This is a genomic window from Pseudomonas sp. B22129 (genome assembly GCF_044218875.1).
Lineage (GTDB): Bacteria > Pseudomonadota > Gammaproteobacteria > Pseudomonadales > Pseudomonadaceae > Aquipseudomonas.
Window position 1 is genome coordinate 3,445,500 of the sequence record NZ_CP162592.1, and the last position, 56,648, is coordinate 3,502,147.

Consider the following 56,648-nt stretch of genomic DNA (forward strand, 5'->3'; position numbering starts at 1 on the left):
TGAGCTGACCATCGTTCTGCTCAATGCCATTTCCGAGGCGAACGGTGCTGGCCAGGGTGACAAGCCAAAAAAATAGATCCCGCCGAAGAGTTCTGGCACGAACTGGTCCTCAACGGAATCGGCGGGCGAAGCGTTGCCGAAGCGAAAGCCACCCTCAGCTACAACGAGGCGCTTTCGTGGATGGCATACGTGGAGCAGAACGGGTCGCTGAACATGGGCTTAAAGATCGAGCGGGGTTTTGCCTTGCTCGCCACCATCCTGAACAACCTGCACGGCGGCAAGGCCACCTTTGACGACTTCCTGCCACAGCGTGGTGAAGTGGTTGAGGAGGCAGAGGCCTCCGCGCAGGACCTGTTCAGGCTGTTGCAGTCGGTCAAGAGGTGATTTATGGCTGTTGATTCACTTGGCCAACTGACGGTCGATCTGGTGGCCAACACCGGCGGCTTCGAAAAGGGCATGGACCGGGCCCAGCGTGCGCTGAAGTCGGCCACCAAGGAGGCGGCATATCAGGCTGGCCAGCTCGACAAGCTGGTCGGTCAGATCGACCCAGTCATCGGCGCTTATGGGCGCCTCGATAAGATGGAAGAGCAGCTGCGCAAACACCGCGCCGCTGGCCGGCTGGATAAAACCGACTTCGACAGCTACCTCAAAAAGCTGAACGAGCAGCGAGAGGCGGTTGAAAAAGTCGACAAGGTCATGCTTAAAAATGGGCAGACCGCAAAGCAGTACGCTGCGAACTTGCGCGGCGTGCCTGCGCAGTTCACTGACATCGCGGTATCGCTGCAGGCTGGGCAGAACCCCATGACGGTGTTCTTGCAACAGGGCGGGCAGCTCAAGGACATGTTTGGCGGCGTTGTGCCAGCGGCAAAAGCCTTGGGTGGCTACATCCTTGGCCTGGTTAACCCGTTTACTGTCGCCGCCGCTGCGGCCGCTGTACTGGCTCTGGCTTACAAGCAGGGCAGTGACGAGGCAACTGCTTACAACACGTCCCTGGCGATGACCGGGAACACCGTGGGCACCACCGCTGGACAGCTTTCAACGCTTGCCCAGCAGATTTCCCTCGCTAACGGCACCGTCGGCAAGGCTTCGGCCGTCCTGGCGCAGTTGGCGGGCTCCACGCGAATTCCGGTGCAGGCGTTCGAAGGAATCGCCGCAGCAGCGATCAAGTTTGAATCCGCGACAGGGCAGGCGGCTGATGAAACCGTCAAAAACTTCGAGAAAATCGCAAAAGACCCAGCGGCAGAAATTCTGAAACTCAATGAGTCGATGAACTTCCTGACGGCCACGACTTATGAGCAGATCAAGGCGCTACAGCAGCAGGGGAAAACCCAAGAGGCCGCAGCCCTGGCCAACGACACGTACGAGCAGGGTCTTAATCGCACGTCCGACTCGATCAAAAAGAACCTTGGATATTTAGAGATCAGCTGGAATGGCGTAAAAAATGCGGCGAAAGAAGCGTGGGATGCCGCGCTCAACGTTGGACGCACGGACACGCTGGATCAACAGATCGCGGCCTTGGATAAGCAGCTGAATGCGATTGCCAATGCCAGGAAACTGAACAAATCGGACGGGTTCAGCAACCTTGTTCCCGACGACAGTTTTCGCGTCGATGCACTGGAGGCCGAAAAAACTCAAAAGCTGGTGTTGAAGGCTGAAGAGGAGCGCCGGTCAGCCGCGCGCGGCTTCCAGCAACAGCAGCAGCAACTTGCGCTCGCTGACCAGGTAGCACTGGACAAATTACGCAAGGAAACAGAAACCAACGCAGACAAACGCGCCAAAGAGCTTGGCGAATATCGGATGTTGGTAGAGCGCCGCATCATTCAAGCGCGCGCGTCTGGCGATAAGTCGCTGCTGATCTCGCCCGATCAACAGAAGAAAGACATTGCCAACATCAACGAAAAGTATAAAGACCCCGCGGTCGCCAAGACACCGCAGTATCGCGAGGATGCTGGGATTAAGGCGCTTGACCAGGCCCGTCAGCAGTACGCTGTCCTCCAGCAGCAAAACGCTCTCATAGGTGATCAGTCAGCAGCGAGCCAAACCCTGGGCGCAAACGCCAAGAAGCTGGTCGAGTTCGAGCAGCAGCTGGCGGACATCAAGGGCAAGAAAACTCTCACCGCCGACCAGAAGTCGCTTTTGGCGAACCAGGAGCTGATCACTGCCCAGCTGAAACGCAATGCTGCGCTTGAGGCCGAAAACACGCTTCGCGAGAAAGGGCTTGAGACCCGGAAAAAACTCGCGGCGTTCGATGAGAACCTGAAAAGCCAGCTTGCCGGCGCACAGCAGGGGCTGGACAACAACCTGGCCGGCGTTGGGCTTGGCGACGAGCAGCGCAAGCGTCTGCAGGAGCAGCTGAGCATTCAGCAGTCCTACCAGTCGCAAATGGACAAGCTGACCTCCGACTACAACAAGAGCGACAAGGACCAGTTCAGCACCGAGCTGTACGACAAGGAAACCCAGGCACTCCGGTCCGCGCTCGACAAGCGCACCGCGATGCAGACGAAGTATTACGAGGATGAGGACAAGGCCCGGGGCGATTGGTCGTTGGGCGCAGCAGCCGCTTTCCAGAATTACAACGACCAGGCGAAGGACGTTGCCGGTCAGGCCAAATCTGCGTTCACATCGCTGTACGACGGACTAACCGACGCTGCGGTGGATTTCGCCTTCGGCGCTGACCAGAGCTTTGGCGATGTGGCTAAAAGCTTCGCCAGGATGGTCGCCAAAATGGCGCTGCAATCTGCAGCGAGCAACGTCTTCAGCAGCCTTGCCGGCGCGGGCCTCTCCACTGCGATCGGTAGCGCGTTCGGCGGTGGTGCGGCTCCGGCATCGCTTGGCAGCACTGCGGCCGGCTACACCTCCCAGTACTTTGACGGCGGGGGCTGGACAGGGCCTGGCGGCAAAATGGAGCCCAAAGGCATTGTTCATGGTGATGAGGTGGTGATTCGTAAAGAGGTAGTGAATCAACCAGGCATGAAGGACTACCTCGTCAATCTGAACAAACGCGGATATGCAGACGGCGGCTACGTGGGCTTGTCTGGCGGATCCGCCGCGCCAAAGGCATCTGCTGGCGGCGTTACGATCAACCAATCGTTCCAGGTGCCGGCGGCCCAAGGCGGCGCTACTGATCAGGACACCCAGGCCCTCGGCCAGGCATATGCCGACGTGGCGCAGCGTGGTGCCCAGCAGGAAATCGCTAGACAAACTCAACCCGGTGGACAGATCTGGAGGCTCGTTAATGGCCGTTGAAACGTTCACCTGGTGCCCGCTGATCTCGGCCACCAGTGCGCCTGAATACCGCAACCGAACATCAAAGTTTGGGAGCGGTTACGAACAGGTGGTTGGCGACGGTCCGAACAGCCGGGTAGACAGCTGGCCGCTCACGTTCGTTGTGAAAGAGGCGGTGGCAAGGGATATCAAAGCCTTTCTCGATCGTCACGGCGGGCACAAGTCTTTCTTCTGGACCCCCCCGCTGGGTGAGCTTTCGTTTTTTCGTGCCACTGCGCCGGCAATCACGCCCAACGGCGCGGGGATGTTCACGCTGACAACTACCTTCACCCAATCGTTTCTCCCATGAGGGGCACGTATGCCGCTGATCAGTGATATCCAGTCGCTCGAGCCTGGCAGTGAAGTCCTGCTCTTTGAGTTGGACGGTACCGAGTTCGGCGCGAACATTCTGCGCTTTCACGGACACTCCATCCCGCACACGCCAGCGGAGCTGATTGCCGCCGGCGCCCAGGCTGACCAGCTGCCGGCCAAACCCATCTATTGGCAGGGCGAAGAGTACGGCGCCTGGCCGATGCAGATCGACGGTATTGAAGCCAACGGCGATGGGACGGCGGTTAGGCCTGCGCTGTCGGTGGGCAACGTCAATGGGCGCATCACTGCGCTTTGCTTGGCGTTCCAGGATCTCGCTGATTTCAAGTTGACCATGCGTCACACGCTGGGCAGTTATCTGGATGCCGAAAACTTCCCAGAAGGCAATCCAACGGCCGACCCCACCCAGGAAACCATCGAGATCTGGTACATCGACCAGAAAACGAACGAGGACGGGGAGACGGTGAGCTGGGAGTTAGCCAGCCCCGGCGACGTGGGGGGCGAGTCAATCGGACGGCAAGCCACGACGCTCTGTCACTGGTGCCTCACCGGCGGCTATCGCGGCCCGAACTGTGGCTACACCGGCCCATACCGTGACAAGGACGGCAACCTCACGGATAACCCTGAGCTCGACCAGTGTGACGCCACGCTCGGCCGCGGCTGCATTCCTCGGTTCGGTGAGGGCAACCCATACCCGTTCGGCGGGTTCCCCGCCGTGTCACTCATTGCCCGGAGCTGAAAGATGCGAAAGCACATTTTGAACGCGATCCAGGCGCACGCTGCAGCGGAGTACCCGAAAGAGTGCTGCGGTCTGCTCCTGGCGGTTGGCCGGGCACAGAAGTATTTTCCATGCCGCAACACTGCAACCGAGCCGAGCGAAGAGTTTCGCATCGATCCGGAGGAATACGCCGCCGCTGAAGACGCCGGCGAGGTCATTGGCATCCTCCATTCGCATCCTGATGCCACCAGCAGGCCGTCGCCGCGCGACCTGGCAATGTGTGAGGCCACTTCGCTGCCCTGGCACATTCTCAGCTGGCCCGAGGGCGACATGCGTACCGTCATGCCCTCGGGCGCCGTGCCATTGCTCAAACGGCCTTTCGTGCACGGGGCTTGGGACTGCTGGCAGGTCTGCGCCGACTGGTACAAGCGTGAATGGGGCCTGGAGTTTGAGGCGTTCAAGCGCGCCGATGGCTGGTGGGAGAATGCAGACAGCATTAGCTTGTACGAGGCGAACTACGAGGCCGCCGGCTTCGTGCGCGTGGACAAGCCGCAGCGCGGTGACATGGTCGTGATGCAGGTCGGCCGCACGGCTCACCCGAACCACGCCGGCATCTTTCTCGGCGCCGATCCAACACTGCCCGACGAGGACGCCGCTACTTTCGGCCCTGGCCCGTTCCTACTGCATCACATGTATGGACGGCCGTCGGAGCTGATCGTTTATGGCGGCCCTTGGCTTGAGCGCACGCGCCTGGTGCTGCGCCACCGGGATGCTCGGTGATAAGGTAATTGCCTTTCCACAGGAGTGATCCGTATGAAGTTGATTTTAGGAGTGCTGGCGCTATCGCTGCTGGCGGGTTGTGCGACATCGCCAGTCCCATCGGGGCAGGCAGACCCCGTGCCGAGCTCGCGCCTATTCGGATATCAGAAGCAGGGCAGCGCAGACGCCGTTTTGATCGTTACTCGCGATAAAGGCTTCGTCGGTGGCGGTTGCAACACGACGATCAGCATCGACGGGCAAAAATCCGCAGAAATTGGTACTGGGGAAACGGCACGGTTCTTTGTTCCAGCCGGTGAGCACATAATCAGTGCGTCATCGTGCGGTAGCGGCTTGAAAGAGCGTGAAGCTGCTCTCAAGGCGGGATCCACAAAGAAATTCAGAATTTCCATAGACTCATCAATGAGCATGGATTTATCACCCACCATGCAATGAGCAAGCCGCCTCCGGGCGGTTTTTTTTCGATTGGAGAAAAGCATGGCAGCAAGTGCGGTCCATTATGAGCCTGTCACCGTTATCAAGCTTACGGGCGCTCTTGCCAGAAAATTCGGACCGGTTCACCGGAGGGCGCTGGATAGCGGTAGGTCTTGGGAGGTTTTTAAGGCGCTGAATTGTACGCTGGATGGTTTCGAGGCTGAGATCAAGCGCCTTGACAGTCTTGGTATGCGGTTTGCCATATACAGAAACGGTAAAAACATTGGTGTTAAGGACCTTGAAATAGGCGGCACCCGTGAATTGAAAATCGTTCCGGTCATTCACGGCAGTAAGCGCGCCGGGCTGCTACAGACGATCATCGGGGCCGTTCTCGTAGTTGCTGGTTCATATTTCGGTCAGACCTGGGCTGTTCAACTTGGCGTTGGCTTGGCTGCTGGTGGCGTGATTCAGATGCTCAGCCCTCAGGCATCAGGCCTCAAGCAAAGCTCAGCACCGGAAAATGCTCCGTCCTACGCATTCGGTAGTGCAAAGAACACCACCGCCAGCGGCAACCCCGTCCCTATCTGCATAGGGGAACGAGACTGGGGTGGGATGATTATCTCAGCCTCGATTTATGCCGAGGACAAAACCTAAGCATCACAGCAACGCAACAACCGCCTGATAGGCGGTTTTTTTATGTCCGGAGGAAAGCATGAGCGCAGCGGCACAGATCGATATCCACGGCGAGAAAGGTGGCACTAGTAAGCCTAAGTCGCCCACCGAAGCCAGCGACAGCCTGCGCTCTACCAACGTCGCCAAAATCTTGATCGCCATGGGAGAGGGGGAGTTCGACGAGGCTCCTACCGATTACACGATCAAGCTAGACGGCACACCAATCCGAGATGCAAGCGGCAACTACAACTTCCCGAACGTGAAGTGGGACTGGCGTCCGGGGTCTGTTGATCAGACCCATATCCCTGGCATACCTGCCGTGGAAAACGAAACGTCGCTTAACGTGGAATTGCGAAGCGATGCACCGTGGGTTCGTTCGATCACCAATACGCAGCTGTCTGCCCTGCGTATGCGCTTCGCGTGGCCAGCTCTGCAACGCCAGGATGACGAAGGCAATGTGGTGGGGTACCGCATCGATTACGCGATTGACTTGGCCACTGACGGTGGCGCATTTCAGCAGGTCTACCCAGATGCCGTAGACGGCAAGACAACCACCCGGTACGAGCGCTCACGGCGTGTTGATTTGCCTCAGGCTACTACGGGCTGGTTGATCCGCGTGCGTCGCCTGACGCCTAACCAAAACAGCAACAAGATCGCTGACACGATGCTGATTGCCGGCATCACAGAGGTAATTGACGCCAAGCTGCGTTACCCGAATACAGCGCTGCTTTACATTGAATTTGATGCCGAACAGTTCACCAACATTCCCGTGGTCACCGCGAAGTGCAAGGCCCGTCGGTGGATGGTGCCCAGCAACTACGATCCAGTCCAGCGCACGTACTCCGGTACCTGGGACGGCACTATGAAGTCGGCCTGGACGAACAATCCGGCCTGGATCACCTACGGTATTTGCACAGAGGACCGCTTCGGCCTGGGCAAGCGCATCAAGTCGTTTATGGTCGATAAATGGGAGCTGTACCGGATCGCCCAATATTGCGACCAGGCTGTGCCAGACGGCATCGGCGGTACCGAGCCACGCTTTCTGTGTGACATGAACCTTCAGGGCAAGGCTGATGCCTGGTCGTTGCTGCGTGACATCTCTGCTATTTACCGAGGCATGACCTACTGGGCCCAAGGCCAACTGGTGATGCAGGCCGACATGCCTCGCGCGCAGGACTTCGACTACGTCTTCACCCGATCCAACGTGATCGACGGCAAGTTCTCGTATGGCAGTGCCTCGGCGAAGACTCGTTATACCCGGGCGCTGGTCAGCTACGACAACCCAGCGAACAATTACGATACCGATGTCATTCCGTTTGCGGATCCAGATCTGCAACGCCGTTATGGCGATCGCCCAACTGAGCTGAGTGCCATCGGTTGCACCCGCGCATCCGAGGCGCAGCGCCGGGGTAAATGGGCCGTCCTCAGTAATAACCAGGATCGAACTGTTTCCTTCAAAACTGGTATGGAGGGTGTAATTCCTCTGCCCGGCCACATCATCCCGGTGGCGGATTCGCTTTTGGCCGGCCGCGAGGTAGGCGGACGCATATCTTCTGCTTCAGGACGCACGGTGACGCTCGATCGCGATACCCAGGCAAAAGCAGGCGACCGACTGATCATCAACCTGCCGGGCGGCCGGGCCGAAGGTCGGACTGTACAAAGCGTCAATGGCCGCACTGTGGCTGTAACTGTCGCTTACAGCGAGCCGCCTACCGCGCAGTTGCAATGGGCGCTCGATGCCGATGACTTGGCTATCCCGCTTTACCGCGTGTTGCGCACCAAACGCACGACAGAGGGCGATTTCGAAATCAGCGCGCTGCAGTTTGAACCGAGCAAATTTTCTCATATCGACACTGGCGCGCGCCTGGAAGAAAGGCCGATCAGCGTTATTCCAATCACCGTGGTGCCCGCGCCGACGAGTATCTCGCTGGCTTCGGCGTCATCTGTGATTCAGGGGCTTGCGGTGGCCACGATGACGATTAGCTGGCCGGCCGTGGATGGCGCCGTGGGTTACGACGTTGAGTGGCGTAAGGACAGCGGCAACTGGATTAAAGTGTTGCGCACCGGCATGACCAACGTGGATGTGGTTGGCATCTATGCAGGGGCCTACTTGGCCCGCGTTCGTGCAGTGAGCGCCTTTGACATCACCTCTACGTGGCGCAATTCGATCCTGACCAACCTCAAGGGGAAAGAGGGTGTGCCGCCGGCGGTGTCGGTCCTGACCACCACCAGCGAGCTGTTCGGCATCAGCATCAAGTGGGGCTTTCCACCAGGTGCAGAAGACACCCAGCGCACCGAGCTGTGGTATGGGCCAGCGAATGATCTGGGTGCCGCGACCAAACTGGCCGACCTGGCTTATCCGCAGGCCGATTACCGTATGCAGTCGTTGTTGGGGGGCGCATCGTTCTTCTTCTGGGCGCGCCTGGTAGACCGTACCGGCAACGTCGGCCCGTTCTATCCGGTAGTGAATGGTGTCCCTGGGCGGGCCAGCTCCGAGGCAGGCCCGATCCTTGACCTGATCGCCGGGCAGATTGGCGAGACGGAGTTGGTCAAGGAGATCCTGGACGAGATCGAACTGATCTCTGGCTCCGGCCCCGGCTCGGTCAATGATCGTCTGGAGCAGGCCAAGCAGGAACTGGAAGACCTGATTGACCAGATAACGGATGCGCTCGCCTACGATCCGGCCAAGACCTACAAGTCAGGCGAGATCGTGCGCCAGGGCCAGAACCTGTACCAGGCAATCAACCCGGTACCGGTCGACAGCCCGCCACCTGCTGCCGAGTTCTGGTTCAACCTGGGCACCATCGCCGAAACAACGCAGGCCATGGCGCTCCAGATCCAGCAGAACAAGGCCCTGATCGAAACCGTGGACGGTAAGGTCACCGCCCAAGCGTCAACCCTGCAATCTTTGCAGGCTGGCTGGAGGGAGGACACGGGAGAGGGGTCGCTGACGGACGCGCTTCAAAACTGGGACGCGGCGGCGAAGTTTGCGCAGCAGGTGAAGGCTCAAGCCTCCGAAAATCTGGCGATGGTGGAGCGCACCACAGCACTGGATGCGGCCGTGGGAGCCAACAGGGCAAGCCTCATCACGCTGGAGAAGGTGGTAGCCACCGATCAAGTGGTGACGGCCTCGCGCATCGACCAACTGAAAAGCAGCGTTGATAACAACTCGGCAGCTGTGCAGACGGTCACGGAATCCCTGGCTGATACCAAGAAGGCGGTCGCCTCTCAATCCACAACGCTGCAGGCGGTTATCGGTAGCGGACGCGACGACAAGGATGAAGGCGCGCTTGCGAGCGCTCTCAGTGAGTGGAAGAACACGGCGTCGGTTCAGATTACGGCGAAGGCCCAAGCCGATACTGATGGCAAGCTGTCCACGATGTGGGCTGTGAAGATGCAGGTCAACCAGGGAGGACAGTACGTTGCTGCTGGTATTGGACTTGGCATTGAGCAAAACGCCGAAGGTCTGCTGCAAAGTCAGTTCTTGGTGAGTGCTGATCGGTTTGCTGTAGTGAACACGCTTGCCGGAGGAGGGGTTACTACTCCATTTACTGTGCAGAACGGCCAGGTAGTCATTAGGGATGCGCTCATAAACACGGCCTTCATACAAAATATTGTTCTTGGGATGACTTTGAAGTCCGAAGCTGTTGATGCCAAAGGAAGGCCACTCTTGGAACTCAATGTAAAAGCCGGCACGTTGACGCTGCGAAGCGCTGGCGCGGGCGGCTCATCGTTGCTCAACAACGACGGACTGACTGTGTTTGATGCGAACGAGGTTGACCGGGTTGTGGTCGGGAGGACTTCAGTATGACTTTCGGAATGAAGATCAAGGGGCCTACCGGCGTTGTTGAACTCGATGAAACGTCATTCACAATGAGAGTGGTGTACTCCGAAATAATCACCCCTCAAACTTGGGGGGCAAAGTTTATCGATATATCCATTCCGGGGATTAACCCTCAAAACGCCGCTGCTTTTCCGACGCCAATACAAGCGGTCGATACTCGATATGATGCGCAAGTAGAGCCGGAAATTCTAAATGGACTGGTGCGAGTGTGGAGAACCATTAAGGGCGATCCATACAACACCTCAGCCATTACTATTACAAGGCAGCGGCTGACAGTTGTGAGGTTTAAATGATATGGCAGAATCCTATGGCCTTGTGTTTAAGGCAGGAGACGACAATCGAATAGTCCTTGATTCGGAGTATTCGAGACTTGTTGTTATGTACAAGGGGAGGTATGTGGGAACCGAAGAGAATGGGAATTCCTCGTCAACATACTTTCCTTCTCCTATCACAACTCAGGAGCAGCCCCTTGTTTTCATTAGGCCCGATAGCGCAAACGGCATCATCGGGATGAGCAACCTTGAAATGTTTGGGTCTGCGGGCAACTGGACCGGGTTCAGGGTGCGTATCTTCAATATGTATACGATCAAGCCAGTGGGGCGGTGGTTCGTTGCTGGGTACGTGGCACAACCGTTGTCCACCTTCGGTGTAAGGCTTCGTGATGCAAACCGAAAATTGCTTTTCGACACAGGGACGCCAGCAGCTCAATTTGTTAGGGCAAGTAACACTTGGACGTACGCTGGCAGCGGCACTACCAATCAGGGTTTGACGATAACGTACTTCAATTCTCAGTTTGATCTGAATGAAAACGAGTACATGCTTATAAATAATTTGTGCATGCAAGCGGTCACAATTGCCGCAGGCACCGCAAATCGACAGATTTCAGCTATGTGGAACTACCCAAGTAGGATACTTACGCTCGGGATGATATCTCTACAGAACGCAGTTGTTACAGGTGTAACTGTGATGATTGGAAGAATTGTTCAGTAGTCAATTTGATTGCGTAAAATAGGATATCCGGCGTCATGCGAATATTTTTTATCTGGAGATAAATATGCCTTGGTATAAAACCGGCACGGTTTCAGTTAATACAAACTCCAACGCGGTGACAGGGAGTGGCACTGCATTTCTCGCGAATAGCCGAGTAGGCGACGCTTTTATTGGCCCGGACGGAAGCCTGGCGGAGGTCATAAATATCGCCAGTGATACCGCGCTTTCAATCTTCCCACCTTACCGGGGGGCTTCCAACGCCGCCGGCGCCTACGTACTGATGCCGGTGCAGGGCTACACCAAAGACTTGGCCGACCAGGCCCGAACGATGATTCAGCAGTGGGGGGCTACTCTCGCGGGGCTCGGCGAAGTCTCGAAGTTTAACGTCGTCCCGGTGGCTAATGGCGGCACTGGTGCGAGCAATGCGGCTACAGCCCGCACGAATTTGGGGCTTGGCACAGCTGCCACTCGCGCAGTGGGGGTTGCCACAGGCAATTTGATGGAGCTGAACGTATCGCCTGCAGTGGTGGGCAACTCCGCTTTTGCGCTTGATGGCAGTCGATTTATCTCACACCTCGACGGCACCACCACCGGCACAGCCCCGGGCGCCCCCAATGCGGTAGGGTTCAGATCGCGTTTTGCGGATAACAGTTTGTGGGCGATCGATATTGTCGCCGGCGTCTACCAAACAGCCGCTGGTATGTACTGGCGCCAAGTAAATGCCAGCGGTGTTCCATTGGGCTGGCGGGCGATCTACGACAGCGCAAACACCACTCGCGCCGCAGACGGCACATTGAAGGCGATCTAAATGACTACTCGCGCAGCAGTAAATATTCTTGGTGCAACTGGCGCCATCATCGATATCACGTCTTTGGGCGCTGACACCATCACGACGGAACGCCCAGGCCCCGGCCAGTATTTGGTGCACGGCACCCTTGGCATGGCCCCCGCGCCAGAGGGATGGGGTTATGTGCTCAATCAGGTGGACACCGGCTGTTCGGTGGCGATCAGCTACAACGAAGGCGTGTTGGCGGTGAGCGTGGCCAAAGACGGCGAGCCGACTGATTTGGCGCACAGCATTACCTTGCACGTCGCGGTCGAATCGCTGCCGCCACAAGAGGTGCCGCCACCCGCGCAGCCTCCTGTCGCTGATCCTTTGGAGCTTGCCCAAGCTGAAATTGCCCGCTTGCGCACCGTCGCTGATTACGCGGTTGCTCCGCTGCAGGATGCCGTGGACGTTGATGAAGCCACCCAGGCCGAGCTTTCTGCACTGAAAGCCTGGAAGAAATACCGCGTCGCGCTGAACAGGGTGCCCGAGCAGACCGGTTATCCAGAGGCCATTGAGTGGCCTGACGTTCCCGCCTGAGCCTTCAACAGAACACCAATGCCGCCTTGAGCGGTTTTTTTTTGCCTGGAGAAAAGTATGCCGATCACCGAAACCCGTGGGGTGCGCAACCGCAACCCGGGCAACATCGATTACAGCCCGGCCAACCAGTGGCAGGGCCAGCTCAAGCCAGATCCAGCCATCGAGAAGCGGTTCGCACGCTTTGACACGCCAGAGAACGGAATCCGCGCGCTGGGTAAGGTGCTGCTGACCTACCAACGCAAGCATGGGCTGAAGACAGTCAAGGCCATCATCAGCCGGTGGGCGCCATCGGTGGAGAACGACACGGCCGCTTACGTGCGGGCTGTGGAGGCGAACACCGGCACCAGCCCGGGCGCCGAGGTTGACCTGGCCCAGCCGGTGGTGATGGCCGGCTTCGTCAAGGCGATCATTCATCACGAGAACGCGGGGTATGCCTACCCTGACGCGGTGCTGGCCGAAGGCGTGCGGCGGGCATTGGCATGACCCCGGTACAGAGGCTGGCCGGACTGGCGGTGCTGGTCTTGGTGCTGATGGCCGGTGCCGCCGGCGCGGCGTGGCAGGTGCAGGACTGGCGCATGGGCAAGAAGCTTGCCGAGCAGGGCAGCGAGCACCAGGCGGACCTGACCAGGATCAGCAATGCCGCCGCCGATCAGGCCCGCGCCGAGCAAGACAAGCGCCTGGCCACCGAGCAGCAGCTCGCCGCCCAAGACCAACAACACACCCGAGAGCTTTCCGATGAGCAACGTAAACAGGCTGCTCTGCGCGATCGTCTTGCCACTGCTGATGTGCGGCTGTCAGTCCTACTCGACGCCACGGATACAGCCAGTGGCTGCGACGTGCCTTCCGCCTCCGGCGCCGTCGGCGTGGTTCATGCAGCCCGTCGAGCCCAACTTGACCCAGCGCATGCTCAAAGAATTATCGCCATCACCAACGACGGGGATAACGCCCTGATCGCGTTGCGTGCGTGCCAAGCGTACGTCAGGACCGTGGCCCCCTGAGCACGGACAGCTCCAACAGCAGGCGCTGGTTTTCAATGTGCAAGTGCTCGTTCTGGCTGGCGATGATTTTAAGGCTCATTATCTGTTTGCTCATCTCTGAACCCTGAACGTGTACCCGACTTAGGTCTGCCGACACTGAGCGCAGCTGCGATTCGGCCGCAGCCTTCTCGGTTGCCAGAAGGTCGTTCATCTGGACCAGACCGGCAATGTTTGCTCGCGCTTTCTTCAATAGCTGATATGCGGTAGTCAGTTCGTCCTCGAGCATGGCGCACTGGTGCTTGTACATTTCCAGGGGCGTGGGGCAGCCAAGCCACGCTGAGGTGTCTTCGTCGATGTTCATGGGGTCAATCCGAATGCTGTATGTGCATACAGTAATCGAGGTATTTCAGATTTGGGAGTGGTGTTCGTCGGCAGGACGCCGGGGAGGGATGCAGCTCGTACCAATTTTTGTACCAATGACCGTGTAAAGCAGGTCAAAACCGGGTAATGCTATGTAAGCAAGTGCCCGGATTCATTGGCTACGGTTACTTTGCCTTACCCCTTTAGAATCGCGGTGTAATTCTGTTCCAGGGACATGAAACTACCTGTGGGATTTTCGCAAAGCGCAAGGTTACGGTGGCGAGCACATCGCTGCAAGCCTGACGAGGGCACTTGTTACTCGTCGCGGCCTTCCATCATGGTGCGCTTGAGCATCACGTACACCGCACCGGCACCGCCGTGGCGGGCCTGGCACGAGGTAAAACCGAGCACCTGAGCATGCTGGCGCAGCCAGGTGTTGACATGGCTTTTGATCATCGGGCGTTTGCCGTCCAGCCGCACGGCCTTGCCATGGGTGACGCGCACGCAGCGGATTTCGAACTTGGTGGCTTCGGCCAGAAAGGCCCAGAGGGTTTCGCGGGCTTTCTCCACGCTCATGCCGTGCAGGTCGAGGCTGCCTTCGAAGGGGATCTGGCCGACCTTGAGCTTGCGCATCTGGCTTTCCTGCACGCCGTCGCGGGCCCACATCAGTTCGTCTTCGGGGCCGACGTCGATGACGAACTGGTCCGACAGGCCATCCACGGTGGTGGCATCGGTGCGCACGGTGGCGGCCTGGCGCAGCTTGGCGATCTGCGCCCGGTCAGCCTTGGGTTTGCCGGTGTCGGCGCGGTCGTGCTTGATCGGCTTGACGCCGCGCAGCTCGTTTTTGAACAGGGAAAAATCGTCGTCTTGCATGTCAGCCTCCGCGAAGGGCGGGCAGTTTACCTAAATCGCGGCGGCCGGGGCGCAGGAAACACTAACCAGGTGCCATCAGTCGTGCTTTTTCATCAGGTGCGAAGCGATGTTGAGCGACAACGGCTGGCGCATTCTGCGACGGCTGCGCCGCCATAACCACACGCCCAACCACAACACCAGCAGGCCGACCACCGCCAGGATCGCCGAACCGCCGGGGCTGGCATTCAACTCGCCAAGGGCTGGCGAGTGACCAAACAGGCCGGCACCACCAGCGCCGGCCAACAGCAGACCTACAATCGCCAGCAGCGCGGCAAAGCCCGCTACCAGGCGCAGACGCCAGTTGCTCGGGCCCTTGGGGCGCAAGCGACGAGCATCAAAACCATCGGATATCTTCATTCCGACCTTTCCTCCAGGGTATCGGCCCTTCGACCGGAAGATACACAGGTTGTTCCGGGGGCAGGGGTAAATGCGCCAAATGAAAGGGCTTTGCGGATGAGCGGGGCAATAAACACTGCCGCACCGCTCATCAGAAGGTTGATCAGATCAGATCTTTGGTCAGCGCGAGGGTAGCGAAGTTGTCGGCCATGATGGCCATTTCAGTCTGCTGCACGTGTTCGGCACTCAGCACGCCGCCTTTGTAAGGCAGGTCGCGAGTGGCGCAGGCGTCTTCCACCAGGGTGCAGCGAAAGCCCAGGTTTTTGGCGGCGCGCACGGTGGTGCTGACGCTGGAGTGGCTCATGAAACCGCACACGATCAAGTCCAGCGAACCGAGGTCTTGCAGGTGTTTTTCCAGGCCGGTGCCGTGGAAGGCGCTGGGCAGCAACTTGCCGATAATGGTTTCGTCACCCAGCGGCTCAAGGCCCGGGATGAACTGGCCGCGCTCACCCTGAGGGTCAAACAGGCCACCGACGGTGCCCAGGTGGCGTACATGCACGATCGGCCGCCCGGCGTTGCGGGCCGCTGCCACCAGCTGCTTGATGTGGTCAACCGCCGCGTCCATGCCGGAAAGGGCGAGTGGACCGCTGAGGTATTCCTTCTGGGCGTCGATGATCAGGAGGGTCGCGTGGTTCAGATTGGCTGCTGCGTAACCGCGACCGCTGAGTTGAAACATCGTCTTTGGAACGGACATGCTGGGGCTCCTGTGAGGGGGGCTTTTGTCACATTGTCCACTGGCTGAGCGGTTCTGTGAATCGCTACCATCGTAAGGTACGCCGTTGTTGACGTGCAGCGATGTCAAGTGCAGGGCTTGTTTAGCGCAATGATGGCAAATTGGATGAATTCCGACGGGTGGCGCAGAGGTTTCATACATCGAAGGGACAGGCGAAGGCTGGTAGAATCGCCAGTCGTTTTTTCCAGGAGCTTGCCCCGTGATCACATCCCGCCTGCGCACCTTGCGCGACCACATCCGTTGGGCTGTCAGCCGTTTCCATGGGGAAGACCTGTTTTTCGGGCATGGCACCGATAACGCCTGGGACGAAGCCCGGCAACTGGTGCTGGGTGCGTTGCACCTGCCTTGGGAGATCAACGACAGTTACCTGGACTGCAACCTCGAAGAAGAGGAAATTTCCCACGTTCAGCGCTTGCTGCACCGCCGTATCCACGAGCGCGTGCCGACGGCCTACCTGTTGAAGGAGGCGTGGTTCTGCGGCATGTCGTTTATCGTTGATGAGCGTGTGTTGATCCCGCGCTCGCCGATTGGTGAACTGATCGAAAACCGCTTCGCCCCCTGGCTGGCCAAACCGCCGGCGCGCATCCTCGACCTGTGCACTGGCTCCGGTTGCATCGGCATCGCCTGCGCCTACGAGTTTCAGGACGCCGAAGTGGTGTTGGGCGACTTGTCGTTTGAGGCCCTGGAAGTCGCCAACCAGAACATCGAACGCCACGGCGTTGATGAGCGCGTGTACACCGTGCAGGGCGATGGCTTTGATGGCCTGCCGGGCCAGCGCTTCGACCTGATCGTCTCCAACCCGCCGTACGTGGACGCCGAAGACTTCGCCGACATGCCCGATGAATACCAGCACGAGCCTGAGTTGGGCCTGGCCTGCGGTGATGACGGCTTGAACCTGGTGCGCCGCATGCTGGCCGAAGCTGCCGACCACCTGACCGAGAAGGGCTTGTTGATTGTCGAAGTGGGCAACAGCCAGGTGCACGTTGAAGCGTTGTACCCGGAAGTGGACTTTGCCTGGCTGGACTTCCAGCGCGGCGGCCACGGCGTGTTCATGTTGACGGCCGAGCAGTGCCGCCAGCATCAGGCCGTGTTCGCCGCCAGGGTCTAACGGCAAACATGCGGTCAGTGTGGGAGCAGGCAAGCCAGCTCCCACCATTCAGATTGCATTCCAATCGATTAGCGGTGTGTCGCAATCCAGATCAACAACCCCGCCTGAAACACGGTAAACGCCACCAAACACGTAATGGTAAAGCGCAACCCACTGTCCTCACGCTTGAACTTGGTGACCTTTTCTTCTTCCTTGCGCAGTTTCACTTCTTGCTCGGCCAGGTTGTGCTCGGCCTGTTGCAACATCTGCGCAGCTTCCAGAATCTCCACGAACTGCACCTTCTCGGTATTCCAGCTGTCGAGCACGTCGCTGACCTTGCCCGGTTGCACGTTGCCTTTGAGGTGCTGCACGTCGGCGTAAGCCACGTCAAAACCCTGGATGCGCAGGAAGTGATCGCGACGCAGGCGCGTGGCTTCGTTGAGTGCGTCCTTGTTGGCGAGGTCCACGCCGTCGACGCGGTAATGCGACCAGCGTTTTTTCGCCCAGGCAGCGCCTTGAGCTACCAGAAAACGCCCCAGGCCACGGTTGGCCGGTTCGATTTCCAGGCTATTGCCGGGGCCGAAGTGCACGCGGTGAGTGTCGTGGTCGACCCAGATATCCAGGTGGTTTTGTTCGCGACGCACCCGCTGGCCCGGCAATTGGATGACCATACGCAACAGGCTGCGATGTTTGTCGTTACGCTCGGCGTAGCCGAACTGCACAAACCGCAGTGGCCGCACGCCGGTGGCACGGTCGGTGGCCAGGGGTGCGAGGCGCAGCATCTTGAAATGTTCGGCCTGTACGTCCGCCCACGGCAGTGCCGCCGCCTCGGCGGCCTCGGTTTTGTCCGCCGCGGTGTTGGCGGTAGGTTCGGGTGTTGCTTCGGTGGTTGTCATGCGGCGCGATCCTGTCCAAGCCTTGCGAGCCGACAGCCTTTTTGCTGTCGACTCCCGGCTTATCGGCCGCTTTGCCGAGGACTGGAGGCCAATAGTCGCTTAACGGGGTTGAAGTCCGTCGATAAAGCGCACGATGCGCGTGCCCAGCTCGGCGGCCAGCGGCAGTTTGGGGTCGTTGTAGGAGGCCAGTTGCTCCTTCACATCCTTGGGCACGATGCGCATTACGTGGTTCATGCCTTCGATCACCGTCAGTTGCGCATCGGGCTTGGCTTTTTTCAATTGTTGAGCGTCGGCGACGCCGACCTGAATGTCGTTGGTGCCCTGAATAATCAGTGCCGGCATATCCAGCTTGGCGAATGCGGCCGACGGGTCAGCGCGAAACAGGCTGATGAGATACGGCTGCACAGTGGGTCGGAAGATGCCCTCCAGCGGGCCAGGCACATCCGCATCGACCTGGCCGGCCTTGAGGTGATCGAGAATTTCATTACTGCGCAGCAACAGGGCAGGGGGCAGGTGGTCGGCCAGTTGCTGGCGGATCACCTGGTCCACCGGCCGGGCGCTGCCGGAGAGGGAAATCACCCCGGCGGGCTCCAGCCGCGGTGCAGCGAGGGCGGCGACCAGCGCGCCTTCGCTGTGGCCCAGCACAATCAGCGGGCCCATGCGTTTGTCGGCCTTGAGCAATTTGCCCCAGGCCACGGCATCGGCCACGTAGGCGTCGAGGGTCAGGTTGCGTTCGTCGGGGGTGGCGGCCAGGCTGGCGGCGACCCCGCGTTTGTCATAACGCACGCTGGCGATGTTGTTGCGGGCCAGCACCCAGGCCAGGCGCTTGAGGCTGTCGTTGCGCGCGCCGTCGGCGCTGTTGCCGTTGCGGTCGGTGGGGCCGGAGCCGGCGATGATCAACACCACGGGCACCGGTTTGTCCGATTGTGGCAGAAGGAGCGAGCCAAACAGCTCGCCGCTGCCGGTGTCGAGGCTGATGGGCCGTTGCACCACCACAGGGGAAGCGGCGAAGCCAAGGCTGGAAAACAGGGTGAGGGTTAGCAGCAGAACTCGAAGCATCATCGCGCCATCATCAGGAAGGTGCCGGTTGGACAGATGTCTACCGGTAAGGTTTCGAGGATGAACTAGTCGGTTAGCCTGCGTATACTGGCCGCCTTAAGTTATTACGGTTGACTTGATTCAACTGATTTCACGGAGCGCCCTGCATGTCCGGCAATACCTTCGGCAAGCTGTTCACTGTCACCACCGCGGGCGAAAGCCATGGCCCGGCGTTGGTCGCCATTGTCGATGGCTGCCCGCCCGGCCTCGAGCTGTCCCTGGAAGACCTGCAGCGCGACCTCGACCGCCGCAAGCCCGGCACCAGCCGCCACACCACCCAGCGCCAGGAGCCCGACGAAGTCGAAATCCTCTCCGGCGTGTTCGAAGGCCGCACCACCGGTTGCGCCATCGGCCTGCTGATCCGCAACACCGACCAGAAGTCCAAGGACTACTCGGCGATCAAGGACCTGTTCCGCCCGGCCCACGCCGACTACACCTACCACCACAAATACGGCGAGCGCGACTACCGTGGCGGTGGCCGCAGCTCGGCGCGCGAAACCTCGATGCGCGTGGCCGCCGGCGCCATCGCCAAGAAATACCTGGCCACCCAGGGCATCGTGGTGCGTGGCTACATGAGCCAGTTGGGCCCGATTGAAATCCCGTTCAAGACATGGGACAGCGTGGAAAACAACGCGTTTTTCAGCCCTGACCCGGACAAGGTGCCGGAGCTGGAAGCCTATATGGACCAGCTGCGCCGTGACCAGGATTCGGTCGGCGCCAAGATCACCGTGATCGCCGAAGGCGTGAAACCGGGCCTGGGCGAGCCGATCTTCGACCGCCTTGACGCCGAACTGGCTCACGCGCTGATGAGCATCAACGCGGTGAAGGGCGTGGAAATCGGCGCCGGGTTTGCCTGCGTGTCCCAGCGCGGCACCGAACACCGCGATGAACTGACGCCGGAAGGCTTTCTCAGCAATAACGCCGGCGGCATCCTCGGCGGTATTTCTTCCGGCCAGCCGATTGTGGCGCACTTGGCCCTCAAGGCCACGTCGAGCATCACCACCCCGGGCCGTTCGATCGACGTGCACGGCAACCCGGTGGACGTGATCACCAAGGGCCGCCACGACCCGTGTGTTGGCATACGTGCCACGCCGATTGCTGAAGCCATGATGGCCATCGTGTTGATGGACCACCTGCTGCGCAACCGCGGGCAAAATGCCGATGTGCGTGTGAGTACGCCGGTGCTGGGCCAGCTGTGACGACCTATTGCGGCGAGCGAGCTTGCTGTAGTGAGGGAGCTTGTTGTGGTGAGCGAGCTTGCTCGCGCCGGGCTGCGAAGCAGCCCCAACCAACATGACCCCCTCGCTCCCATACTGGCGCCTCTCCAGCTTCTACCTCTTCTACTTCGCCCTGCTCGGGGCGACGGCGCCATTCCTGGCGCTGTACTTCGATCACCTGGGGTTCTCCAGCGCGCGAATCGGCGAGCTGGTGGCCATCCCCATGTTGATGCGCTGCGTGGCACCGAACCTGTGGGGCTGGCTGGGGGATTACACCGGTCGGCGCCTGGCCATCGTGCGCTTCGGCGCGGTGTGCACGCTCGCCAGTTTTTCACTGATTTTCATCAGCAAGACCTACGCCTGGCTGGCCCTGGTGATGGCACTGCATGCGTTCTTCTGGCACGCGGTGCTGCCGCAGTTTGAAGTGATTACCCTGGCTCACCTGCAAAAACAGACCTCGCGCTACAGCCAGATCCGTCTGTGGGGCTCCATCGGTTTCATCCTCACTGTGGTGATCATGGGCCGGCTGTTCGACTGGCTGAGCCTGGACATTTACCCGGTGGTGGTCGTAGTGATCATGGCCGGTATTATCGGCGCGAGCCTCTGGGTGCCGAACGCGCAGCCTGCCGCCCATGGCAACCGCCTGGCGGCTGAAGGTTTCTTCAAGCAACTGCGCAGCCCCGGCGTGCTGGCGTTTTATGCCTGCGTGGCGCTGATGCAAATGAGCCATGGCCCGTATTACACCTTCCTGACCCTGCACCTTGAACACCTCGGTTATAGCCGTGGCGTGATCGGCATGCTCTGGGCCGTGGGGGTGGTGGCCGAAGTGCTGATGTTCCTGGCCATGAGCCGCATCCTCACGCGCTTTTCGGTGCGCCGGGTGCTGATGGCCAGCTTTTTGTTGGCGGCGCTGCGTTGGCTCTTGCTGGGTTCGTTCGCCGGGCACCTCTGGGTGTTGCTGCTGGCGCAAGTGATGCATGCGGCCACCTTCGGCAGTTTTCACGCGGCGGCGATTGCCTTTGTGCAGCGTAGCTTTGGTGATCGTCAACAGGGGCAGGGCCAGGCACTCTACGCCGCCCTGGCCGGTACCGGCGGCGCGTTGGGCGCGCTCTATGCCGGTTATAGCTGGAACCTGCTGGGCCCGACCTTCACCTTTAGTATTGCCAGCGTCGCGGCGCTGGCTGCTGCCGTTATCATTGGCCTTCAATTGCAAGAGCCGAACAAAGGAAGCGTGCAATGAGTTATGTAGCCGTTTACCACATCGCTACCCCGGATACCCCCAACAAGGTGCTGACCCACCTCGACGACATTGCCTCGACCCTGGCGGAGCACGGCGTAAGGTTCGAGCGTTGGCAACCTGCCCCTGTCGAGAAGGGCGCCAGCGATGCCGACATCATCGCCGCCTACAAGCCGCAGATCGACGCACTTGGCTACCGTTCGGTGGGCGTCGCCAGCATGACAGGCAATCACCCGCAAAAAGATGAAGTGCGTGCCGGGTTCCTGGATGAGCGACGTTACAGCGAAGACGAAGTACGCTTCTTTGTGGCCGGTCAGGGGCTGTTCAGCCTGCACCTCGGTGACTACGTATACGCGGTACGCTGTGAGAAAAATGACTTGCTGATCATTCCGGCCGGGTTGGCCCATTGGTTCGACATGGGTGAGAACCCTCACTTTGTGACGCTGCGCCCCTTCAATACCGAACAAGGCGCTGTTGCGCAGTTGACCGGTGACGGGCTGTCACGCGCTTTTCCCGGTTTGGACGATTAATAGAGGTATCTGAATTTTCAACCCCGGTAAGTTGGAAGTTGCTGTGGGAAGAGGCCTTGATCTCTGTAGGGTTCGGCTGTTTATGCTGCGCCTTATGCTTTGATTCCGTTCAATATGTAACTCTCTGCGCCTTGATGTTTATGTCACCTGTCAATAGGAGGAATCCGAAGGTTGGCAGGGCATCTGCTAATAACAGGAGAGAGATCAATGAGTGGCCGAGAGGAGTCGTGTGGTACGCCGGTAGCCGTGCCCATGGCTGTTAGAAAGCGCCTGAGTTTGTGCGGAAAACCCCTTACGCCGACCGAGCTGGAAATTCTGCGCTGGGCAGCGGAAGGCAAAACGGTCTGGGAAATCGGCCAGATTCGCGCCACATCCGAGGCCACGGTGAAATTCCACCTGCGTAATATCTACGGCAAATTGCAGGTCACCAACCGTGTGCAAGCGGTGAATGAGGCGGCCCGCCAGGGGCTGTGCTGAAAGCAAAAAAGGGCCGCGACGCTCGATGGCGTCGCGGCCCTTTTGTATCCGCAGGCTTAAGCCGAATGGTAGGTCGGCAGTGCAAAGCGATTCTGGCTTTGCAGCATGGAAATCTGTGGCAGCTCGCTGGCTTGTTCTGCCAGGTCTCGGCGGATGGCGCTGATGACCCAAGTCAACTGATCAGCGGTGTGCAATTGCTGATAGGAGATTGAGCGCTTGACCTGTTTGCCCTCGCTGTTACGCAGGGTCAGCAGGATGCCACCGTCAGGGCGTGGCTGAGTGGTGACGTCGTATTGGGAGAATACAGAAGCGAATTTGTCTTGGATCAGGCTCATGTCTATCAGCTCCGTTGGCTCAAGTTGGCAAGCATGGAGTGATAGGTGCAGCGATTGTGCCAGTATTGGGTTTTGTTAAAAGTCCTTATAAAACAATGAGTTGAAAATTATAAGGTTTTTTGTTTTCGTGCAAAATGCATGAATGGCCATCGTGCATCCTGCATTTTGCGTTATTGGCGATGGCGGTTTTCGGCTGCGGCTATCGGTAATGACCTTCCCGGCGCATTGAAATTCCGTTTTGGTTGCTGCCCTGCTCGGGATACAAAACTTTTCAAATCCTGCGTGTACAGCCAAAGAACCGCAGGCGTATTTTCCTGCAAGGCATGCGGCATCCCGCTTTTGAAATTGCCGGTGTTTTCGGATCAGACGAAGAATAAGAAAAAGGACGTTCCTCCATGAGCCACCCGCAAGACGAGATGATCACCTGGGGCATGATGCTGCGTAAGCTGCCCTCTATTGTTCGGGCGCTGCCCCGCGTGGCACGCGGCATGCGCGCCGCGAATGTCACTGACCCCGGGCAGCCTTGCGGCCTGGGTTGGCATTTCGAGCAAGCTGCCTCTCGCAATCCGGACGGCGCGGCATTGTTGTATGGCGACACTGTACTGAGCTACAGCGAAGCCAACCGGCGCGCCAACCGCATCGTTCATTACCTGCAGGCCCAGGGCATTGCCAAAGGTGATGTCGTCGCGCTGTTTATTGAAAACCGCCCCGAACTGTTATTGAGCGTGCTGGCCGTGGCCAAACTGGGCGGCATCTGCGCCATGCTCAATACCTCCCAAACCCAGGCGACGCTGGTGCACAGCCTCAACCTGGTGACGCCGGTGGCGATTGTGGTAGGTGCCGAGTTGGTGGCTGCCTATGACGCCGTTCGTGATCAAGTGGCGATCGCAGACGACAGAACCTGGTTTGTCGCGGACCAACATGCAAACCCGCCGCCTGCGGGGTATACCGACCTGATGCTCGCCAGTGCGGAATACTCCGAGAACAATCCCGCCAGCACCGCGCAGGTCTTCTTCAACGACCCGTGCTTCTATATCTACACCTCCGGCACCACTGGCCTGCCCAAGGCCGGCATCATGAAACACGGGCGCTGGACCAAAACCGCAGTGAGCTTTGGCAGCATCGCCCTGGACATGGGCCCGGATGACGTTCTGTACTGCACTTTGCCGCTGTATCACGCCACGGGCCTGTGCGTGTGCTGGGGCTCGGCGATTGTCGGCGCATCGGGGTTCGCGATTCGGCGCAAGTTCAGCGCGAGCCAGTTCTGGGAGGACGCGCGCAGGTTCAAGGCCACCACCTTGGGTTATGTCGGTGAGTTGTGCCGCTACCTGCTCGACCAGCCAGCGAGTGCGCAAGATCTCGATAACGGCGTGACCAAAATGGTTGGCAACGGCCTGCGCCCTGGCGTGTGGGCACAGTTCAAGCAACGCTACGGGGTTGGGCATATCTGCGAGCTGTATGCCGCCAGCGACGGCAATATCGGCTTCACCAATGTATTGAATTTTGACAACACCATCGGCTTTTGCTTGCAACACTGGGCGCTGGTGGACTACGCCCATGACACCGGCGAGCCGTTGCGTGGCCGTGATGGTTTCATGCGTAAGGTGCAAAAGGGCGGGCAGGGGCTCTTGTTGGCCAGGATCGATGAGAAGTCGCCGTTTGACGGCTACACCGACCCGGAAAAGAACCGCAAGGTCGTGCTCACCGATGTCTTCGAAAAGGGCGACCGCTATTTTAATACCGGCGATTTGTTGCGCAGTATTGGCTTCGGCCATGCGCAATTTGTCGACCGTCTGGGTGACACCTATCGTTGGAAGGGCGAAAACGTCTCCACCACCGAGGTGGAAAACGTGCTGCTGCAACATCCGCAGATCGCCGAGGTGGTTGCTTATGGGGTCGAGATCGAAAACACCAATGGCCGCGCGGGCATGGTCGCCATCACCCCGAGTGAATCCCTGGCGGCCCTCGATATGCGCGAGCTGCTGCAATTCGCCCACGGCCAGTTGCCGCACTATGCGGTGCCGCTGTTCCTGCGGATCAAAGTGAAGATGGAAACCACGGGCACGTTCAAATATCAGAAGGTGCGGCTCAAGGAGGAGGCGTTCGACCCGGACAAGGCCGGCAATGACCCGGTCTTTGCGTGGCTGCCGGGCTCGGATTGCTACGTACCGGTGACGGGGCAGTTGCTGGCGCAGATTCAGGGCGGGCACTTTCGTTATTAACAAAAGCAGCGTTATTGATTCTGCCTATGGCGGCTTTTGACAAAAAAGCCATGACAGGTGGGGAACTCACTGGCGACACTGGCGACCTTAGAAAGCATTAGCCAAGGAGCCCCACATGTCTGATCAGCCCAAACAAATGACCGAAGACGAAGCCGCCGAGTTTGCCGAGCAGGTGTTCGACGTGGCTCGCCGGGGCGATGCGGCGATGCTCGCAGCGCTGCTCGCCAAAGGCTTGCCGGCCAACCTGCGCAACCACAACGGTGACACCTTGCTGATGCTCGCGGCCTACCACGGCCACGCCGACGCGGTAAAAGTGCTGCTCGAGTTCAAAGCCGACCCGCAGATCGCGAATGACAAGAACCAGTTACCGATTGCCGGTGCCGCCTTCAAGGGCAACTTGCCCGTGGTCAAAGCATTAATCGAAGGGGGCACGTCCGTGGATGCTTCTTCCTCTGACGGCCGCACTGCGTTGATGCTGGCGGCGATGTTCAACCGCGTCGAAATGCTTGATTACCTGCTCGGCCAGGGCGCCAACCCCAAGGCCACCGATGCCCAGGGCGCCACCGCGCTGGCGGCTGCCCAGACCATGGGCGCGGCGGATACGGCGGCGCAGCTGCAGAAACTGGTGTAGGCTACGCGCCCTCAAAAGCCAGACCGTCACAGGACCATCCCATGCAAACCGCCCTCGTCGAACTCATCAGCAAAATCAGCGCCGGCGTCATGGGTGAAGACGAGGTCGCGCGCATTGCCAGCGAGGCGGCCGAGGCCTACGCCGACCCGGCGGCCTTTCTGACGGCGAATCCGGATATCAACTACGACGACACCTTCCCTATCCCGTTGGGGGAGTGGGTGGTAGTCGGCAGCTTGCCCGACACGGTGCTGTTCCAGGCTGACACCTATGGCGATCTGTTTGCGCAGATCGTCGCCTCGTTCGGCCCCGGCGTGGCGTTCAACCTCAAGCCCAAGCAACTGGCCAAGACCGAGGACCTGACTGCGCTGAACCGCATCCAGATCCAGATGAGCGCCCTCAGCCCGGAAGACGGCGGCTACGTGCTGCTCAACTTCAGCCAATTGCTCGATGACGAAATCCAGGCCGTGCTGGTGTATGGCAACGACCTGCCGCGTGTGCTGGAGTTGTGCGCGGAAGTCGGCATCAAGGCCGAGCCGTCCCTGGAAGCGTTGCGCGTTGCAGTGCACGTTTGAAATAAAACGGAACCGCCGCCACGGCTGACTATCCTAATGAGGCATGCCCTCACTTTAGGAGCGACACCATGGGTTCGACGTTTAATGGCCTGATTGGCCTGATCATCCTTGCGCTGGATATCTGGGCGATCATTAACGTGTTCAAAAGCGGCGCAAGCACGGGCGCCAAAGTGCTGTGGATTTTGTTGATCCTGCTGCTGCCGGTACTGGGCCTGATTATCTGGGCGATTGCCGGGCCACGGGGGAATGTGCGGATCTAAGCGCTTCACTCCATCTGGAGCGGGCACAGTTGTAAATGTGGGAGCGGGCTTGCTCGCGAAGGCGGTGTGTCAGTACAAGTTGTTATGTCTGACACACCGCCTTCGCGAGCAAGCCCGCTCCCACATTGGTTTCAGTACATCAATTGGATTTGTGTATCGAAAGTATTCACTGCACACAATTTTCACATCTTATCCAAGACAATTCGCCCGCTTTTACAGCGCTGCCAAGGCTCTAACGCCAGTGCCATTAAAGGCAGGGCAACCGCGCTCGTTCAGTAATTAATAGCGTTGATGCCATTGATCGGGCACCATTTGCGCCACCGCGTTAACCGCCTACCCCAGCAGGCCTGGGCGAGGGTCGGACGCCACTGCATTATTTCGCAACTTAAACTTCCAATGGGTCCTGAAACGACATGGCAAACCCGGACGCCCTGAGTCAGCAGCGAGCTTCTAATCGCCTGCTGCAACCGACCGTCAAATCCCATCTGGCGTACACGCTGCTCTGCGCACTGGTCATGATGGTGATGTTCTCCCTGCTGCGCCTGGCGCTGCTGGTCTACAACCGCGAGATGATCCTCGACACGCCGGCCTCGACCTTCCTTGAAGCGTTCGCCAACGGCCTGCGCCTGGATATACGCCTGGTGATGTACGTGCTGGTCCCGCTGCTGCTGGCCTTGTTCAGCGTTCGGGCCATGGCGGCACGCGGGTTCTTCCGTTTTTGGCTGACCGTCGCGTCCAGCATTGCCCTGTTCCTGGGCCTGATGGAAATGGACTTCTACCGTGAATTCCACCAGCGCCTCAACGGCCTGGTCTTCCAGTATGTAAAGGAAGACCCGAAAACCGTGATGAGCATGCTCTGGTACGGTTTCCCGGTGGTGCGCTACCTGCTGGCCTGGGCCGTGGGCACGCTGATCCTGAGCATCGCCTTCAAGGGCGCCGACCGCGCAACCCGCCCACGCGGCCCGTTCAGCGGCGGCACCATCGGCACCCGCCAGGTGGCGCCGTGGTACACGCGCATTGCGGTGTTCGTGGTCTGCCTTTTGGTGGCCGTGGTTGCCATTCGCGGCACCCTGCGCCAGGGCCCGCCGCTGCGTTGGGGTGATGTCTACACCACCGATTCCAACTTCGCCAACCAGCTTGGCCTCAATGGCACCTTGTCGTTGATCGCCGCTGCCAAGTCGCGCTTCTCCGAAGAGCGTTCCAATATCTGGAAAGCCACCCTGGACCAGCCACTGGCCACCCAGACCGTGCGTGACATGCTGGTGTTGCCTCAAGAAAAACTGGTGGATACCGACACGGCCGCCGTGCGCCGTGACTACACGCCACCGGCCGAGAAAACCCTGCCGATCAAGAACGTCGTCGTCATCCTGATGGAAAGCTTCGCCGGTCACTCGGTGGGCGCCCTGGGTCGCCCGGGCAACATCACGCCGTACTTCGACAAGCTGTCCAAAGAAGGTTTGTTGTTCGACCGTTTCTTCTCCAACGGTACGCACACCCACCAGGGCATGTTCGCCACCATGGCCTGCTTCCCGAACCTGCCGGGCTTTGAATACCTGATGCAGACCCCGGAAGGCAGCCACAAGCTGTCGGGCCTGCCGCAGCTGCTGAGCGCGCGCAAGTTTGACGACGTGTATGTCTACAACGGCGATTTCGCCTGGGACAACCAGTCGGGCTTCTTCAGCAACCAGGGCATGACCAACTTCATCGGGCGCAACGACTTCGTCAACCCGGTGTTCTCCGACCCGACGTGGGGCGTGTCCGACCAGGACATGTTCAACCGTGGCCTGGAAGAGCTGAAGGCCCGCGAAGGCGGCAAGCCGTTCTACGCACTGCTGCAGACCCTGTCCAATCACACGCCGTACGCGTTGCCGACGCCATTGCCGGTCGAGAAAGTCACTGACCGTGGCAGCCTCAACGAGCATTTGACGGCCATGCGCTACTCCGACTGGGCGTTGGGCCAGTTCTTTGAAAAGGCCCGCAAAGAGCCTTACTTCAAGGAAACCCTGTTCGTGATCGTGGGTGACCACGGTTTTGGTAACGAGCAACAGATCACCGAAATGGACCTGGGCCGTTTCAACGTGCCGATGCTGATGATTGCGCCGGGCATGCAGGAAAAGTTCGGCGAGCGTGACCACACCGTGGGCACCCAGATCGACATCGTGCCGACCATCATGGGCCGTCTGGGTGGCGACACGCTGCACCAATGCTGGGGCCGTGACCTGCTGAACCTGCCGGAAGGCGACAAGGGCTTCGGCGTGATCAAGCCGTCGGGTAGCGACCAGACCGTGGCCTTGGTGACTGCCGACCGCATTCTGGTACTGCCCAAGGAAATGCCGCCGAAACTCTGGGAATACGAACTGGGCGCCGAGCCGACCGGTAAAGTGATCCCTGAGTCGCCGGATGAAGCTGCATTGAAGCAGAAACTGGAGTCGTTCCTGCAAACCGCGACCAAGAGCCTGCTGGATAACACCGCCGGTGTGGTCGACGGCAAGCCGGACTAATTAGCCGGCCATAAAAAAGAGGCCTCGATGAGGCCTCTTTTTTTACCCGGCGTTTATATACGGCCGAGTAACAACAGTACCAGCAGAACAACCAGGACAACGCCCAGAATGCCTGACGGGCCATAGCCCCAGTTACGCGAGTGCGGGAATACTGGCAAACCGCCAACCAGTAGCAGGATCAGAATAATGATTAGAATGAGGCTCATGGTTTTTTCCTTATAGGCCTTCTATAAGACCGGTTATTAAACGAGAGGCCGTCATTTAAATACGGACGCCTTAACAACTCCGACTGCGCCGCTTCAGAAAAAATTCCATGATTCCTTAAAGCATTTTGCAAACAAGCTTATTTCTTTTAATGCGTTCGCAAATACCGTGCATTAGTTGAAAAAGATTGAACTTACGCTATAAGCCCGCCTCGCACCCGGCCCCGGGTTTGCCCGAGGCATTCATCAATTGGATGGTGCGTGGGTGTGGGAAAAACCTTCGCTACACTGCCGATCACTTCTTCTGTGAACCACAAGGCAATGTTCCTATGCAAAATCGCATGATGATCACGGGTGCCGGATCGGGCCTCGGTCGTGAAATCGCCCTGCGCTGGGCCCGCGAGGGTTGGCAGTTGGCCTTGTCGGACGTGAGCGAGCCGGGTTTGCAGGAAACCCTCAAGCTGGTACGTGAGGCGGGGGGCGACGGGTTTGTCCAGCGTTGCGATGTGCGCGACTACAGCCAGCTCACCGCATTTGCCCAAGCCTGTGAAGTGAAGCTGGGTGGCATCGATGTAATCGTCAACAACGCCGGTGTGGCCTCGGGCGGGTTCTTTGCCGAGTTGTCGCTGGAGGATTGGGACTGGCAGATCGCAATCAATCTGATGGGTGTGGTCAAGGGCTGCAAAGCGTTCCTGCCGCTGCTGGAGAAGAGCAAGGGGCGGATTATCAACATTGCTTCAATGGCGGCCCTGATGCAGGGGCCGGCGATGAGCAATTACAACGTGGCCAAGGCGGGTGTGGTGGCGTTGTCGGAGAGTTTGCTGGTGGAGCTCAAGCAACAGGAAGTGGGGGTGCACGTCGTGTGCCCGTCGTTTTTCCAGACCAACCTGCTGGATTCGTTCCGCGGGCCGACGCCGGCGATGAAGGCGCAGGTGGGCAAGCTGCTCGAGAGTTCGCCGATTTCGGCGGCTGACATTGCTGACTACATCTATCAGCGCGTGGCCGAGGGTGAATTCATGATTTTGCCCCATGAGCAGGGGCGGATGGCGTGGGCGTTGAAGCAGAAGAACCCGCAGTTGCTGTATGACGAGATGACGGTGATGGCGGACAAGATGCGGGCCAAGGCGCAGGCGGGGGCGGTTAAGGGCTGAGTTGTTTTGGGGTGTATAGCCTGTGGGAGCTGGCTTGCCTGCGATTGAACCACCTCTGTGCACCTGACACACCGAGGTGCCTGCATCGCAGGCAAGCCAGCTCCCACATCACTCAGGTCGGCTGTCAGGCCGCCCAAATCCCCCCAAGTCTGTCAGCAAAATTACCCGCAAACGTAGGTCCTGCCTGTTTTAACCGCGAGCCATTGCCCGGCCCCATCCAAGCGCGCATGTTCAAGGTCCTGTCACTCCAAAAGGACAACCGCCATGCTGGTCTTAAGCCGCGCTGTAGGCGAAATCATCTCCATCGGCGATGACATCGCCCTGCACATTCTCGAACTCAACGGTACTCAGATTAAATTCGGCATTCAGGCTCCCGCAGGTGTCAACGTGCACCGGGCCGAGGTCTATCAAAAGATCCTCGAACGCCAGGCCACAGACGCTCAAACCAACCCTTGAAACACCTTCAGTCAAACAGATGCTTGGGCACGTCGTGCTTGAGCATCAATTGGCATTGTTCGCTTTCAGGGTCGAACACGATCAGCGCCTGGCCTTTGGTCAGCGCCTGGCGCACGCGCAGTACGCGGGTTTCCAGTGGGGTGTCATCACCGTTGTCGGTGCCGTCGCGGGTCACGAAATCTTCGATGAGGCGGGTCAGGGTGTCGACTTCAAGTGCGTCGTAGGGAATCAGCATACAAGCCTCGGGTGATGGATCCCGGCGATGCTACTGCGCCGGGATCATAGTTGCCAGCCTCTAGGACTTGTTGCCCACCAAGCTGTCCACCGACGGCACGCGGGTGTCGCTCTCCATTTGCGTCTCGTGCTCCAGCTGATGGCTGAACCGGTCCAGAGAACCCTGGGCCGGTTGGGCATCGCTGGCGAAGACCGGCGGGCTCAGGATGTACGCGCCCAACAGGCGACTCAGCGCCGCGAGGCTGTCGATGTGGGTGCGCTCGTAGCCGTGGGTCGCGTCGCAGCCGAATGCCAGCAAGGCGGTGCGGATGTCATGACCGGCAGTCACGGCAGAATGCGCATCGCTGAAGTAGTAACGGAACAGGTCGCGACGCACCGGCAAGTCGTTGTCGCTGGCCAGGCGCAACAGGTGCCGGGACAAATGATAGTCATACGGCCCGCCCGAGTCCTGCATCGCCACGCTCACCGCGTGTTCGCTGGAATGCTGGCCAGGCGCAACCGGGGCGATGTCGATGCCAACAAATTCGCTGACATCCCAGGGCAGGGCGGCCGCGGCCCCGCTGCCGGTTTCTTCGGTGATGGTGAACAGTGGGTGGCAGTCGATCAGCAAGGGCTCGCCGCTGTCGATGATCGCCTTGAGTGCGGCGAGCAGGGCGGCGACACCGGCTTTGTCGTCCAGGTGGCGCGCGCTGATATGCCCGCTTTCGGTGAACTCGGGCAGGGGGTCGAAGGCCACATAGTCGCCCACGCTGATGCCCAATGAATCGCAATCGGCACGCGTGGCGCAGTAGGCGTCCAGGCGCAACTCCACGTGGTCCCAGCTCACGGGCATTTCATCCACGGCGGTGTTGAAGGCGTGCCCGGAAGCCATCAGCGGCAGCACGCTGCCACGGATCACGCCGTTGTCGGTGAACAGGCTGACGCGGCTGCCTTCGGCAAAGCGGCTCGACCAGCAGCCCACCGGCGCCAGGGTCAGGCGGCCATTGTCCTTGATCGCCCGCACGGCGGCGCCAATGGTGTCCAGGTGCGCGGATACGGCACGGTCGGGGCTGTTTTTCTGGCCCTTGAGGGTGGCACGGATGGTGCCGCGCCGGGTCATTTCGAAGGGGATGCCCAGCTCTTCCAGGCGCTCGGCGACATAGCGCACGATGGTGTCGGTAAACCCGGTGGGGCTGGGAATGGCGAGCATTTCCAGCAACACTTTTTGCAGGTAGTTCAGATCCGGTTCGGGGATGGTTCGGCTCATAAAGACTCCTGTTGAAATAACAGGCTCAAGGGGCGATGCCGTCTGTGCCGACGCCTTCGCGAGCAAGCCCGCTCCCACATTGGAATGTGGTCTAAATGTGGGAGCGGGCTTGCTCGCGAAAGCGCCGGTTCAGGCAACACATCCCTCAAGCAAGCAGTTAACTGTGGGGAAACAACAAATCCACAAATTTTTCCGCAGTCGGCTGCGGCTCATGATTGGCCAGGCCCGCGCGTTCATTGGCTTCAATAAACACGTACTCGGGCTGGTCGGCCGCCGGCACCATCAGGTCCAGGCCGACCATGGGAATGTCCAGCGCACGCGCAGCGCGCACGGCGGCGTCCACCAGCGTGGGGTGCAGGATCGCGGTGACGTCCTCCAGGCAGCCGCCGGTGTGCAGGTTGGCGGTGCGGCGCACGGCCAGGGTTTGGCCACGGGGCAGGATGCTGCTGTAGTCGAAACCGGCAGCGTGCAGGGTGCGTTGGGTCTCGGCGTCCAGCGGGATTTTGCTTTCGCCATCGGTAGCGGCCTGGCGGCGCCGGCTCTGGGCTTCGATCAACGCGCCGATGGAATGCTGGCCGTCGCCGGTCACTTCGGCAGGGCGACGAATCGCGGCGGCGACCACTTCAAAGCCGATCACCAGGATGCGCAGGTCCAGGCCTTCGTGGAAGCTTTCGAGCAATACGCGGCTGTCGAACTGGCGCGCCGCTTCGATGGCTTTCTGCACCTCCTCGATGGTCTGCAAATCCACTGCCACGCCCTGGCCCTGCTCGCCATCCAGCGGCTTGACCACGATGCGCCGGTGCTCGTCGAGAAACTCCAGGTTGTCATCGGCACTGCCCGCCAGTTGCTGCTGCGGCAATTGCAAACCGGCAGCCTTGAGCACCTTGTGGGTCAGGCTTTTGTCCTGGCACAACGTCATGCTGATGGCGCTGGTCAGGTCGCTGAGGGATTCACGGCAGCGCACGCGGCGCCCGCCATGGCTCAGGGTGAACAAGCCTGCGTCAGCGTCGTCCACCTGCACATCAATGCCGCGTCGATGAGCCTCCTCGACAATGATCCGCGCATAGGGGTTGAACCCCGCCTGCGGGCCGGGGCCGAGAAACAGCGGCTGGTTGATGCCGTTTTTACGCTTGATCGCAAAAGTGGTCAGCGCACGGAAACCGAGCTTGGCATAGAGATTCTTGGCCTGACGGTTATCGTGCAGCACCGACAAATCCAGGTAGCTCAAACCCCGGCTCATAAAGTGTTCGACCAAGTGGCGCACCAGCACTTCACCCACACCAGGCCGCGTGCACTGCGGGTCAACCGCCAGACACCACAGGCTGCAACCGTTTTCCGGGTCGTGAAAGGCCTTCTGGTGATTCAAACCCATCACGCTGCCGATCACCGCGCCGCTGTCTTCATCCTCTGCCAGCCAATACACCGGGCCGCCTTGATGGCGTGGCGTCAGGCGTTCGGCGTCGACGGGCAACATGCCACGGCCCTGATAGAGCTGGTTGACCGCCTGCCAATCGGCTTCGGTCTGCACCCGGCGGATACGAAAGCCGCGAAACACGCGCGTGGCGGGGCGATAGTCGGTGAACCACAGGCGCAGGGTGTCGGACGGGTCGAGGAACAGTTGCTGCGGGTCGATGCCCAGAATCTGTTGGGGGGCGGCCACGTAGAGCGCGATGTCGCGTTCCCCGGCTTGCTCATTGAGCAGTTCTTCGGCCAGCGCCGCCGGGTCGGGAAACGTATGCCCGATCAACAAGCGCCCCCAGCCGCAATGCACTGCGATCGGTTCTGCGCTCAAGGGGCTGCCGTCTTCGGCCAGCCGGGCTTGCAGGCGCTCGTAGGAAGGCGCCTGGCCCTTGAGCAAGCGTTGGCTGTAAGCCGCTGCATGGGGTTTCATCGATCAGATTCCTTGTTCGCTGAGCCACAGGTTCAGCGCCGCCAGTTGCCACAGCTTGGAGCCGCGCAGTGGCGTCAGTTGCCCTTGCGGGTCGGTGAGCAGGCGGTCGAGCGTGGCGGGGTTGAACAGGCCGCGATCCTGGCTCGGATCGAGCAGCAGTTCGCGCACCCAGTTCAGCGTGTCGCCCTGCAAGTGCTTCAGGCCCGGCACCGGGAAGTAGCCTTTCTTGCGGTCGATGACTTCGCTCGGAATCACGCGGCGCGCGGCTTCTTTTAAGACTTGCTTGCCGCCATCGGGCAGTTTGAATTTGCCCGGCACACGGGCGGAAAGTTCGACCAGGCGGTAGTCCAGAAACGGCGTGCGCGCCTCAAGGCCCCAGGCCATGGTCATGTTGTCGACACGTTTGACCGGGTCGTCCACCAGCATCACCGTGCTGTCCAGGCGCAGAGCCTTGTCCACGGCGGCATCGGCGCCCGGCATTGCAAAATGCTCGCGCACAAAATCGCCGGCGGCGTCATTGGCCGTCAGCCATTTCGGCGCGACGGTAGCGGCGTAGTCGTCGTAGCTGCGGTCGAAAAACGCATCGCGGTAAGCGGCGTATGGGTCGCTCGCGCCGTCCACCTGCGGGTACCAGTGGTAACCGGCAAACAACTCATCCGCGCCCTGGCCGCTCTGCACCACTTTGCAATGCTTCGCCACTTCCCGCGACAGCAGGTAGAAAGCGATGCAGTCATGGCTGACCATTGGCTCGCTCATGGCGCGGAAGGCTGCGGGCAGCTGTTCGATGATCTCGCTTTCGGCGATGCGCAACTGGTGGTGGCGCGTGCCGTAGTGTTTGGCGATCAGGTCCGAGTATTGGAACTCGTTGCCGGCCTCGCCGCCCGCATCTTCGAAGCCGATGGAGAAAGTCGACAAGTCCTGTACGCCGACTTCGCGCAGCAAACCGACGAGCATGCTCGAATCGACCCCGCCGGAGAGCAACACACCTACATCCACGGCGGCGCGCTGGCGGATGGCCACGGCTTCGCGGGTGCTGTCGAGCACGCGGTCGGTCCAGTCTTCGAGGGTCAGGTTCTTTTCATCGTCACGCGGGCCGTAGGGCAGGGTCCACCAGACTTTCTGTTCGGTCTTGCCGCTGGCATCGATGCGCATCCAGCTCGCCGGTGGCAGCTTTTCGATGCCTGCCAGCAAGGTGCGCGGTGCAGGCACCACGGCATGGAAGTTCAGGTAATGGTTCAGCGCGACTGGGTCGAGGATCGGGTTGATATCACCGCCCTTGAGCAGCGCTGGCAACGCGGAGGCAAAGCGCAAACGCTGGCCGGTGCGCGACAGGTAGAGCGGCTTCACACCAAGGCGGTCGCGGGCGAGAAACAGGCGCTGGGCGTCACGTTCCCAGATGGCAAACGCGAACATGCCGTTGAGCTTGGGCAGCAGGGCTTCGCCCCAGGCGTGGTAGCCCTTGAGCAGCACTTCGGTGTCGCCGCCGGAATAGAAGGCGTAGCCCAGGGCTTCAAGCTCTTCTCTCAATTCCGGGAAGTTGTAGATCGCGCCGTTGAAGGCCAGGCTCAGGCCCAGGTGCGAATCGACCATCGGTTGGGCCGAGCCGTCCGACAGGTCCATGATTTTCAGGCGCCGGTGGCCCAGGGCAATCGGCCCTTGGGCATGGAAGCCCCAGGCGTCGGGGCCACGCGGGGCCAGGTGATGGGTGATGCGCTCAATGGCCGCCAGGTCGGCAGGTTGGGCATCGAAACGTAATTCTCCAGCTAATCCGCACATAAATTCCTTACCGGTTTTTCCGTTGGGGAGGGGTCAATATTCGATACGCCTTGAGGGGCGCGTACCCAGAAACTGACCCAGTGCTATCCGTGGAGTTTTAGACCGATAAGTTATAAGGCTGGCGAGCCTGACGCCGAGCCTATGCCTGTAGACAGCGCGTGGTCTGGCGGCGAGGGGTGGTACATAGCGTTGGAATACATGCGCAAAATCATTCGATTCGGTGGCTTAACTACCCGATATTCGAATGCTTTTTCAGGGGGTCGGGCGCTTAAGGTTTGTCCTGGATTTACAGCGCAACCTGGATGCAAGACCATCATGGAAAAACGCGATTTAAGTGAAGTCACCGAACCTCTGACTGAAGATGAACGGCTGGCAGTCTTGTTAGATGTGACGGGCGATCTGGATAAGGCGCGGGTCCTGCGCCAGACCTTGCCACCTTGGTTGGTCGAGGCTTCTCCCGTCAGCCTTGCGGCCTTGTTGCAAGCCCAACTCGACAGTGAGCATCCACGCCGTCAGGTCACCGCGTTGCTTGCGCGTGTGCAACCGCTGCATGAGTTCTGTGTCGAGCGCCTGCACACGTTTCTGTTAAGCAAAGAGGTCATGGATGTGGACGTGGAGCATGATCAGTTGGAGCTGCCCACGGGGTCCATGGTCAGTTCTCATCCCGTCGTGCCAGGTCTACGGATTGAAACCACTACCTGGAAGAAGTCCAGCTTGGTGGAGGCGGCTATGCGCAACTTCGAAGCGGCGCAGGCCAAGCCCGGTGGCGTGTCGTCACTGGCCGTGATTCGCTCCGCCGCGACGCGTGAAAAGGTACCGGGGCTCACGGCACAGCAGTTCATCGGTTATTGCCGTGAACTGGACCTGGGTGAGGCCTACCAACGCCATCTGTGTGATGTGTTTGCCGTGCCGCGCTGGGGGGAACAGCCCGAGGGCGGCCTCAGCTACAACCCGGGGGCGGTGTCTATCGGACAGTCCAAACGCCTGGACATGCAGATCGATTTGCACATTGCCTGTGCGAAGGGGGATGTCAGCGCCGCGATGGGTAAGCGCTTGCTCCAGTTACTCAAAGCTGACCGCCCGGCCAGCGAAATGGCGTTCCTGACACCCCTGAATAAACTGCTGGTCTGGCAGGGCCTGAATATCGACGACGCTTGTCTCTGGGGCGTATTGGTGGTGAGTGAAGACGACCCCGGCAGCCTCGGCAATGGTTCATTTTTGGTGTACATGCCCAATGAACCGGTCAGGGCTTGGTATGAATACGAGGCATGGGAAGACTTCAAGACTTACCTGACCTTGAAGCTGCAGGTGGCTTCTTATCGAGCTTACTTCCAGGGCTGCCTGGATGAGAATGACCGTATCGGTTTTTTTCAAACCTTTGACCAGGGCAAGCGCCTGGGGCGTATTGACCCTGTGCCGGTGACCGTCAATTTCTCGGATTTCTATTTCAATGCCTGCACTGGAAAGATCCAGCGCGATGCTCTGGCGCTGGCGGTACCCGCGGCTTTGGTGGACGAGGAGGCCGCTGAAGACCGGTGGATGGCCTATCTGGAGGAGGGTCTGGATGTACTGAATGTGGCTGCGTTTTTCGTGCCGGTGATCGGCCAACTGATGATGGGCGTGGCGATCGGGCAAATCCTCGGGGAGGTGTTCGAGGGGGTTGAGGACTGGAGCCATGGCGACAAAGCCGAGGCCTTGCAACACCTGGTGAATATCGGTGAAAACCTCGCGGCCATGGTGGCGTTTGCGATAGGAGGGCGAGTCGTCGGCTCGCTCAAGGCCAAGGTGCTGTCCACGGAGTTTTTCAACGGTACTGAGGCGATCACGCGCGCTGACAATCGCTCCGGGCTCTGGCGACCGCGATTGGCGCCCTATAGCCAGAGCTTGGAGGGTGCAGAGCAGTGGGCTGCGGATAGCAAAGGTATTTTCCAGACACGCGGCCAATCGTGGATCAACATCGAGGGCTCGGTTTACTCGGTGACCTTTGATCCCCAAATCGGCCAATGGCGGATCAACCACCCGTCACGACTGATGGCTTACCGCCCAGCCCTGCATCACAACTTCCAGGGGGGCTGGCAACACGCGTTTGAACGGCCGGAGCAATGGCGTAGCGTGCGCTATGGTTTGACCCGGCTCGACCCCGGCCTTGAAGCAATCAGCGAGACGGACCTGGAGGACATCGCTGGTATCACGCAGATGAGCCTGCCAGAGGTGCAACGCCTGGCACTGGCGCATGAGGCCTTGCCGCAACGCTTCCAGGATTGCGTGGCACGTTTCAAGCAGCACCACAAAGTGGCCGATCTCATTGAGCAACTGGGCCGCGGTGAGACCCCGGCGGCTGATACGGCACGTACCCAGATGCTGGCTTTGCCGCTGATGCCGGGGTGGCCCAAGGGGCGTTTTTTCGAGGTGCTGGGCGAAGACGAGGTATTGCTGGAAAGTTACCCGGATGTGGCACCTTTCGACTATGAAGACTTGAGTATCCATATCACCCAACGCCAGCTCAAGGAGGGTCAGGTGATGCAGACGTTGTTGCAGGCGTTGAGCGATGAGGAACGCAGCACGCTGTTGGGCCAATCGGTCACATCGGACCAGGCGCAGACGTTGCTTCAGCGGCGGTTGTTGGACACCCTCAACGCCCGGCAACAGGCGCTGACCCAGGTGTTGTATGAGGATCAGGACGGCCTCGCAAAGGGCGTCTTGAAAACCCTTAAAGACGCCCATCCTGAACTTTCCAACCGCATGGCGTGGGAGCTGTTGAGCAAGGCCACTGACGTGCAGCGTCGCCGTCTGCGCATCTCCGGCCGTGTGTCACTGGGGCTTGCCGAGCGCGCGCGCAAAGCGGTCGGGCGTATGCAGGTCGATTGTGCGTTGACGGGTTTGTACCTGCCGGAGCAGGCCTTGCCTGCAACCCGACGCATCGCCCTTGGCGCAACGCAACACTTGTCGGGCTGGCCTCGCGATATATTCCTGCAACTTCGCCAGCAGAGTATCAGGGGCGAGGTATTGGCCGAGGCAGGCCGGTCTTCGGCCAGGACCAAATGCACACTGGTCCAGACGGCCGAGGGTTTCCAGGCCTTTGATAAAGAGAGCCAACCCTTGGGCAATAAAGCTGGCGGCCCTTACGGGTTCTATCGGGCGTTGCTCGATACTGTGCCCGCGCTCCAGCGGGCCCGCCTGAACCTGCAGGGTGATTGGGCGCCGCAGCAACTGCTCAGCCGTATTCGCGCAACGACCCGGGATCAGCGACATCGGATGCGGGAGTATTTATGGGCTGAGCAGGCCCCGGTTGAGGCCCCGGTTGCCTCCTGTATTCAGGCTTCACCTCCGGCATTGCCGCCTGTCGCGCCCGCGCTGATGCGAAAACTGAGAAGGCTTTATCCGCTGATGGATGACGGCCAACTGTCCCAATTGATCCAGGGAGCAGGCACTGAGGCGTTGACTCAAGCCAAAGCCGTTGAAGCCTTGGAGCAGCAATTTGCTGCGCTGCACCGCGCCTTGAAAATCTGGCGCAGCGACCGTTCGGCTTACAACCCTCAAGATACCCCGTTATCGGACTACCGACTGACTCGATATCAGGTGGCCACAGCCATTGAGCAGGCCTGGAAACGTATGCTTCACGGGGGCAATCACCACGGCAACAGCGTGGAGAGTCTTTCGTTGGACTCAATGCTGGGAGCACCATTGCCCATGCTGCCGGCACATGTCCAGTTCGATCATCTGGAGGTACTGTCCCTTAACGACATGAAGCTGGACCACTCGGTTGCATACTTTCTCAAACACTTCAAGAACCTGAGATATTTGAGCCTTTCAGGAAACCACGTCACCCGGTTGCCTGAGGCGTTGTCCCATATGTCCGCGCTGGAGTACTTGAACCTCACCCACAATGGTCTGCAACTCACCCAGCATACCCGTGCCACTTTGGGCAAAATGCACAGCTTGCAGGTGTTGATTTTGACCGGTAACAAGCTGCTGAACCCGCCTGATGTCAGCGGCCTGTCGAAGCTGCGCAAACTGATGCTCAACAATTGCCAGCTCATGGAGCTCCCCTACGGCGCTGATCAAGTGCCCTACCTGGAAAAACTTGATTTGAGCGCCAATTTGATCAGCGAACTGCCGGGTTGGGTGAGCGATATGAAACCCAAGTATGCCCAGGCATTCAACTTGAAATTGAATCCGCTGGACCCGCGCAGTCAGCAATTATTGCGTGACTACCGGGCGAACTATGGTGTGGGCATGGGGTATCAGGAAGATGACATCGCACATTTGACCGAACAAAAGGCGCGTGAGAACTGGTTGCCCGATCAACGTGCGGCTGATTTTGCCGAGAAAAACCGTACTTGGGTCGGGCTCCGGGATGAGCCGAATACTGACGGTTTTTTCAACGTGCTGGCACAACTGGGCAGTACTCAAGACGCGATTCTCGTCCGGGAAGATTTGGAACGGCGCGTATGGCGTGTGCTTGATGCCTGTGGCTCCGACACCCGTTTACGTGAGGAACTCTTTGATTTTGCGGCAACGAGGCTTAACTGCGATAACGCTGCCGCGGAAAGCTTCAGCAATCTTGAAGTGGTGGTGGAGAGGCATGAGGCCTCCCGGCTTTCCAGAGATGGGCAGTTGACGCAGGCGCAGTTACTGGAACTGGCCACGCGGCTGTTTCGCCTTGATCGTGTGCAACGCTTGGCCAGTGACTATGTAGCGGAGCATCCGGGAGTCGATGCGCTGGAGGTCAACCTGGCGTTTCGAAGCGGCCTCGCCAGTGAGCTGAACTTGCCGAACCAGCCTCGGTATATTCATCGCGTTGAGTTGAGTGGCGTGACGGCCGCGGATTTGGCCGCCGCGCGCGACATCGTCAATGCGCAGGAGCAGTCTGCCCGACTGTTGGATTTCCTGGTGGAGTTACCCCTCTGGAGGGAACACCTCGAAAGCACCCATGAGGCACGTTTTCAGGCGGTGAGAGAGCCTTACGACACTCGCATGGACGGGCTTTTCGAGGTGCGCCGCACGCTGAAAAATGGTGATTACACCGTGCAGGCGGCCAACCTTCGGGCCGAACGAATGGCGGCTGAAAAAGCCGAGCTGGAGCACCTGACCCGGGAGGTATTGAGGCAGGATGTGCTCGGCCGTCAGGGGGCGTGCGCGATCCCCTAAGTCTTGGTGGCGACGTTGCGGATCAACCTGCGCAGGGCAAATCGATTGGGGTGGCAGGCCTCGGCAACGCTGCGCGGCAGTGGCAGCGGCTCCTCATTAATCCATGCTGCGACCAGTTCGCCGCACAGGGGAGCGGTTACCAGCCCGCGTGAACCGTGCCCGCTGTTGACGTACAGGTCCGGCAGCCAGGGGCAAGAGGTGTCCGGCACATGCCGGGCGTCTTTGCTCAGTACGGCATAGGCCTGGTTGAATGTCGCGAGATCAGCCAGTGGCCCGACGATGGGCAGGTAATCGGGGCTGGTGCAACGGAACGCGGCGCGGCCCTCCAGCTGTTCGGGTGCCAGCCTGTCGGCGCCCAGGCGGTGCAGCAAGTCTTCGGATATTTCCCGCAGCATCGTCAGGTTGCCTGCATGTTCGGCAGCTGTCGGCGTCAGGTCGTCACTCTTAAAGTCGAAACTGGCGCCAAGGGTGTGTTCACCCAGGCGCGCAGGGGCGACGTAGCCTTCGGCACAGACCACGGTGGCCAATGCTTCGCTCGCCGGGGTTTGCGCCAGCCGGGTGATTTGCCCGCGAATGCGCTTGAGCGGCAGGTCGGCGCTGAACGGGAAACGCTTGATCTCGGCGGCGCCAGCGAGCACCACCACGCTGGCGCTTGCCAGCACATGATCGCTGTCGAGGGCTTGCCAATGATCGTCGACCCGGCGCAGTTCAAGCGTTTCATGATGGGGGAGGACTTCAATCAGCGGATGCGCCGCTTGCCACTGGCACAGCGCAGGCGGATGCACCCAACCGCCTTCGGGGAAAAACAGGCCGCCCTGGGCCAATTGAATGCCCGCGCGCGTTTGCGCCTGCTCTTTGTCCAACACGTGCAACAACTGGGGTGCAAACGCTGCGGCCAACTGCGCCTGGCGCTCGGTTTCCTTGGCGTCGAACGCCAATTGCAGCACACCGCAACCGTCCCAATCGACACCGCGATGCAAGTGTTCCAGCAAGCGCCGGGTATGGCCGAAACCGCTCAGAATCAACTGCGACAACGCCGTGCCATGGGCCGAAAGCTTCAGATACAACACGCCCTGTGGATTGCCTGAAGCCTCTTGAGCCAGAGCGGCGTGGCGCTCCAGCAGGCTGACGCGCCAACCACGAGCGGCGAGGCTGGCGGCGGTGGCGCACCCGGCCAGGCCGCCGCCGATGACCATCGCGTGGCGCTCGCCAGTAATTGCGGGCGGCCGTGCGAACCATGGCTTGGCCGCCGGGGGCGCGGGTGTTTCCTCGGGCCAGCCGAGGAATTCGCCGCGCAGGATCTCCCACTTGTGGCCGATGCCCGGTGTGCGCTTCATCTTGAAACCCGCCGCATTGATCAGCCGCCGCACCCAGCCGGTGCTGGTAAAGGTGCTGATGGTCGAGCCGGGTGCGGCCAGGCGTGCCAGTTCGGCAAACAGTTCGGCGGTCCACATGTCGGGGTTTTTCGCCGGGGCGAAACCGTCGAGAAACCACGCGTCGATCTGTGCGTCCAGCTGCGGCAATTGCTCCAGGGCGTCGCCAATCAACAGGGTCAGGGTCACGCGGCCGTTGTCCAGCACCAGACGCTGGAAGCCTTGATGGATGGCGATGTACTGCGCCAACAGTTGCTCGGCAAACGGTGCAAGCTCGGGCCAGAGGGCGAGGGCGCGTTGCAGGTCGGCGTGGCTCAGCGGGTATTTTTCCACGCTGACAAAATGCAGTCGCGCACCCGCCACGGCGTGCTGATCGAACAATTGCCAGGCGCACAGGAAATTCAGGCCGGTGCCGAAACCGGTCTCACCAATCACCAACCGCCCGCCCGCCGGCAACGCCGCAAAGCGCGCCTGCAAACGGTTCTGTTCAAGGAACACATAGCGGGTTTCATCAAGGCCCGACTTATCGGAAAAGTACACGTCGTCGAACACCCGCGAGTGCGGGCGGCCTTGGTCATCCCAGTCGAGCTGGGCGTGGGTGATGGGGTTCATGGGCGGCTCGGTAAAGACAAGGCGGCCATTCTAGCCGATCAACCGGCAATGATTTGACCCACGGCAAGCGCGGGTGGAATTTCCTCCCGCGTGTTGTTGCCCAATCCGCTAGTCTTGATCCATCTTGAAACGGAGCTGCCCATGTTCGAATCCGCCGAAATCGGTCACGCCATCGACAAAGACACCTACGACGCCGAAGTCCCGGCCCTGCGTGAAGCCCTGCTGGAGGTGCAGTACGAACTGCAACAGCAGAAACGCTTCCCGGTGATTATTTTGATCAACGGCATCGAAGGCGCCGGCAAGGGCGAGACCGTCAAGCTGCTCAATGAATGGATGGACCCGCGCCTGATCGAGGTGCGCACCTTCGACCAGCAAACCGACGAAGAACTGGCGCGCCCACCGGCCTGGCGCTACTGGCGCCAATTGCCGGCCAAGGGCCGCATGGGCATCTTTTTCGGCAACTGGTACAGCCAGATGCTGCAAAGCCGGGTGCACGGGCAGATCAAGGACGCACGCCTGGACCAGGCCATTGCCGGTGCCGAGCGCCTGGAGAAAATGCTCTGCGATGAAGGCGCGCTGATCTTCAAGTTCTGGTTCCACCTCTCCAAGAAGCAAATGAAAGCGCGGCTCAAGGCCCTGGCCGATGACCCGCTGCACAGCTGGCGCATCAGCCCGCTGGATTGGCAGCAGTCCGAAACCTACGACAAGTTTGTGCATTTCGGTGAACGCATCCTGCGCCGTACCAGCCGCGACTATGCGCCGTGGCATGTGATCGAAGGCGTGGATGCGCATTACCGCAGCCTCACGGTGGGCAAGATCCTCCTCGAAAGCCTGCAAAACGCGCTGAAAGTACCCAAGGGCAAGGCCAGTGGCATGAACCCGGCGCCGTTGATTGCGTCGGTGGACAAGAAGAGCCTGCTGGACAGCCTCGACCTGAATCAGCGCCTGGAAAAGGACGATTACGAAGAACAACTGATCACCGAGCAGGCGCGTTTTTCGGGTTTGATGCGCGACAAACGCATGCGCAAGCACGCGCTGGTCACCGTGTTTGAAGGCAATGACGCAGCGGGCAAGGGCGGTGCGATCCGCCGGGTGGCGGCGGCGCTGGACCCGCGTCAGTACCACATCGTGCCGATTGCCGCGCCGAGTGAAGACGAGCGTGCCCAGCCGTATCTGTGGCGCTTCTGGCAGAAAATTCCGGCGCGCGGCATGTTCACCGTGTTCGACCGCTCCTGGTACGGCCGCGTGCTGGTGGAGCGCATCGAAGGCTTCTGCACGCCGGCGGACTGGATGCGCGCCTATGGCGAGATCAATGACTTCGAAGAGCAATTGCGCGACGCGGGCGTGATCGTGGTCAAGTTCTGGCTGGCCATCGACAAGGACACGCAACTGGAGCGTTTCCAGGCCCGTGAAGACATCCCGTTCAAACGCTTCAAAATCACCGAAGACGACTGGCGCAACCGCGACAAGTGGGACGAATACCGCGCCGCCGTGGGCGATATGGTCGACCGCACCAGCACCGAAATCGCGCCCTGGACCTTGGTGGAAGCCAACGACAAACGCTGGGCGCGGGTCAAGGTGCTGCGCACGATCAACCGGGCGCTGGAAGAGGCGTTCGACAAGACCGACAAGCACGACAAGAAGAAAAAGAAATAAAAGAGGCAGTGCGGTCATGCTTTTGTATAGGCGGGGTGAATGATCGTCGCGGTTGGGAATACCTGGATCTATGCTCGATCCATCTCCCAACAACCACAAGATCGAGGTAGCCCATGCGTGAAGTAGTGATCGTCGACAGCGTGCGAACCGGCCTGGCCAAATCCTTTCGCGGCAAGTTCAACCATACCCGCCCCGATGACATGGCCGCCCATTGCGTCAATGCGCTGCTGACGCGCAATGGCATCGACCCGGCCACGGTGGAAGACTGCATTGTCGGCGCCGGCTCCAACGAAGGCGCCCAGGGTTACAACATCGGCCGAAACGTGGCCGTGCTCTCGCAACTGGGCACTGGCGTGGCGGGCATGACCCTGAACCGCTTTTGCTCCTCGGGCTTGCAGGCGATCGCCATTGCGGCCAACCAGATTGCCTCGGGTTGCAGCGACATCATTGTGGCGGGCGGCGTGGAATCCATCAGCCTGACCATGAAAAGCGTCAACACCGACAACCTGATCAACCCGCTGCTCAAGGAGCAGGTGCCGGGCATCTATTTCCCCATGGGCCAAACCGCTGAGATCGTCGCGCGCCGCTACAACGTCAGCCGCGAAGCGCAGGACCTGTACGCCCTGCAAAGCCAGCAGCGTACAGCTCAGGCCCAGGCCGACGGCTTGTTCGACGACGAAATCGTGCCGATGGCGGTCAAGTATAAAGTCGAAGACAAGAACACTGGCGCGGTGCAGGTGCTCGACGGCGTGGTGGATCGCGACGACTGCAACCGCCCCGACACCACGCTGGCCAGCCTGCAAGGCTTGAAACCGGTGTTTGCCGAAGACGGCTCGGTGACGGCGGGCAACTCGTCGCAACTGTCCGACGGTGCTTCGATGACCCTGGTAATGAGCCTGGAAAAGGCCCTGGAACTGGGGCTCAAGCCCAAGGCGTTTTTCCGCGGCTTCACCGTGGCCGGTTGCGAACCGGACGAAATGGGCATCGGCCCGGTGTTCTCGGTGCCCAAATTGCTCAAGGCCAAGGGCTTGCAGGTGGCGGATATCGACCTGTGGGAGCTCAATGAGGCGTTCGCGTCGCAGTGCCTGTATGCGCGCAATCGCCTGGAAATTGATAATGCGAAATACAACGTCAACGGCGGCTCGATTTCCATCGGTCACCCGTTCGGCATGACCGGTTCGCGGCAGGTAGGGCACCTGGTGCGTGAGCTGCAACGGCGCAACCTGCGTTATGGCATCGTCACTATGTGCGTGGGCGGCGGCATGGGGGCTACCGGCCTGTTCGAAGCCGTGCGTTAAATCTTACTGAAGAAACCGGATCAAAAATGTGGGAGCTGGCTTGCCTGCGATGGCGGTGTATCAGTCAACCATTCTTTGGCTGCCACTGCGCTATCTCAGGCAAGCCAGCTCCCACATTTAAATTGTGTCGTAGCCCAACTCTTCTGCTTACCTCTAGAATGCCCCACCACTTCCTCAGGCATTCGGGGCGCTCATGCACATCTCTTCCGGTCGCTGGGTCTACGGCTTTGGCTTGACCCTGTTGACTGCGTTTCTCTGGGGCATCCTGCCGATCAAACTCAAGCAGGTTCTGCAAGTGATGGACCCGATCACCGTCACCTGGTTTCGCCTGGTCGTTGCCGGCAGTTGCTTGTTTATCTACCTGGCGTTGACCCGGCGTTTGCCCAGCCGCAAGGTCTTGGGCCCCAAGGGCGGCTGGCTGGTGGGGATGGCGGTGTGCGGCCTGGTGGGCAACTACGTGCTGTATCTGGTCGGCCTGAAAATGCTCAGCCCCGGCACGGCGCAGTTGGTGGTGCAGATGGGGCCGATCTTTCTGATGGTCGCCAGTGTGTTCGTGTTCAAGGAGCGTTTCAGCCTGGGGCAGGGGGTGGGGCTGGTGGTGCTGATCATTGGCTTCGGGTTGTTCTTCAACCAGCGGCTGGTGGAAATGCTGACGTCCCTCGGCACCTATACGGCGGGCGTGCTGACAATTTTGCTCGCCACCACCATTTGGGTGTTCTACGCCCTGGGCCAGAAGCAATTGCTGACGGTATGGAATTCGCTGCAAGTGATGATGGTGATCTACCTGTCGTGTGCCGTGCTGCTCACGCCGTGGGCCCATCCGCTGGAAGCGCTGGACTTGAGCCCGCTGCAAGGCTGGCTGCTGTTGGCCTGCTGCATGAACACGCTGGTGGCCTATGGCGCCTTTGCCGAAGCCTTGGCGCATTGGGAGGCTTCACGGGTCAGCGCGACCCTGGCGCTTACGCCCTTGGTGACCTTTGTGGCGGTGGCGTTGGCGGCGTGGTTGTGGCCCGATTTTGTCCAGGCCGAAGAGATCAACGCCCTGGGCTATGCCGGGGCGTTGGTGGTGATGCTGGGCTCGGCGACCGTGGCGCTCGCGCCGTCGCTGGTGGCCGGGCTCAAGGCCCGGCGGTTGCGTCTGGCGTCTTAGTGCCCGGCTTCAAGCATGTTTTGTGGGCGCACCCACTGGTCAAACTCGGCATCCGTGAGAAAGCCCAGGTCCAGCGCGGCCTGGCGCAGGGTCAGGCCTTCGGCGTAGGCCTTCTTGGCGATCTGCGCTGACTTGTCGTAGCCGATATGCGGGTTGAGCGCCGTCACCAGCATCAGCCCGCGCTCCAGGTGTTCGGCCATCTGCTCGGCGTCGGGCTCAAGGCCCGCCACACAGTGTTCCTGGAAGTTGTTGCAGCCGTCGGCCAGCAGGCGGATCGATTCCAGCAGGTTGTGGATGATCACCGGTTTGTACACGTTCAACTGCAAGTGCCCTTGGCTGGCGGCAATGCCGATGGTCACGTCATTGCCCAGCACCTGGCACGCCAGCATCGACAGCGCTTCGCACTGGGTCGGGTTGACCTTGCCCGGCATGATCGAACTGCCCGGCTCGTTGGCCGGCAACTTGACCTCGGCAAGCCCCGCACGCGGGCCGGAGCCCAACAGGCGCAAGTCGTTGGCCAGTTTCATCAGGGCCACGGCCAGGGTTTTCAGGGCCCCGTGCAGCGTGACCAGCGGCTCGTGGCCGGAGAGGGCGGCGAACTTGTTCGGCGCGGTCACGAACGGCAAGCCTGACAAGGCGGCCAGCTCGGAGGCAATCGCCTCGCCAAAGCCGTGGGGCGAATTCAGGCCGGTGCCGACCGCAGTGCCGCCCTGGGCCAGTTCGCAGACGGCGGGCAGGGCGCTGCGCAGCGCGCGCTCGGCGTAATCAAGTTGGGCGATAAACGCCGAGAGTTCTTGCCCAAAAGTGATCGGCGTCGCATCCATCATGTGGGTACGGCCGGTTTTCACCAGCTTCACATGCCGCGCCGACAGCTCCGCCAAGCCGCCGGACAGATTACCGATGGCCGGCAACAGCTGTTGGTGGATGGCCTGCACCGCTGCGATGCTCATGGCGGTGGGGAAGCAATCGTTGGAACTCTGTGACCGGTTCACATGATCGTTGGGGTGTACCGGGCTCTTTCCGCCACGGGCCTTGCCCGACAATTCGTTGGCGCGGCCGGCGATCACTTCGTTGGCGTTCATGTTGCTTTGGGTGCCGCTGCCGGTCTGCCAGACCACCAGCGGGAACTGGTCGTCATGTTGGCCTGCGAGCACTTCATCGGCGGCCTGTTCGATCAGGCGGGCGATGTCGGCGGGCAGGTCGCCGTTGCGGTCGTTGACCCGTGCGGCGGCCTTCTTGATCAGGGCCAGGGCGTGCAATACCGCCAGCGGCATGCGTTGCTCGCCGATGGCGAAATTCACCAGCGAACGTTGGGTCTGAGCGCCCCAGTAAGCGTCATCCGGGACGTGGACTTCTCCCAGGCTGTCGGTTTCGATACGGCTCATCGGGCACACTCCTTCAGGTTCGTTTGCGCAGTTTAGGCTGTGATCGGCCAGTGGGGTTCCATAAAAGACGTTTCATCGGCCGTCGGCCCCGCAAAACCAAGTCCTACAAGGCCTGGGGTTGAGCCGCGAGGTTTTTTAGGCGCAGAATGGTCGCCCTTGGGGTCTTACCTCGCCTGCTAGAAAAGGAAACTCGATGACTCGTCTTCGTGCCATCTGTACCGCGGTTGCTCTGGTTTGCGCCAGCGGCCAGGTTTTTGCCGATACCGCCAGCCATAACGCCAGTGCCGAAGCCTTCCTTACCCTGGCCCACGCTGACAAGCTGGGTACCCCGGTGTACATGCAAGTGCAGCAAATGTTCGCCCAGCGTTTCGAACAGACCAAGGCGCCTGCCGCCAAGCAGTCCGTACTGGACAGCTACCAGGCCAAGGCCAACGCCGCCCTGGACCAGGCTATCGGCTGGCCGAAGCTGAAACCGGACATGGTCAAGCTCTACACCACCAACTTCAGCGAATCCGAGCTCAAGGACCTGGTTGCCTTCTACCAGTCTCCACTGGGCAAGAAAGTCCTGGAAAAAATGCCGCAGCTGACCCAGCAATCGGCCCAGATGACCCAGGCCAAGCTGGAAAGCGCCGTGCCGGTGGTCAACAAGCTGCTGGAAGACATGACCAACGAGCTGGCACCGGCCAAAGCCGCCGCTCCGGCCAAGAAGAAGTAAGCAGGAATGACCATGCAACAGCGTATCGAAACGGCGCTCGCCGCCCTGGGCCCGCAACACTTGAGCGTGCTGGACGAAAGCCACATGCACAGCCGTGGGTTGCAGACCCACTTCAAGGCCGTGCTGGTCAGCCAGCAGTTCGAGGGGCTTAACCGCGTCAAGCGCCACCAGACGGTCTACGCCACCCTCGGTGACCTGATGAGCGAGTTTCATGCGTTGGCGCTGCATACCTACACGCCCGATGAATGGGCGAAAATCGACGCAGCCCCGGCCTCGCCGACCTGCGCCGGCGGGCATGACTGATGATTGGGTGTCTCTGACACCGGGCATTTGTTAGAATCCGCAACGCGCCGCTTAGCCGGCGCGTTTTTTTTGCATCCGGTTCACCCCTTACGAGGGTAGCCACCTGGAGAGAACACCCATGACTCAACCGATTGTCGTGGCGGCACTGTATAAGTTCGTCACCCTCGAAGATTACGTCGCCCTGCGCGAGCCACTGCTGCAGGCGATGGTCGACAACGGCATCAAAGGCACTTTGCTGATCGCCGAAGAAGGCATCAACGGCACTGTTTCCGGCAGCCGCGAAGGCATTGACGGCCTGATGGCCTGGCTGAAGAACGACCCGCGCATGGACGACATCGACCACAAAGAATCGTACTGCGACGACCAGCCGTTCTACCGCACCAAGGTCAAGCTCAAGAAAGAGATCGTGACCCTGGGCGTTGAAGGCGTGGACCCGAACAAAAAAGTCGGCACCTACGTCGACCCGCAAGACTGGAACGCGCTGATCAGCGACCCTGAAGTATTGTTGATCGACACCCGCAACGATTACGAGGTGTCGATCGGTACTTTTGAAGGCGCAATCGACCCGAAGACCACCAGTTTTCGCGAATTTCCCGACTACATCAAAGCCAATTTCGACCCGGCCAAGCACAAGAAAGTCGCCATGTTCTGCACCGGCGGCATTCGCTGTGAGAAGGCGTCGAGCTACATGCTCAGCGAAGGCTTCGATGAGGTGTACCACCTCAAGGGTGGCATTCTGAAGTACCTCGAAGAGGTGCCGCAGGAAGAGACCAAATGGCAGGGCGACTGCTTTGTGTTCGATAACCGCGTGACCGTGCGTCACGACTTGAGCGAAGGCGACTACGATCAATGTCATGCCTGCCGTACACCGGTGAGCGTCGAAGACCGCGCGTCCGAGCACTATGTGGCCGGCATCAGTTGCCCGCATTGCTGGGATAAGCTGCCGGAGAAGACCCGTCGCAGTGCGATTGACCGGCAAAAGCAGATCGAGCTGGCCAAGGCCCGCAACATGCCGCACCCGATTGGCTTCAACTACAAGCAAACCCCTTCCGAGGCCTGACCCATGCCCGCGCGCCTGCTCTATGTGATGGACCCGATGTGTTCCTGGTGCTGGGGCTTTGCCCCGGTGGCCGAGGCGTTGGTGGAGCAGGCCCAGGCGGCCGGCGTGGAGTTGCATCTGGTGGTGGGTGGCTTGCGCACCGGCAGCGGCGCGGCGCTGGAGCCGGCGACGCGGCGCTACATTCTTGAGCACTGGCAGGCAGTCACCGACGCCACTGGCCAGCCGTTCAAGCGGGAAGGGGCATTGCCGGACGGTTTTGTGTATGACACCGAGCCCGCCTGTCGCGCCATCGTCACTGCGCGCAGCCTGGCGCCGGACTGCGCCTGGAAACTGCTGGGGCTGATCCAGCGCGCGTTTTATGTCGAGGGTCGCGATGTGACCCTCGCCAGCGTACTGGTGGAACTGGCTGAGCAGGCCGGTATCCCGCGCATCGAGTTTGCCGGCGAGTTTGACCGTGCCGAACAGCATGCCGCGACGGCTGCCGATTTCACCTGGGTGCAGGATCTGGGCATTGCCGGTTTCCCCACGTTGTTGGCCGAGCGCAATGGGCAATTGGCTTTGTTGACCAACGGTTACCAGCCGCTGACCGAGCTGTCGCCTTTGTTGGGCCGATGGCTGGAGCGAGCAACCTGTGCATGATCAGCCAGACACCCACGAGCAGCCCAAACGCACCGACCGCCTGACCTGGGCGGAAATTCGCCGCCTGGCCCTGCGCCACAAGAAGTCCTTGTGGATCGCCAATGGCGTTGCCGTGCTGGCGACGCTCTGCAGCGTGCCCATTCCCCTGCTGTTGCCTTTGCTGGTAGACGAAGTGCTGCTCGGCCATGGCGATGCCGCGCTGAAAGTGATGAACCACGCACTGCCGCTGGGCTGGCAGAAGGCTGCCGGCTACATCGGCCTGATGCTGCTGGTGACCCTGGCCCTGCGTTGTGGCGCGCTGGTGTTCAACGTGGTCCAGGCGCGGCTGTTTGCACGGCTGGCCAAGGACATTGTGTACCGCATCCGCGTGCGCCTGATCGAGCGGCTTAAACGCATTTCCCTCGGTGAGTACGAAAGCCTGGGCAGCGGCACCGTCACCACGCACCTGGTCACCGACCTGGATACGCTGGACAAATTCGTCGGCGAAACCCTCAGCCGTTTCCTGGTGGCCATGCTGACACTGGTGGGGACGTCCGCGATTCTGGTGTGGATGCATTGGCAACTGGCCTTGCTGATCCTTTTGTTCAACCCGCTGGTGATCTACGCCACGGTGCAGTTGGGCAAGCGCGTCAAACACCTGAAAAAACTGGAAAACGACAGCACCTCGCGTTTCACCCAGGCGCTGACCGAGACGCTGGACGCTATCCAGGAAGTGCGTGCAGGCAACCGCCAGGGTTTTTTCTTGGGGCGTTTGGGCCAGCGAGCCCAGGAAGTGCGTGACTACGCCATTCACTCGCAGTGGAAAACCGACGCCTCCAGCCGCGCCAGCGGTTTGCTGTTTCAGTTCGGCATCGACATCTTTCGCGCGGCGGCGATGCTCACGGTGCTGTTTTCCGACCTGTCCATCGGCCAGATGCTCGCCGTGTTCAGCTACCTGTGGTTCATGATTGGCCCGGTGGAACAGCTTTTGAACCTGCAATACGCCTATTACGCGGCGGGCGGGGCGGTGACGCGTATCAACGAACTGCTGGCGCGTGCCGATGAGCCGCAATACGCTGGCGGGGAAGATCCTTTCACCGGGCGTGAGACGGTAGGCATTGAGGTCCGCGGCCTGAACTTCGGCTATGGCGAAGAGCGGGTACTCGACGGGTTGAACCTGGCCATTGCGCCGGGTGAAAAGGTGGCGATTGTGGGTGCCAGCGGCGGCGGCAAAAGTACCCTGGTGCAATTGTTGCTGGGGCTCTATACGCCGCAAGCGGGCAGCATTCGCTTCGGTGGCGCGACCCAGCAAGCCATTGGCCTGGAAACCATTCGTGAAAACGTCGCCGTGGTGCTGCAACACCCGGCGCTGTTTAACGACACCGTGCGTGCCAACCTGACCATGGGCCGCGAACGCACGGACCAGGCCTGCTGGCAGGCACTGGAAATTGCCCAACTGGAGGCGACCGTCAAGGCCTTGCCCCAGGGCCTGGACAGTGTAGTGGGGCGTTCTGGCGTGCGCTTTTCCGGCGGGCAGCGCCAGCGACTGGCCATCGCCCGGATGGTGCTGGCCGAACCCAAAGTGGTGATTCTGGACGAGGCGACTTCCGCACTGGACGCCGCCACCGAATACAACCTGCACCAGGCGCTGGCGCGGTTTCTCAGTGGCCGTACTACACTGATCATCGCCCACCGCCTGTCGGCAGTGAAGCAGGCTGATCGAGTATTGGTGTTTGACGGTGGTCATATCGCTGAGGACGGCGATCATCAGCAGCTGATTGCCGATGGGGGTTTGTACGCCAAGCTTTACGGGCACTTGCAACAAGTACGTTGATTTAGCCTAGGCTGTGCTATCGGAAGCGGTTTTTCGCGTGCGTATCCAGCAGTGCATGTGCAAGGGACTTCATGAAGCAAAAGCGGACTCTCGGAACGCCTCGGCTGTTGGGCATCGTCTGGCCCTTTATCGCCGTTGTGTTGTTCCAGGCATTGTTGGGCTGCGTCAGTCTCTACGTGCTTTCAGCCGTGCGCGGCTATGTGGCCGGTGAAAGCTTGTGGTCCAAGGGCCAGAAGGACGCCATCTATTACCTGACGCTCTATGCAGATAATCGCGAAGAAACGACCTTCCTCAAATACCAGCAGGCCATCGCGGTGCCCCAGGGCGGGCACGAGTTGCGTATTGCCCTGGACCACCCCACGCCAGACCTGGTGGCCGCGCGCCACGGCATTCTTAAAGGCGGCAACCACCCGGACGACGTCTCCAGCCTGATCTGGCTCTATCTCAATTTTCGCCACTTCAGTTACCTGGAAAAAGCCATTGAACTGTGGACTGTCGGCGACGGTTACCTGGTGCAACTCGATGAACTGGCTCAGGAGATGCACCGCGCGGTCAGCAGCGATCAGGTGAGTGGCAACCAGGTACGCCAATGGAAGGCGCGCATCATCGCGATCAATGACGGTGTGACACCGGCCGCCAAGGCCTTCAGCGATGCCCTGGGTGAAGGCTCACGCATGATTTTGCGCCTGTTGCTGATCACCAACCTGGCCACCGCTCTGGGCCTGATCGCCTTGGCGCTGCTGCGCACCCACAAGCTGTTGACCCAGCGCCATGCCTTTGCTAATGCCCTTCAGGCGGAGAAGGAGCGGGCGCAGATCACCCTGGAATCGATCGGCGATGGCGTCATTACCACTGACGTCGACGGTGCCATTGCCTATATGAACCCGGCGGCTGAGGCGCTGACTCACTGGAAGTCAAGCCAGGCCCAGGGCCTGCCGCTGGCCGCGCTGTTCAAACTGCTGGATGAAAACGCCGAGCCCGACGGTTTTACCCTGATCGAACACATTATCAAGGGCCAACTCAGCGGTGGCAGCGAACATTCCAAGCTGATCCAGCGCCTGGACGGCAGCACGGTGTCGGTCACCCTGGTGGGGGCACCGATCCGCAGTGCCGGCAAGGTCAGCGGCGCGGTGCTGGTGCTGCATGACATGACGCAGGAGCGTCAGTACATCGCCAATCTGTCGTGGCAGGCGACCCACGACGCCCTGACCGGCCTGGCCAACCGCCGCGAATTCGAATACCGCCTGGAGCAGGTGCTGCACCAGGTCGGGCGTCAGCAGAATGGACGGCACGCCCTGATGTTCCTTGATCTTGACCAGTTCAAACTGGTCAACGATACCTGCGGCCATGCGGCGGGCGATGAACTGCTGCGGCACATTTGTGCACTGCTGCAATCAGACTTGCGCGAGGGCGACACCCTGGCGCGGCTGGGTGGCGACGAGTTCGGCATTTTGCTGGAGAACTGCCCGGCGCCGGTGGCGGAAAAAATTGCCGAGAGCCTGCGCCATACCGTGCAAAGCCTGCATTTTGTGTGGAAAGGCCGGCCCTTCATGACCACCGTGAGCATTGGCCTGGTACATATATCGCAAACCCCGACTACCCTTGAAACCTCGCTGCGCGCCGCCGACATGGCGTGCTACATGGCCAAGGAAAAGGGCCGCAACCGTGTGCAGGTCTACCATGCCGACGACTCTGAGTTGTCCCTGCGTTTTGGTGAAATGGCTTGGGTGCAGCGCCTGCATATGGCCCTGGAAGAAAACCGGTTCTGTTTGTATGCGCAGGAAATTTCGCCATTGGGCCAGACTGATGGCGGCACTGGCCATATTGAAATCCTGCTGCGTCTGCACGATGAGGCCGGCAGAATCATTTTGCCCGACAGCTTTATTCCGGCCGCCGAACGTTACGGCCTGATGACTTCGCTGGATCGGTGGGTGGTTGAAAATGTATTTAAAATTATTGCCGATTGCCTGTGCGAACGCCCGGGCCGGCCTATGGCTATGTGTGCGATAAATCTGTCAGGTATCACTATTGGGGATGACGACTTTCTCGGTTTTTTACGTGAGAAATTCGACTCTTATAACATTCCCCCCACAATGATCTGTTTTGAAATAACAGAAACCAGTGCTATCGCAAATTTGGGCAGTGCCATTCGTTTTATTAATGAACTCAAAGCGTTAGGTTGTCATTTTTCGCTGGATGACTTTTGTGCCGGAATGTCCTCATTCGCCTATCTCAAACATTTACCTGTAGACTTCCTGAAGATCGATGGAAGTTTCGTAAAGGATATGCTGGACGACCCGATTAACCGCGCCATGGTCGAAGTGATCAATCACATCGGCCATGTCATGGGTAAGCGCACAATTGCCGAGTTTGTTGAAACACCGCAAATCGAACAGGCTTTACTTGAGATAGGTGTGGATTACGCTCAGGGCTACCTGATTGAACGCCCGCAATTGTTTACCTTTGATAGCTTGCAGTGCCGACCCGTGCGGCCGCAGCCTCTGTTATTCAAGGCGCCCGGCACATTCCGCTGAAACATTTGCTGGTCTGTACATCACACTAAAAAAGGAGCCCTACAGTGATCGACACATTCAACAGAACCGGCCCGCTTATGGAAGCCTCCAGTTACCCTGCCTGGGCGCAAAAGCTCATCCAGGACTGCAGCGAGAGCAAGCGCCGAGTTGTCGAACACGAACTGTATCAGCGCATGCGCGACAACACGCTCAGCGCCAAGACCCTGCGCCACTACCTGATCGGTGGCTGGCCAGTGGTTGAACAGTTTGCCTTGTACATGGCACAGAACCTCACCAAAACCAAGTTTGCCCGCCATCCTGGGGAGGATATGGCGCGGCGTTGGCTGATGCGCAATATCCGCGTGGAACTGAACCACGCGGACTATTGGGTTCATTGGGCCCGCGCCCATGGCGTAAGCCTGGAAGAACTGCAAGCGCAGAACGTCCCGCCTGAGTTGCACGCACTGAGCCACTGGTGCTGGCACACGAGTTCGGCGGATTCGTTGATTGTCGCGATTGCCGCCACCAACTATGCGATCGAGGGGGCGACTGGGGAGTGGTCCGCCGTGGTCTGCTCTACCGGCGTGTACGCGGCCGCCTTCCCCGAGGAAGACCGCAAGCGCGCGATGAAGTGGTTGAAGATGCACGCGCAGTACGACGATGCCCATCCGTGGGAAGCCCTGGAAATCATCTGCACCCTGGCCGGGATGAACCCGACCAAAGCCTTGCAGGTGGAGCTGCGCCAGGCCGTGTGCAAGAGCTACGACTACATGTACCTGTTTCTGGAAAGTTGCATGCGGTTGGAGAAGGAGAAGGAAAAGACGCCCGTCGTTGTGCGCGAGCGTCAGCCACGCGTAGCCAGCGAAGCGTGATGTAACCGTAATGGCGGGGGTTACCCCGCCATTGCCAAGCGGTTACGGCCTTCGCGCTTGGCCACGTACAAGGCATTATCGGCGCGACGCAGCAGGCTCTCGGCTGACTCGGCGGCCAACAAGGTCGAGCACCCCAGGCTCACCGTCAACTCTATCTGCGTACCCTCCGCCCAATACTCATGGGCTTGTGCCGCTCGGCGCAGGCGCTCGCCAACCATCCCCGCCGCGTCCCGGCCCGTGTTTGACAGCAGGATCAGAAACTCTTCGCCACCAAACCGGAACACCATGTCCACATTGCGCAGCTGGCTTTTGATCGCGCCAGCCACAGCACGCAA

At 60.0% G+C, this 56,648-nt stretch carries 53 protein-coding genes (2 of these 53 cut by a window edge); 38 read left to right on the top strand and 15 right to left on the bottom strand.

The annotated features are described in order from the left end of the window. The 15 genes from AB4P94_RS15890 to AB4P94_RS15960 all read left to right on the top strand — a co-directional run. Positions 1-76, top strand: the 3' end of a protein-coding gene (locus AB4P94_RS15890; protein ID WP_395606356.1) for a phage tail assembly chaperone family protein, TAC. It extends 284 nt beyond the left edge of the window; the window shows 76 of its 360 coding nt (coding positions 285-360); the start codon falls outside the window, past its left edge; its stop codon occupies positions 74-76. Between the two features lie 104 nt (positions 77-180). Continuing rightward, positions 181-384: a hypothetical protein gene (locus AB4P94_RS15895; protein WP_395606357.1), complete on the top strand. Its 204-nt coding sequence runs from the start codon at positions 181-183 to the stop codon at positions 382-384. Between the two features lie 3 nt (positions 385-387). Beyond that, a complete protein-coding gene (locus AB4P94_RS15900; protein WP_395606358.1) occupies positions 388-3,246 on the top strand; it encodes a phage tail tape measure protein in 2,859 nt (952 codons plus the stop codon). Next, positions 3,236-3,574 carry a phage tail protein gene (locus AB4P94_RS15905; RefSeq protein ID WP_395606359.1) on the top strand — a complete coding sequence of 113 codons (339 nt, stop codon included), beginning with the start codon at positions 3,236-3,238 and terminating at the stop codon, positions 3,572-3,574. Before AB4P94_RS15900 ends, AB4P94_RS15905 begins: the two co-directional genes overlap by 11 nt. A 9-nt stretch (positions 3,575-3,583) precedes the next feature. After that, positions 3,584-4,333, top strand: coding sequence for a phage minor tail protein L (locus tag AB4P94_RS15910; protein WP_395606360.1), 750 nt, complete (start codon positions 3,584-3,586; stop codon positions 4,331-4,333). Between the two features lie 3 nt (positions 4,334-4,336). Continuing rightward, the gene (locus tag AB4P94_RS15915) at positions 4,337-5,092 is read left to right on the top strand and encodes a C40 family peptidase (protein WP_395606361.1); all 756 of its coding nucleotides are present in this window, start codon (positions 4,337-4,339) and stop codon (positions 5,090-5,092) included. Positions 5,093-5,125: 33 nt separating this feature from the next. Beyond that, the gene (locus AB4P94_RS15920) at positions 5,126-5,524 is read left to right on the top strand and encodes a hypothetical protein (protein ID WP_395606362.1); all 399 of its coding nucleotides are present in this window, start codon (positions 5,126-5,128) and stop codon (positions 5,522-5,524) included. Positions 5,525-5,566: 42 nt separating this feature from the next. Beyond that, entirely contained in the window at positions 5,567-6,157 is a 591-nt protein-coding gene (locus AB4P94_RS15925) for a tail assembly protein (protein ID WP_395606363.1), read from the top strand. Positions 6,158-6,215: 58 nt separating this feature from the next. Continuing rightward, the gene (locus AB4P94_RS15930; RefSeq protein ID WP_395606364.1) at positions 6,216-9,986 is read left to right on the top strand and encodes a phage tail protein; all 3,771 of its coding nucleotides are present in this window, start codon (positions 6,216-6,218) and stop codon (positions 9,984-9,986) included. Continuing rightward, positions 9,983-10,312: a hypothetical protein gene (locus AB4P94_RS15935; RefSeq protein ID WP_395606365.1), complete on the top strand. Its 330-nt coding sequence runs from the start codon at positions 9,983-9,985 to the stop codon at positions 10,310-10,312. Before AB4P94_RS15930 ends, AB4P94_RS15935 begins: the two co-directional genes overlap by 4 nt. A 1-nt stretch (position 10,313) precedes the next feature. Next, a complete protein-coding gene (locus tag AB4P94_RS15940; RefSeq protein WP_395606366.1) occupies positions 10,314-11,009 on the top strand; it encodes a hypothetical protein in 696 nt (231 codons plus the stop codon). Between the two features lie 64 nt (positions 11,010-11,073). Continuing rightward, entirely contained in the window at positions 11,074-11,817 is a 744-nt protein-coding gene (locus AB4P94_RS15945; RefSeq protein ID WP_395606367.1) for a hypothetical protein, read from the top strand. After that, positions 11,818-12,375 carry a tail fiber assembly protein gene (locus AB4P94_RS15950; protein WP_395606368.1) on the top strand — a complete coding sequence of 186 codons (558 nt, stop codon included), beginning with the start codon at positions 11,818-11,820 and terminating at the stop codon, positions 12,373-12,375. Positions 12,376-12,432: 57 nt separating this feature from the next. Continuing rightward, the gene (locus tag AB4P94_RS15955; RefSeq protein ID WP_395606369.1) at positions 12,433-12,858 is read left to right on the top strand and encodes a structural protein; all 426 of its coding nucleotides are present in this window, start codon (positions 12,433-12,435) and stop codon (positions 12,856-12,858) included. Continuing rightward, positions 12,855-13,373 carry a lysis system i-spanin subunit Rz gene (locus tag AB4P94_RS15960; RefSeq protein WP_395606370.1) on the top strand — a complete coding sequence of 173 codons (519 nt, stop codon included), beginning with the start codon at positions 12,855-12,857 and terminating at the stop codon, positions 13,371-13,373. Before AB4P94_RS15955 ends, AB4P94_RS15960 begins: the two co-directional genes overlap by 4 nt. On the opposite strand, the gene AB4P94_RS15965 is transcribed toward AB4P94_RS15960, so the two are convergent. The 4 genes from AB4P94_RS15965 to AB4P94_RS15980 form a co-directional block, all read right to left on the bottom strand. After that, entirely contained in the window at positions 13,354-13,713 is a 360-nt protein-coding gene (locus AB4P94_RS15965) for a hypothetical protein (RefSeq protein WP_395606371.1), read from the bottom strand. The two genes, AB4P94_RS15960 and AB4P94_RS15965, sit on opposite strands and share 20 nt — an antisense overlap. Before the next feature lie 314 nt (positions 13,714-14,027). After that, a complete protein-coding gene (locus tag AB4P94_RS15970) occupies positions 14,028-14,585 on the bottom strand; it encodes a Smr/MutS family protein (RefSeq protein ID WP_017735883.1) in 558 nt (185 codons plus the stop codon). 75 nt (positions 14,586-14,660) lie between these two features. After that, on the bottom strand, positions 14,661-14,981 hold the full coding sequence (locus AB4P94_RS15975) for a hypothetical protein (RefSeq protein WP_078738310.1): 321 nt from the start codon (positions 14,979-14,981) through the stop codon (positions 14,661-14,663). Between the two features lie 142 nt (positions 14,982-15,123). Further along, the gene (locus AB4P94_RS15980; RefSeq protein WP_395606372.1) at positions 15,124-15,714 is read right to left on the bottom strand and encodes a cysteine hydrolase family protein; all 591 of its coding nucleotides are present in this window, start codon (positions 15,712-15,714) and stop codon (positions 15,124-15,126) included. A gap of 238 nt (positions 15,715-15,952) precedes the next feature. On the opposite strand from AB4P94_RS15980, the gene prmB reads away from it, so the two are divergent. Beyond that, on the top strand, positions 15,953-16,861 hold the full coding sequence (gene prmB, locus AB4P94_RS15985; RefSeq protein ID WP_395606373.1) for a 50S ribosomal protein L3 N(5)-glutamine methyltransferase: 909 nt from the start codon (positions 15,953-15,955) through the stop codon (positions 16,859-16,861). A 68-nt stretch (positions 16,862-16,929) separates the two neighbouring features. Here the strand turns inward: prmB and AB4P94_RS15990 are convergent, their stop codons facing one another. Then, complete coding sequence (locus AB4P94_RS15990) at positions 16,930-17,736, bottom strand: hypothetical protein (protein ID WP_395606374.1); 807 nt, start codon at positions 17,734-17,736, stop codon at positions 16,930-16,932. 99 nt (positions 17,737-17,835) lie between these two features. After that, positions 17,836-18,798 (bottom strand): alpha/beta hydrolase, encoded by a 963-nt coding sequence (locus AB4P94_RS15995; RefSeq protein WP_395606375.1) that lies wholly within the window; start codon positions 18,796-18,798, stop codon positions 17,836-17,838. A 143-nt stretch (positions 18,799-18,941) separates the two neighbouring features. Here AB4P94_RS15995 and aroC point away from each other — a divergent pair, with 143 nt between their 5' ends. The 4 genes from aroC (at position 18,942) to AB4P94_RS16015 (ending at position 22,295) form a co-directional block, all read left to right on the top strand. Then, positions 18,942-20,033, top strand: coding sequence for a chorismate synthase (gene aroC, locus AB4P94_RS16000; protein ID WP_395606376.1), 1,092 nt, complete (start codon positions 18,942-18,944; stop codon positions 20,031-20,033). 94 nt (positions 20,034-20,127) lie between these two features. Beyond that, positions 20,128-21,291 (top strand): MFS transporter, encoded by a 1,164-nt coding sequence (locus AB4P94_RS16005; protein WP_395606377.1) that lies wholly within the window; start codon positions 20,128-20,130, stop codon positions 21,289-21,291. Beyond that, positions 21,288-21,818, top strand: a complete 531-nt coding sequence (locus AB4P94_RS16010; RefSeq protein ID WP_395606378.1) for a 1,2-dihydroxy-3-keto-5-methylthiopentene dioxygenase — start codon at positions 21,288-21,290, stop codon at positions 21,816-21,818. The genes AB4P94_RS16005 and AB4P94_RS16010 overlap by 4 nt, the downstream gene beginning before the upstream one ends. A gap of 207 nt (positions 21,819-22,025) precedes the next feature. Continuing rightward, positions 22,026-22,295, top strand: a complete 270-nt coding sequence (locus tag AB4P94_RS16015; protein WP_395606379.1) for a response regulator transcription factor — start codon at positions 22,026-22,028, stop codon at positions 22,293-22,295. A gap of 56 nt (positions 22,296-22,351) precedes the next feature. On the opposite strand, the gene AB4P94_RS16020 is transcribed toward AB4P94_RS16015, so the two are convergent. Beyond that, a complete protein-coding gene (locus AB4P94_RS16020) occupies positions 22,352-22,630 on the bottom strand; it encodes a DUF3509 domain-containing protein (protein WP_016970113.1) in 279 nt (92 codons plus the stop codon). Between the two features lie 395 nt (positions 22,631-23,025). Between AB4P94_RS16020 and AB4P94_RS16025 the strand changes: the two genes are divergently transcribed. The 5 genes from AB4P94_RS16025 to AB4P94_RS16045 all read left to right on the top strand — a co-directional run bounded on the left by AB4P94_RS16025 (position 23,026) and on the right by AB4P94_RS16045 (position 28,816). Further along, positions 23,026-24,852: a long-chain-acyl-CoA synthetase gene (locus tag AB4P94_RS16025; protein ID WP_395606380.1), complete on the top strand. Its 1,827-nt coding sequence runs from the start codon at positions 23,026-23,028 to the stop codon at positions 24,850-24,852. Between the two features lie 115 nt (positions 24,853-24,967). Further along, positions 24,968-25,483: an ankyrin repeat domain-containing protein gene (locus AB4P94_RS16030; RefSeq protein ID WP_395606381.1), complete on the top strand. Its 516-nt coding sequence runs from the start codon at positions 24,968-24,970 to the stop codon at positions 25,481-25,483. Between the two features lie 41 nt (positions 25,484-25,524). Next, positions 25,525-26,055, top strand: coding sequence for a hypothetical protein (locus tag AB4P94_RS16035; protein WP_395606382.1), 531 nt, complete (start codon positions 25,525-25,527; stop codon positions 26,053-26,055). Positions 26,056-26,123: 68 nt separating this feature from the next. Further along, positions 26,124-26,315: a PLDc N-terminal domain-containing protein gene (locus tag AB4P94_RS16040; RefSeq protein ID WP_003172956.1), complete on the top strand. Its 192-nt coding sequence runs from the start codon at positions 26,124-26,126 to the stop codon at positions 26,313-26,315. A 413-nt stretch (positions 26,316-26,728) separates the two neighbouring features. Beyond that, a complete protein-coding gene (locus AB4P94_RS16045) occupies positions 26,729-28,816 on the top strand; it encodes an LTA synthase family protein (protein WP_395606383.1) in 2,088 nt (695 codons plus the stop codon). Between the two features lie 53 nt (positions 28,817-28,869). Here the strand turns inward: AB4P94_RS16045 and AB4P94_RS16050 are convergent, their stop codons facing one another. Then, positions 28,870-29,022 (bottom strand): DUF3309 family protein, encoded by a 153-nt coding sequence (locus AB4P94_RS16050; RefSeq protein WP_015885095.1) that lies wholly within the window; start codon positions 29,020-29,022, stop codon positions 28,870-28,872. A gap of 326 nt (positions 29,023-29,348) precedes the next feature. Between AB4P94_RS16050 and AB4P94_RS16055 the strand changes: the two genes are divergently transcribed. Both AB4P94_RS16055 and csrA read left to right on the top strand, forming a co-directional pair. Then, positions 29,349-30,170, top strand: coding sequence for an SDR family oxidoreductase (locus tag AB4P94_RS16055; RefSeq protein ID WP_395606384.1), 822 nt, complete (start codon positions 29,349-29,351; stop codon positions 30,168-30,170). A gap of 264 nt (positions 30,171-30,434) precedes the next feature. Next, positions 30,435-30,626: a carbon storage regulator CsrA gene (csrA, locus tag AB4P94_RS16060; protein ID WP_395606385.1), complete on the top strand. Its 192-nt coding sequence runs from the start codon at positions 30,435-30,437 to the stop codon at positions 30,624-30,626. A gap of 7 nt (positions 30,627-30,633) precedes the next feature. Here csrA and AB4P94_RS16065 read toward each other — a convergent pair whose 3' ends face one another. From AB4P94_RS16065 to AB4P94_RS16080, 4 genes are all read right to left on the bottom strand, one after another. Beyond that, the gene (locus AB4P94_RS16065; protein WP_003192759.1) at positions 30,634-30,861 is read right to left on the bottom strand and encodes a YheU family protein; all 228 of its coding nucleotides are present in this window, start codon (positions 30,859-30,861) and stop codon (positions 30,634-30,636) included. 60 nt (positions 30,862-30,921) lie between these two features. Next, positions 30,922-32,106, bottom strand: coding sequence for an osmoprotectant NAGGN system M42 family peptidase (locus AB4P94_RS16070; RefSeq protein ID WP_395606386.1), 1,185 nt, complete (start codon positions 32,104-32,106; stop codon positions 30,922-30,924). Between the two features lie 157 nt (positions 32,107-32,263). Further along, positions 32,264-33,997, bottom strand: a complete 1,734-nt coding sequence (ngg, locus tag AB4P94_RS16075; protein WP_395606387.1) for an N-acetylglutaminylglutamine synthetase — start codon at positions 33,995-33,997, stop codon at positions 32,264-32,266. Positions 33,998-34,000: 3 nt separating this feature from the next. Continuing rightward, on the bottom strand, positions 34,001-35,773 hold the full coding sequence (locus AB4P94_RS16080; RefSeq protein WP_395606388.1) for an N-acetylglutaminylglutamine amidotransferase: 1,773 nt from the start codon (positions 35,771-35,773) through the stop codon (positions 34,001-34,003). Positions 35,774-36,088: 315 nt separating this feature from the next. On the opposite strand from AB4P94_RS16080, the gene AB4P94_RS16085 reads away from it, so the two are divergent. Further along, on the top strand, positions 36,089-40,924 hold the full coding sequence (locus AB4P94_RS16085) for an NEL-type E3 ubiquitin ligase domain-containing protein (protein ID WP_395606389.1): 4,836 nt from the start codon (positions 36,089-36,091) through the stop codon (positions 40,922-40,924). Here AB4P94_RS16085 and mnmC read toward each other — a convergent pair. Continuing rightward, entirely contained in the window at positions 40,921-42,909 is a 1,989-nt protein-coding gene (gene mnmC, locus AB4P94_RS16090; RefSeq protein WP_395606390.1) for a bifunctional tRNA (5-methylaminomethyl-2-thiouridine)(34)-methyltransferase MnmD/FAD-dependent 5-carboxymethylaminomethyl-2-thiouridine(34) oxidoreductase MnmC, read from the bottom strand. The two genes, AB4P94_RS16085 and mnmC, sit on opposite strands and share 4 nt — an antisense overlap. A gap of 141 nt (positions 42,910-43,050) precedes the next feature. On the opposite strand from mnmC, the gene pap reads away from it, so the two are divergent. The 3 genes from pap to AB4P94_RS16105 all read left to right on the top strand — a co-directional run bounded on the left by pap (position 43,051) and on the right by AB4P94_RS16105 (position 47,013). Then, positions 43,051-44,565: a polyphosphate:AMP phosphotransferase gene (gene pap, locus AB4P94_RS16095; RefSeq protein WP_395606391.1), complete on the top strand. Its 1,515-nt coding sequence runs from the start codon at positions 43,051-43,053 to the stop codon at positions 44,563-44,565. A gap of 113 nt (positions 44,566-44,678) precedes the next feature. Further along, positions 44,679-45,863: a thiolase family protein gene (locus AB4P94_RS16100; protein WP_395606392.1), complete on the top strand. Its 1,185-nt coding sequence runs from the start codon at positions 44,679-44,681 to the stop codon at positions 45,861-45,863. A 193-nt stretch (positions 45,864-46,056) separates the two neighbouring features. Next, the gene (locus AB4P94_RS16105) at positions 46,057-47,013 is read left to right on the top strand and encodes a DMT family transporter (protein WP_395606393.1); all 957 of its coding nucleotides are present in this window, start codon (positions 46,057-46,059) and stop codon (positions 47,011-47,013) included. On the opposite strand, the gene AB4P94_RS16110 is transcribed toward AB4P94_RS16105, so the two are convergent. Beyond that, the gene (locus AB4P94_RS16110; RefSeq protein ID WP_395606394.1) at positions 47,010-48,398 is read right to left on the bottom strand and encodes a class II fumarate hydratase; all 1,389 of its coding nucleotides are present in this window, start codon (positions 48,396-48,398) and stop codon (positions 47,010-47,012) included. The genes AB4P94_RS16105 and AB4P94_RS16110 overlap by 4 nt on opposite strands. Before the next feature lie 193 nt (positions 48,399-48,591). Here AB4P94_RS16110 and AB4P94_RS16115 point away from each other — a divergent pair, with 193 nt between their 5' ends. The 7 genes from AB4P94_RS16115 (at position 48,592) to AB4P94_RS16145 (ending at position 56,313) form a co-directional block, all read left to right on the top strand. Then, positions 48,592-49,113, top strand: a complete 522-nt coding sequence (locus AB4P94_RS16115; protein WP_395606395.1) for a DUF2059 domain-containing protein — start codon at positions 48,592-48,594, stop codon at positions 49,111-49,113. 6 nt (positions 49,114-49,119) lie between these two features. Beyond that, complete coding sequence (locus AB4P94_RS16120) at positions 49,120-49,416, top strand: BolA family transcriptional regulator (protein WP_016970096.1); 297 nt, start codon at positions 49,120-49,122, stop codon at positions 49,414-49,416. A 118-nt stretch (positions 49,417-49,534) separates the two neighbouring features. Continuing rightward, on the top strand, positions 49,535-50,476 hold the full coding sequence (locus AB4P94_RS16125) for a rhodanese-related sulfurtransferase (protein ID WP_110622203.1): 942 nt from the start codon (positions 49,535-49,537) through the stop codon (positions 50,474-50,476). Between the two features lie 36 nt (positions 50,477-50,512). Beyond that, positions 50,513-51,115, top strand: coding sequence for a DsbA family protein (locus AB4P94_RS16130; RefSeq protein WP_395611343.1), 603 nt, complete (start codon positions 50,513-50,515; stop codon positions 51,113-51,115). Next, complete coding sequence (locus tag AB4P94_RS16135; protein ID WP_395606396.1) at positions 51,108-52,928, top strand: ABC transporter ATP-binding protein; 1,821 nt, start codon at positions 51,108-51,110, stop codon at positions 52,926-52,928. Before AB4P94_RS16130 ends, AB4P94_RS16135 begins: the two co-directional genes overlap by 8 nt. Before the next feature lie 71 nt (positions 52,929-52,999). Continuing rightward, positions 53,000-55,462 (top strand): EAL domain-containing protein, encoded by a 2,463-nt coding sequence (locus AB4P94_RS16140; RefSeq protein WP_395606397.1) that lies wholly within the window; start codon positions 53,000-53,002, stop codon positions 55,460-55,462. 77 nt (positions 55,463-55,539) lie between these two features. Next, positions 55,540-56,313, top strand: coding sequence for a TenA family transcriptional regulator (locus AB4P94_RS16145; protein ID WP_395611344.1), 774 nt, complete (start codon positions 55,540-55,542; stop codon positions 56,311-56,313). A gap of 20 nt (positions 56,314-56,333) precedes the next feature. Here the strand turns inward: AB4P94_RS16145 and AB4P94_RS16150 are convergent, their stop codons facing one another. Beyond that, on the bottom strand, positions 56,334-56,648 hold the 3' end of the coding sequence (locus AB4P94_RS16150; protein WP_395606398.1) for a GGDEF domain-containing protein. It continues 612 nt past the right edge of the window; only the last 315 of its 927 coding nucleotides appear in the window; the start codon falls outside the window, past its right edge — the gene reads right to left on this strand; the stop codon is at positions 56,334-56,336.

Bases quoted from the DNA above. Each gene is read 5' to 3' on its own strand.
- AB4P94_RS15965 (WP_395606371.1), bottom strand. From the start codon at position 13,713: ATGAACATCGACGAAGACACCTCAGCGTGGCTTGGCTGCCCCACGCCC.
- mnmC (WP_395606390.1), bottom strand. From the start codon at position 42,909: ATGAACCCCATCACCCACGCCCAGCTCGACTGGGATGACCAAGGCCGC.
- AB4P94_RS15895 (WP_395606357.1), top strand. From the start codon at position 181: ATGGCATACGTGGAGCAGAACGGGTCGCTGAACATGGGCTTAAAGATC.
- AB4P94_RS16110 (WP_395606394.1), bottom strand. From the start codon at position 48,398: ATGAGCCGTATCGAAACCGACAGCCTGGGAGAAGTCCACGTCCCGGAT.
- AB4P94_RS15900 (WP_395606358.1), top strand. From the start codon at position 388: ATGGCTGTTGATTCACTTGGCCAACTGACGGTCGATCTGGTGGCCAAC.
- AB4P94_RS15970 (WP_017735883.1), bottom strand. From the start codon at position 14,585: ATGCAAGACGACGATTTTTCCCTGTTCAAAAACGAGCTGCGCGGCGTC.
- AB4P94_RS15920 (WP_395606362.1), top strand. From the start codon at position 5,126: ATGAAGTTGATTTTAGGAGTGCTGGCGCTATCGCTGCTGGCGGGTTGT.
- pap (WP_395606391.1), top strand. From the start codon at position 43,051: ATGTTCGAATCCGCCGAAATCGGTCACGCCATCGACAAAGACACCTAC.
- AB4P94_RS15950 (WP_395606368.1), top strand. From the start codon at position 11,818: ATGACTACTCGCGCAGCAGTAAATATTCTTGGTGCAACTGGCGCCATC.
- AB4P94_RS15910 (WP_395606360.1), top strand. From the start codon at position 3,584: ATGCCGCTGATCAGTGATATCCAGTCGCTCGAGCCTGGCAGTGAAGTC.
- AB4P94_RS16145 (WP_395611344.1), top strand. From the start codon at position 55,540: ATGGAAGCCTCCAGTTACCCTGCCTGGGCGCAAAAGCTCATCCAGGAC.
- AB4P94_RS15930 (WP_395606364.1), top strand. From the start codon at position 6,216: ATGAGCGCAGCGGCACAGATCGATATCCACGGCGAGAAAGGTGGCACT.
- AB4P94_RS16105 (WP_395606393.1), top strand. From the start codon at position 46,057: ATGCACATCTCTTCCGGTCGCTGGGTCTACGGCTTTGGCTTGACCCTG.
- AB4P94_RS16015 (WP_395606379.1), top strand. From the start codon at position 22,026: ATGAGTGGCCGAGAGGAGTCGTGTGGTACGCCGGTAGCCGTGCCCATG.
- AB4P94_RS15945 (WP_395606367.1), top strand. From the start codon at position 11,074: ATGCCTTGGTATAAAACCGGCACGGTTTCAGTTAATACAAACTCCAAC.
- AB4P94_RS15955 (WP_395606369.1), top strand. From the start codon at position 12,433: ATGCCGATCACCGAAACCCGTGGGGTGCGCAACCGCAACCCGGGCAAC.
- AB4P94_RS16005 (WP_395606377.1), top strand. From the start codon at position 20,128: ATGACCCCCTCGCTCCCATACTGGCGCCTCTCCAGCTTCTACCTCTTC.
- AB4P94_RS15940 (WP_395606366.1), top strand. From the start codon at position 10,314: ATGGCAGAATCCTATGGCCTTGTGTTTAAGGCAGGAGACGACAATCGA.
- ngg (WP_395606387.1), bottom strand. From the start codon at position 33,997: ATGAAACCCCATGCAGCGGCTTACAGCCAACGCTTGCTCAAGGGCCAG.
- AB4P94_RS16035 (WP_395606382.1), top strand. From the start codon at position 25,525: ATGCAAACCGCCCTCGTCGAACTCATCAGCAAAATCAGCGCCGGCGTC.
- AB4P94_RS16140 (WP_395606397.1), top strand. From the start codon at position 53,000: ATGAAGCAAAAGCGGACTCTCGGAACGCCTCGGCTGTTGGGCATCGTC.
- AB4P94_RS15980 (WP_395606372.1), bottom strand. From the start codon at position 15,714: ATGTCCGTTCCAAAGACGATGTTTCAACTCAGCGGTCGCGGTTACGCA.
- AB4P94_RS16010 (WP_395606378.1), top strand. From the start codon at position 21,288: ATGAGTTATGTAGCCGTTTACCACATCGCTACCCCGGATACCCCCAAC.
- AB4P94_RS16115 (WP_395606395.1), top strand. From the start codon at position 48,592: ATGACTCGTCTTCGTGCCATCTGTACCGCGGTTGCTCTGGTTTGCGCC.
- AB4P94_RS16085 (WP_395606389.1), top strand. From the start codon at position 36,089: ATGGAAAAACGCGATTTAAGTGAAGTCACCGAACCTCTGACTGAAGAT.
- AB4P94_RS16055 (WP_395606384.1), top strand. From the start codon at position 29,349: ATGCAAAATCGCATGATGATCACGGGTGCCGGATCGGGCCTCGGTCGT.
- AB4P94_RS15915 (WP_395606361.1), top strand. From the start codon at position 4,337: ATGCGAAAGCACATTTTGAACGCGATCCAGGCGCACGCTGCAGCGGAG.
- AB4P94_RS15925 (WP_395606363.1), top strand. From the start codon at position 5,567: ATGGCAGCAAGTGCGGTCCATTATGAGCCTGTCACCGTTATCAAGCTT.
- AB4P94_RS16025 (WP_395606380.1), top strand. From the start codon at position 23,026: ATGAGCCACCCGCAAGACGAGATGATCACCTGGGGCATGATGCTGCGT.
- AB4P94_RS15975 (WP_078738310.1), bottom strand. From the start codon at position 14,981: ATGAAGATATCCGATGGTTTTGATGCTCGTCGCTTGCGCCCCAAGGGC.
- AB4P94_RS16045 (WP_395606383.1), top strand. From the start codon at position 26,729: ATGGCAAACCCGGACGCCCTGAGTCAGCAGCGAGCTTCTAATCGCCTG.
- AB4P94_RS16125 (WP_110622203.1), top strand. From the start codon at position 49,535: ATGACTCAACCGATTGTCGTGGCGGCACTGTATAAGTTCGTCACCCTC.
- AB4P94_RS15935 (WP_395606365.1), top strand. From the start codon at position 9,983: ATGACTTTCGGAATGAAGATCAAGGGGCCTACCGGCGTTGTTGAACTC.
- AB4P94_RS16120 (WP_016970096.1), top strand. From the start codon at position 49,120: ATGACCATGCAACAGCGTATCGAAACGGCGCTCGCCGCCCTGGGCCCG.
- AB4P94_RS16050 (WP_015885095.1), bottom strand. From the start codon at position 29,022: ATGAGCCTCATTCTAATCATTATTCTGATCCTGCTACTGGTTGGCGGT.
- aroC (WP_395606376.1), top strand. From the start codon at position 18,942: ATGTCCGGCAATACCTTCGGCAAGCTGTTCACTGTCACCACCGCGGGC.
- AB4P94_RS16040 (WP_003172956.1), top strand. From the start codon at position 26,124: ATGGGTTCGACGTTTAATGGCCTGATTGGCCTGATCATCCTTGCGCTG.
- AB4P94_RS16080 (WP_395606388.1), bottom strand. From the start codon at position 35,773: ATGTGCGGATTAGCTGGAGAATTACGTTTCGATGCCCAACCTGCCGAC.
- AB4P94_RS16030 (WP_395606381.1), top strand. From the start codon at position 24,968: ATGTCTGATCAGCCCAAACAAATGACCGAAGACGAAGCCGCCGAGTTT.
- AB4P94_RS16130 (WP_395611343.1), top strand. From the start codon at position 50,513: ATGTGTTCCTGGTGCTGGGGCTTTGCCCCGGTGGCCGAGGCGTTGGTG.
- AB4P94_RS15905 (WP_395606359.1), top strand. From the start codon at position 3,236: ATGGCCGTTGAAACGTTCACCTGGTGCCCGCTGATCTCGGCCACCAGT.
- AB4P94_RS15990 (WP_395606374.1), bottom strand. From the start codon at position 17,736: ATGACAACCACCGAAGCAACACCCGAACCTACCGCCAACACCGCGGCG.
- AB4P94_RS16065 (WP_003192759.1), bottom strand. From the start codon at position 30,861: ATGCTGATTCCCTACGACGCACTTGAAGTCGACACCCTGACCCGCCTC.
- AB4P94_RS16070 (WP_395606386.1), bottom strand. From the start codon at position 32,106: ATGAGCCGAACCATCCCCGAACCGGATCTGAACTACCTGCAAAAAGTG.
- AB4P94_RS15995 (WP_395606375.1), bottom strand. From the start codon at position 18,798: ATGATGCTTCGAGTTCTGCTGCTAACCCTCACCCTGTTTTCCAGCCTT.
- csrA (WP_395606385.1), top strand. From the start codon at position 30,435: ATGCTGGTCTTAAGCCGCGCTGTAGGCGAAATCATCTCCATCGGCGAT.
- AB4P94_RS16100 (WP_395606392.1), top strand. From the start codon at position 44,679: ATGCGTGAAGTAGTGATCGTCGACAGCGTGCGAACCGGCCTGGCCAAA.
- AB4P94_RS15960 (WP_395606370.1), top strand. From the start codon at position 12,855: ATGACCCCGGTACAGAGGCTGGCCGGACTGGCGGTGCTGGTCTTGGTG.
- AB4P94_RS16020 (WP_016970113.1), bottom strand. From the start codon at position 22,630: ATGAGCCTGATCCAAGACAAATTCGCTTCTGTATTCTCCCAATACGAC.